Source organism: Pseudophaeobacter sp. TrK17 (assembly GCF_042192375.1).
GTDB lineage: Bacteria > Pseudomonadota > Alphaproteobacteria > Rhodobacterales > Rhodobacteraceae > Pseudophaeobacter.
This window is the reverse complement of the sequence record NZ_CP071700.1, coordinates 2,061,971-2,119,641: the sequence shown is the minus strand read 5'-3', so window position 1 is coordinate 2,119,641 and position 57,671 is coordinate 2,061,971. Positions and strand designations below refer to the sequence as shown.

General features: G+C 56.4%; 47 protein-coding genes, 2 pseudogenes and 1 riboswitch (2 of these 50 running past the window's edge). Of the genes and pseudogenes, 27 read left to right on the top strand and 22 right to left on the bottom strand.

Translation table 11 applies throughout. The features are described 5' to 3' along the window. The 3 genes from lpdA to uvrA all read left to right on the top strand — a co-directional run. Nucleotides 1-1,074: the 3' portion of a dihydrolipoyl dehydrogenase gene (gene lpdA, locus JZI28_RS09880; RefSeq protein ID WP_295451519.1), read on the top strand. Its footprint begins 321 nt before the window's first position; the window shows 1,074 of its 1,395 coding nt (coding positions 322-1,395); the start codon falls outside the window, past its left edge; the stop codon is at nt 1,072-1,074. 464 nt (nt 1,075-1,538) lie between these two features. After that, on the top strand, nt 1,539-2,714 hold the full coding sequence (locus JZI28_RS09875) for an MFS transporter (protein ID WP_375700020.1): 1,176 nt from the start codon (nt 1,539-1,541) through the stop codon (nt 2,712-2,714). Between the two features lie 183 nt (nt 2,715-2,897). Beyond that, nucleotides 2,898-5,756 (top strand): excinuclease ABC subunit UvrA, encoded by a 2,859-nt coding sequence (gene uvrA, locus JZI28_RS09870; protein WP_297339966.1) that lies wholly within the window; start codon nt 2,898-2,900, stop codon nt 5,754-5,756. A 53-nt stretch (nt 5,757-5,809) separates the two neighbouring features. On the opposite strand, the gene JZI28_RS09865 is transcribed toward uvrA, so the two are convergent. Further along, entirely contained in the window at nt 5,810-6,247 is a 438-nt protein-coding gene (locus JZI28_RS09865; protein WP_375700019.1) for an excinuclease ABC subunit A, read from the bottom strand. 130 nt (nt 6,248-6,377) lie between these two features. Here JZI28_RS09865 and JZI28_RS09860 point away from each other — a divergent pair, with 130 nt between their 5' ends. Next, entirely contained in the window at nt 6,378-7,151 is a 774-nt protein-coding gene (locus tag JZI28_RS09860; protein WP_375700018.1) for a helix-turn-helix domain-containing protein, read from the top strand. A 35-nt stretch (nt 7,152-7,186) separates the two neighbouring features. Here the strand turns inward: JZI28_RS09860 and JZI28_RS09855 are convergent, their stop codons facing one another. The 4 genes from JZI28_RS09855 to JZI28_RS09840 form a co-directional block, all read right to left on the bottom strand. Further along, nucleotides 7,187-8,773: a choice-of-anchor L domain-containing protein gene (locus JZI28_RS09855; RefSeq protein ID WP_375700017.1), complete on the bottom strand. Its 1,587-nt coding sequence runs from the start codon at nt 8,771-8,773 to the stop codon at nt 7,187-7,189. A gap of 275 nt (nt 8,774-9,048) precedes the next feature. Next, a complete protein-coding gene (gene mmsB / locus JZI28_RS09850; protein WP_375700016.1) occupies nt 9,049-9,921 on the bottom strand; it encodes a 3-hydroxyisobutyrate dehydrogenase in 873 nt (290 codons plus the stop codon). Nucleotides 9,922-9,924: 3 nt separating this feature from the next. Then, the gene (locus tag JZI28_RS09845) at nt 9,925-10,965 is read right to left on the bottom strand and encodes an enoyl-CoA hydratase/isomerase family protein (RefSeq protein WP_375700015.1); all 1,041 of its coding nucleotides are present in this window, start codon (nt 10,963-10,965) and stop codon (nt 9,925-9,927) included. A 167-nt stretch (nt 10,966-11,132) separates the two neighbouring features. Continuing rightward, nucleotides 11,133-12,278, bottom strand: coding sequence for an acyl-CoA dehydrogenase family protein (locus JZI28_RS09840; RefSeq protein WP_348150364.1), 1,146 nt, complete (start codon nt 12,276-12,278; stop codon nt 11,133-11,135). 796 nt (nt 12,279-13,074) lie between these two features. Here JZI28_RS09840 and JZI28_RS09835 point away from each other — a divergent pair. Further along, nucleotides 13,075-13,314 carry a hypothetical protein gene (locus tag JZI28_RS09835; protein ID WP_375700014.1) on the top strand — a complete coding sequence of 80 codons (240 nt, stop codon included), beginning with the start codon at nt 13,075-13,077 and terminating at the stop codon, nt 13,312-13,314. Nucleotides 13,315-13,325: 11 nt separating this feature from the next. Here JZI28_RS09835 and JZI28_RS09830 read toward each other — a convergent pair whose 3' ends face one another. Further along, nucleotides 13,326-14,672: an IS1380 family transposase gene (locus JZI28_RS09830; protein ID WP_040176196.1), complete on the bottom strand. Its 1,347-nt coding sequence runs from the start codon at nt 14,670-14,672 to the stop codon at nt 13,326-13,328. Between the two features lie 211 nt (nt 14,673-14,883). Then, a complete protein-coding gene (locus tag JZI28_RS09825) occupies nt 14,884-15,762 on the bottom strand; it encodes an alpha/beta fold hydrolase (RefSeq protein WP_375700013.1) in 879 nt (292 codons plus the stop codon). Between the two features lie 98 nt (nt 15,763-15,860). Between JZI28_RS09825 and JZI28_RS09820 the strand changes: the two genes are divergently transcribed. After that, on the top strand, nt 15,861-16,742 hold the full coding sequence (locus JZI28_RS09820) for a hypothetical protein (protein WP_375700012.1): 882 nt from the start codon (nt 15,861-15,863) through the stop codon (nt 16,740-16,742). On the opposite strand, the pseudogene JZI28_RS09815 reads toward JZI28_RS09820, so the two are convergent. Beyond that, a pseudogene (locus JZI28_RS09815) lies at nt 16,694-17,451 on the bottom strand (IS5 family transposase). The gene JZI28_RS09820 and the pseudogene JZI28_RS09815 overlap by 49 nt on opposite strands. A 107-nt stretch (nt 17,452-17,558) precedes the next feature. Here JZI28_RS09815 and JZI28_RS09810 point away from each other — a divergent pair. From JZI28_RS09810 to JZI28_RS09790, 5 genes are all read left to right on the top strand, one after another. Continuing rightward, complete coding sequence (locus JZI28_RS09810) at nt 17,559-17,723, top strand: hypothetical protein (RefSeq protein ID WP_375700011.1); 165 nt, start codon at nt 17,559-17,561, stop codon at nt 17,721-17,723. Between the two features lie 343 nt (nt 17,724-18,066). Next, nucleotides 18,067-18,474 carry a hypothetical protein gene (locus tag JZI28_RS09805; protein ID WP_375700010.1) on the top strand — a complete coding sequence of 136 codons (408 nt, stop codon included), beginning with the start codon at nt 18,067-18,069 and terminating at the stop codon, nt 18,472-18,474. A 127-nt stretch (nt 18,475-18,601) separates the two neighbouring features. Further along, nucleotides 18,602-19,689 (top strand): IS3 family transposase gene (locus JZI28_RS09800; protein WP_375700009.1). Its coding sequence is split into 2 segments (ribosomal slippage): nt 18,602-18,863 and nt 18,863-19,689, totalling 1,089 coding nucleotides; the frame shifts between segments, so codons are not numbered across the junction. A 156-nt stretch (nt 19,690-19,845) separates the two neighbouring features. Then, nucleotides 19,846-20,048: riboswitch (cobalamin riboswitch) on the top strand. 109 nt (nt 20,049-20,157) lie between these two features. Then, nucleotides 20,158-21,381 carry an aromatic ring-hydroxylating dioxygenase subunit alpha gene (locus tag JZI28_RS09795; protein ID WP_375700008.1) on the top strand — a complete coding sequence of 408 codons (1,224 nt, stop codon included), beginning with the start codon at nt 20,158-20,160 and terminating at the stop codon, nt 21,379-21,381. Nucleotides 21,382-21,386: 5 nt separating this feature from the next. Next, the gene (locus tag JZI28_RS09790; protein ID WP_375700007.1) at nt 21,387-22,466 is read left to right on the top strand and encodes a 2Fe-2S iron-sulfur cluster-binding protein; all 1,080 of its coding nucleotides are present in this window, start codon (nt 21,387-21,389) and stop codon (nt 22,464-22,466) included. A 35-nt stretch (nt 22,467-22,501) separates the two neighbouring features. Here JZI28_RS09790 and JZI28_RS09785 read toward each other — a convergent pair whose 3' ends face one another. Further along, nucleotides 22,502-22,666 (bottom strand): hypothetical protein, encoded by a 165-nt coding sequence (locus tag JZI28_RS09785; protein WP_375700006.1) that lies wholly within the window; start codon nt 22,664-22,666, stop codon nt 22,502-22,504. Nucleotides 22,667-22,802: 136 nt separating this feature from the next. Continuing rightward, complete coding sequence (locus JZI28_RS09780) at nt 22,803-23,675, bottom strand: LysR family transcriptional regulator (RefSeq protein WP_375700005.1); 873 nt, start codon at nt 23,673-23,675, stop codon at nt 22,803-22,805. 207 nt (nt 23,676-23,882) lie between these two features. On the opposite strand from JZI28_RS09780, the gene bla reads away from it, so the two are divergent. The 3 genes from bla to JZI28_RS09765 all read left to right on the top strand — a co-directional run bounded on the left by bla (nt 23,883) and on the right by JZI28_RS09765 (nt 31,340). Next, complete coding sequence (gene bla, locus JZI28_RS09775) at nt 23,883-24,761, top strand: class A beta-lactamase (protein WP_375700004.1); 879 nt, start codon at nt 23,883-23,885, stop codon at nt 24,759-24,761. Between the two features lie 281 nt (nt 24,762-25,042). Further along, nucleotides 25,043-26,224 carry a hypothetical protein gene (locus JZI28_RS09770; RefSeq protein WP_375700003.1) on the top strand — a complete coding sequence of 394 codons (1,182 nt, stop codon included), beginning with the start codon at nt 25,043-25,045 and terminating at the stop codon, nt 26,222-26,224. Then, entirely contained in the window at nt 26,217-31,340 is a 5,124-nt protein-coding gene (locus JZI28_RS09765; RefSeq protein ID WP_375700002.1) for an AAA domain-containing protein, read from the top strand. Before JZI28_RS09770 ends, JZI28_RS09765 begins: the two co-directional genes overlap by 8 nt. A gap of 19 nt (nt 31,341-31,359) precedes the next feature. Here JZI28_RS09765 and JZI28_RS09760 read toward each other — a convergent pair whose 3' ends face one another. Next, nucleotides 31,360-31,560: a hypothetical protein gene (locus tag JZI28_RS09760; RefSeq protein WP_375700001.1), complete on the bottom strand. Its 201-nt coding sequence runs from the start codon at nt 31,558-31,560 to the stop codon at nt 31,360-31,362. 428 nt (nt 31,561-31,988) lie between these two features. Here JZI28_RS09760 and JZI28_RS09755 point away from each other — a divergent pair. The 3 genes and pseudogenes from JZI28_RS09755 to JZI28_RS09745 form a co-directional block, all read left to right on the top strand. Further along, nucleotides 31,989-32,324, top strand: a pseudogene (locus tag JZI28_RS09755) (transposase); the annotation flags it as partial. A gap of 92 nt (nt 32,325-32,416) precedes the next feature. Then, nucleotides 32,417-33,569, top strand: a protein-coding gene (locus tag JZI28_RS09750; protein WP_375700000.1) for an IS3 family transposase whose coding sequence is annotated in 2 segments (ribosomal slippage) — nt 32,417-32,685 and nt 32,684-33,569 — 1,155 coding nt in all. Because the reading frame shifts where the segments join, the coding sequence is not laid out codon by codon here. A gap of 61 nt (nt 33,570-33,630) precedes the next feature. Next, the gene (locus JZI28_RS09745) at nt 33,631-34,005 is read left to right on the top strand and encodes a LysE family translocator (RefSeq protein ID WP_375699999.1); all 375 of its coding nucleotides are present in this window, start codon (nt 33,631-33,633) and stop codon (nt 34,003-34,005) included. 49 nt (nt 34,006-34,054) lie between these two features. Here the strand turns inward: JZI28_RS09745 and JZI28_RS09740 are convergent, their stop codons facing one another. The 6 genes from JZI28_RS09740 to JZI28_RS09715 all read right to left on the bottom strand — a co-directional run bounded on the left by JZI28_RS09740 (nt 34,055) and on the right by JZI28_RS09715 (nt 43,249). Then, entirely contained in the window at nt 34,055-35,215 is a 1,161-nt protein-coding gene (locus tag JZI28_RS09740; protein ID WP_375699998.1) for an IS30 family transposase, read from the bottom strand. Between the two features lie 266 nt (nt 35,216-35,481). Continuing rightward, nucleotides 35,482-35,928, bottom strand: a complete 447-nt coding sequence (locus tag JZI28_RS09735; protein ID WP_297339016.1) for a hypothetical protein — start codon at nt 35,926-35,928, stop codon at nt 35,482-35,484. Nucleotides 35,929-35,976: 48 nt separating this feature from the next. Next, complete coding sequence (locus JZI28_RS09730) at nt 35,977-40,116, bottom strand: hypothetical protein (protein ID WP_375699997.1); 4,140 nt, start codon at nt 40,114-40,116, stop codon at nt 35,977-35,979. A gap of 474 nt (nt 40,117-40,590) precedes the next feature. Then, nucleotides 40,591-41,601, bottom strand: a complete 1,011-nt coding sequence (locus JZI28_RS09725) for a zinc-binding alcohol dehydrogenase family protein (protein ID WP_375699996.1) — start codon at nt 41,599-41,601, stop codon at nt 40,591-40,593. Between the two features lie 24 nt (nt 41,602-41,625). Then, nucleotides 41,626-42,801 (bottom strand): MFS transporter, encoded by a 1,176-nt coding sequence (locus JZI28_RS09720; RefSeq protein ID WP_375699995.1) that lies wholly within the window; start codon nt 42,799-42,801, stop codon nt 41,626-41,628. Nucleotides 42,802-42,811: 10 nt separating this feature from the next. After that, complete coding sequence (locus JZI28_RS09715; RefSeq protein WP_375699994.1) at nt 42,812-43,249, bottom strand: glyoxalase; 438 nt, start codon at nt 43,247-43,249, stop codon at nt 42,812-42,814. 106 nt (nt 43,250-43,355) lie between these two features. Between JZI28_RS09715 and JZI28_RS09710 the strand changes: the two genes are divergently transcribed. Then, a complete protein-coding gene (locus JZI28_RS09710) occupies nt 43,356-44,237 on the top strand; it encodes a LysR family transcriptional regulator (protein WP_375699993.1) in 882 nt (293 codons plus the stop codon). 185 nt (nt 44,238-44,422) lie between these two features. Here JZI28_RS09710 and JZI28_RS09705 read toward each other — a convergent pair whose 3' ends face one another. After that, nucleotides 44,423-45,403 carry an alpha/beta fold hydrolase gene (locus JZI28_RS09705; protein WP_375699992.1) on the bottom strand — a complete coding sequence of 327 codons (981 nt, stop codon included), beginning with the start codon at nt 45,401-45,403 and terminating at the stop codon, nt 44,423-44,425. Nucleotides 45,404-45,648: 245 nt separating this feature from the next. Here JZI28_RS09705 and JZI28_RS09700 point away from each other — a divergent pair, with 245 nt between their 5' ends. From JZI28_RS09700 to JZI28_RS09680, 5 genes are all read left to right on the top strand, one after another. Continuing rightward, complete coding sequence (locus JZI28_RS09700) at nt 45,649-46,344, top strand: helix-turn-helix domain-containing protein (RefSeq protein WP_375699991.1); 696 nt, start codon at nt 45,649-45,651, stop codon at nt 46,342-46,344. Between the two features lie 157 nt (nt 46,345-46,501). Beyond that, a complete protein-coding gene (locus JZI28_RS09695) occupies nt 46,502-47,398 on the top strand; it encodes a hypothetical protein (protein WP_375699990.1) in 897 nt (298 codons plus the stop codon). A gap of 78 nt (nt 47,399-47,476) precedes the next feature. Next, nucleotides 47,477-48,976: an IS21 family transposase gene (gene istA / locus JZI28_RS09690; protein WP_375700067.1), complete on the top strand. Its 1,500-nt coding sequence runs from the start codon at nt 47,477-47,479 to the stop codon at nt 48,974-48,976. Beyond that, a complete protein-coding gene (istB, locus tag JZI28_RS09685; RefSeq protein WP_274841184.1) occupies nt 48,973-49,731 on the top strand; it encodes an IS21-like element helper ATPase IstB in 759 nt (252 codons plus the stop codon). The genes istA and istB overlap by 4 nt, the downstream gene beginning before the upstream one ends. 224 nt (nt 49,732-49,955) lie before the next feature. Further along, nucleotides 49,956-50,915 (top strand): hypothetical protein, encoded by a 960-nt coding sequence (locus JZI28_RS09680; RefSeq protein WP_375699989.1) that lies wholly within the window; start codon nt 49,956-49,958, stop codon nt 50,913-50,915. Between the two features lie 63 nt (nt 50,916-50,978). Here the strand turns inward: JZI28_RS09680 and JZI28_RS09675 are convergent, their stop codons facing one another. Both JZI28_RS09675 and JZI28_RS09670 read right to left on the bottom strand, forming a co-directional pair. Continuing rightward, entirely contained in the window at nt 50,979-51,578 is a 600-nt protein-coding gene (locus JZI28_RS09675) for a L,D-transpeptidase (RefSeq protein ID WP_295453421.1), read from the bottom strand. Between the two features lie 191 nt (nt 51,579-51,769). Then, nucleotides 51,770-53,269, bottom strand: a complete 1,500-nt coding sequence (locus JZI28_RS09670) for a CoA-acylating methylmalonate-semialdehyde dehydrogenase (RefSeq protein WP_295453423.1) — start codon at nt 53,267-53,269, stop codon at nt 51,770-51,772. A 146-nt stretch (nt 53,270-53,415) separates the two neighbouring features. Between JZI28_RS09670 and JZI28_RS09665 the strand changes: the two genes are divergently transcribed. The 3 genes from JZI28_RS09665 to coaD all read left to right on the top strand — a co-directional run bounded on the left by JZI28_RS09665 (nt 53,416) and on the right by coaD (nt 55,530). Beyond that, nucleotides 53,416-54,312 carry a LysR family transcriptional regulator gene (locus JZI28_RS09665; RefSeq protein ID WP_295453426.1) on the top strand — a complete coding sequence of 299 codons (897 nt, stop codon included), beginning with the start codon at nt 53,416-53,418 and terminating at the stop codon, nt 54,310-54,312. 55 nt (nt 54,313-54,367) lie between these two features. Beyond that, entirely contained in the window at nt 54,368-54,802 is a 435-nt protein-coding gene (locus tag JZI28_RS09660; RefSeq protein WP_375699987.1) for a CBS domain-containing protein, read from the top strand. Between the two features lie 230 nt (nt 54,803-55,032). After that, nucleotides 55,033-55,530: a pantetheine-phosphate adenylyltransferase gene (gene coaD, locus JZI28_RS09655; protein WP_297339007.1), complete on the top strand. Its 498-nt coding sequence runs from the start codon at nt 55,033-55,035 to the stop codon at nt 55,528-55,530. A 212-nt stretch (nt 55,531-55,742) separates the two neighbouring features. Here the strand turns inward: coaD and JZI28_RS09650 are convergent, their stop codons facing one another. Together JZI28_RS09650 and gap are read right to left on the bottom strand one after the other, a co-directional pair. Next, a complete protein-coding gene (locus JZI28_RS09650) occupies nt 55,743-55,886 on the bottom strand; it encodes a glyceraldehyde-3-phosphate dehydrogenase (protein WP_375699986.1) in 144 nt (47 codons plus the stop codon). Nucleotides 55,887-55,993: 107 nt separating this feature from the next. Next, a complete protein-coding gene (gene gap / locus JZI28_RS09645) occupies nt 55,994-56,995 on the bottom strand; it encodes a type I glyceraldehyde-3-phosphate dehydrogenase (protein WP_375699985.1) in 1,002 nt (333 codons plus the stop codon). A gap of 242 nt (nt 56,996-57,237) precedes the next feature. Between gap and JZI28_RS09640 the strand changes: the two genes are divergently transcribed. Next, nucleotides 57,238-57,671, top strand: partial view of a DUF808 domain-containing protein gene (locus JZI28_RS09640; RefSeq protein WP_375699984.1) — the 5' portion only. Its footprint extends 538 nt past the window's final position; the window shows 434 of its 972 coding nt (coding positions 1-434); its start codon is at nt 57,238-57,240; its stop codon lies beyond the right edge, outside the window.

The following is a 57,671-nucleotide window of genomic DNA, read 5'->3' as shown; positions in this document are numbered from 1 at the left end:
ATCACCGTGGTAATGGGCGAAGCGACGATCCCTGCCAAGGGTAAGGTCAGCGTTAAAACGGACAAGGGCACCGAGGAGCTGAGCGCCAAGAACATCATCCTGGCCACCGGCGCACGCGCACGGGAATTGCCCGGCCTCGAAGGCGATGGCGATCGGGTCTGGACCTACCGGGATGCCCTGGTGCCGCCGCGGATGCCGAAACGCCTGCTGGTCATCGGATCTGGCGCAATCGGAATTGAATTTGCAAGCTTTTACAACACTTTGGGTGCCGATACTACAGTCGTTGAAGTGATGGACCGGGTGCTGCCGGTGGAAGACGAGGAAATCTCGGCCTTTGCCAGGAAGGCCTTTGTCAAACAGGGCATGAAGATCATGGAAAAAGCCATGGTCAAACAGCTGGACCGTGGAAAGGATACCGTCACCGCGCATATTGAAAGCGGCGGCAAGGTGGAAAAGGTCGACTTTGACACGGTGATCTCTGCCGTGGGCATTGTCGGCAATGTCGAAGGTCTGGGGTTGGAGGCGCTTGGCGTCAAGATCGACCGCACCCATGTGGTGACGGATGCCTACTGCCGCACCGGGGTTGAGGGGCTTTATGCCATTGGCGATATCGCCGGCGCCCCCTGGTTGGCCCATAAGGCAAGCCACGAAGGCGTCATGGTGGCGGATCTGATCGGTGGCAAACATGCCCATCCGGTGAAACCCGAAAGCATCGCAGGCTGCACCTATTGCCAGCCGCAGGTGGCCAGTGTCGGCTATACCGAGGCTAAGGCCAAAGAGCTGGGCTATGATATCAAAGTGGGTCGTTTTCCCTTTATCGGCAATGGCAAAGCCATCGCACTGGGCGAGGCTGAGGGCATGGTTAAAACCGTGTTTGACGCCAAGACTGGCGAGCTGCTGGGCGCCCATATGGTTGGTGCAGAAGTCACCGAGCTGATCCAGGGCTATGTGGTTGGCCGCCAGTTGGAAACCACCGAAGAAGACCTGATGAACACCGTCTTCCCGCATCCCACCCTGAGCGAGATGATGCATGAAAGCGTGCTCGACGCTTTTGATCGTGTCATTCACATGTAGCCTGGTGGCTCATTTTTTGGCTGAATTTCTCCTGTTGTCAGGGGGGGATGGCAGGTCAGTTTATCTAAGGCTGTCTTTTTTACCGCGCGTCCCCTTTTGGGGCGCGCGTTTTGGTATGTCCATTGGGCTGCGGCCCAAACCCATCGCTAAAATCTGCCTCAAGCTTTCTGAGAAAACCTTAATCAAGGTGCCGCTCCTGCCTCATTCTGCGCGTCATTCTGCGCCAGCCTGCTGCGGCGTGCACTGGAATGTGAGGGACAAATGGTAATTGGGGGCAAACAATTGAGCTTTGAACGGGTATCACACAGGGCCCTCTCCACGGTCCTTGCAATTTTGGGCCTCTCCAGGCGACCCCACTGTGAAAAGATGGCGCTGCTGCGGATCTGGCACTCAGAGGTTGCACAGTCTAAAGGTGAGCTTTAGGGCGGCCCGGTCGTTGCCCGAAACCAAAGGGGCAGGGCGCAATGGCAGCAAAGCCGATCACAACCCGGTGGCCACTGATCTTTGCCATCTGGGCAGCAGGTTTGGGGGTGGCGGCGCAATACGGTAAAATCAGTGTGATTTTTGACCGTATGGGTCTGCTGTACCCGGACGCCGGGGCGTCGCTTGGCTTTACCGTATCGCTGGTGGGTATTGTTGGTATTTTCTTTGGTCTGGTTGCGGGATTGTTTGTCAGCTCCGTTGGCTATCGGCGCAGCCTGGTTTGGGCGCTGTGGATTGGTGCCGGCATGTCTGCACTGCAGGCGCTGCATTTGCCTTTTGGCCTGTTTCTTGTCAGCCGCCTGATCGAAGGGCTGTCACACCTGAGCGTTGTCGTCGCTGGGCCTACACTGATTGCGGCGCTCAGCTCTGACCGGGACCGTGGGCTGGCTATGACCCTGTGGAGCACGTTTTTTGGCGTTGCCTTTACTCTGCTTGCCTGGTTTGGCCTGCCGCTGGTGGCGGGGTTTGGCCTATTGTCACTGTTTGCGGCCCATGGGCTGATCATGGCGGGGCTGGCGTTGTGGTTGGGCAGGGCGCTGCGGGATGTGCCTGTGCCACCGCGTGCCAAACTTCCGGCCCTGCGCGACCTGCCGGGGCTGCATCTGCCGGTCTATCGCTCGCCCTGGAAGGTGGCGCCAGCTGCGGGGTGGTTGTTCTATACCTGCTGTTTTGTCTCTATCCTGACGGTGATCCCGCCCTATATCGCAGCGGAGCAGCGCGGCTATGTGCTGGGCGCCATGCCTCTGGCCAGTATTGCCTCCTCGATGTTTTTAGGGGTCTTTCTGTTGCGCCGCTTTGCGGCTGTGAAGGTGGCGCAGCTGGGCTTTGTGTTGTCTGCCTGCGGGGTGCTGTGGCTGTGGTTGCAGCCCGGTGATCCGCTGGCCTGTCTGGCGCTGGCAGCCGCTATGGGGCTGGTGCAGGGGGGCTCCTTTGCTGCGGTGCCGCAGTTGAACCTAAAGGATGAGGATCGCGCCCAGGCGGGCGGTGTGCTGGCCCAGGCAGGCAATCTGGGCAATACCATTGGCACGCCTCTGATGGTACTGGCGCTTGGCCTGGCCGGGTTTTCGGGGCTGATGGCGGTTTTGCTGGTCCTGTTTCTGGGTGGGTTTCTTGTCCATCTGGGACTGGCCCAGATGCGGCGCCATCTGCCTGAATAGGGGGCCGCGCCACAAAATAGACCAGACCACCATATTTGGCGTGTTCTGACCAAAATGCAGGAAAATGTTCCACTAACGTTCTCATTTTTCTATTGGAGTCTGGCGCCACATTGCCTATCTGTAGGGCGAAGACTGGCAGCGGCTTAATCCCGTGGGTGCCAGAGTATTTGGCACGAGGGCAGTATGGCTGAGTTGAAATCCATCGAGGTGCGCGGCGCACGCGAACATAATCTCAAAAACATTGATGTGGATATCCCTCGCGATGAGCTGGTGGTGATCACCGGCCTGTCCGGGTCGGGGAAATCCTCATTGGCCTTTGATACCATCTACGCCGAGGGCCAGCGCCGCTATGTCGAAAGCCTGTCGGCCTATGCCCGGCAGTTCCTCGACATGATGGAAAAGCCGGATGTGGATCACATTTCCGGTCTCAGCCCGGCAATTTCCATCGAACAAAAGACCACCTCGAAAAACCCGCGCTCCACTGTCGGCACCGTGACCGAGATCTACGACTATCTGCGACTGCTGTTTGCCCGGGCCGGCACGCCCTTTAGCCCCGCCACTGGTCTGCCCATCGAGGCCCAGCAGGTGCAGGATATGGTCGACCGGGTGATGGCGCTGGAGGAGGGCACCCGCGGCTTTTTGCTGGCGCCTATCGTGCGTGACCGCAAGGGCGAGTACAAAAAGGAAATGCTGGAGCTGCGCAAGCAGGGCTTTCAGCGGGTCAAGATTGACGGTGAATTCTACGAACTGGATGAGCCGCCAACCCTGGACAAGAAGTACCGCCATGACATTGATGTGGTTGTTGACCGGCTGGTGGTGCGCGAAGGTCTGGAAACCCGGCTGGCCGACAGCCTGCGCACCGCGTTGGATCTGGCCGACGGGATTGCCGTTCTGGAAACAGCCCCGCGTGAAGGTGATCCCGAACGGCTGACCTTTAGCGAAAATTTTGCCTGCCCTGTCAGTGGTTTCACCATCCCCGAGATCGAACCACGGTTGTTTTCGTTCAATGCGCCTTTTGGTGCCTGCTCTGTCTGTGATGGGCTGGGGGTTGAGCTGTTCTTTGACGAACGCCTGGTGGTGCCGGACCAAAGTCTGAAAATCTATGACGGTGCGCTGGCGCCCTGGCGCAAAGGCAAATCGCCCTATTTCCTGCAAACCATTGAAGCCATCGCCAAACACTATGGGTTTAATAAGAACACCCAGTGGAAAGATCTGGATCCCAAGGTGCAGCAGGTATTCCTGCGCGGCTCTGGTGAGGAAGAAATCCCCTTCCGCTATGACGAAGGTGGCCGGGTGTATGAGGTCACCCGCGTCTTTGAAGGCGTCATTCCCAATATGGAACGGCGCTACCGCGAAACCGACAGCAACTGGATCCGCGAAGAGTTCGAGCGCTACCAGAACAATCGCCCCTGTGGCGCCTGTGGTGGCTATCGTCTGCGCGAAGAGGCTCTGGCGGTGAAGATTGCCGGGGAACATGCGGGGCAGGTGGTACAGAAATCCATCCGCGAGGCGCTGGCCTGGATCGAAGATGTGCCCAACCATCTGAGCAAACAAAAACAAGAGATCGCCCGTGCCATCGTCAAAGAAATCCGCGAACGGCTTGGGTTTCTCAATAACGTCGGCTTGGAATACCTGAGCCTGTCGCGGGCCAGTGGCACCCTTTCGGGGGGTGAAAGTCAGCGTATTCGCCTGGCCAGCCAGATTGGCTCGGGCCTGACCGGGGTGCTTTATGTGCTGGATGAGCCCTCGATCGGTTTGCACCAGCGTGACAATGACCGGCTGATTACCACCCTGAAAAACCTGCGCGATCAGGGCAATACGGTGATCGTGGTGGAACATGACGAGGATATGATCCGCCAGGCTGACTATGTTTTTGATATTGGTCCGGGGGCGGGCGTGCATGGTGGTGAAGTGGTCAGCCACGGCACTGCGGCGGAAGTCACCGCCGATGCGGCCTCCATTACCGGCCAGTATCTGGCTGGCGTGCGCGAAATCCCGGTGCCGGCCAAACGGCGCAAGGGCAACAAGAAAAAACTGAAGGTGGTCAAGGCGACCGGCAACAACCTGAAAAACGTCACGGCGGAATTCCCACTGGGCAAATTCTTGTGTGTGACCGGGGTCTCGGGCGGGGGGAAATCCACCCTGACCATTGAAACCCTGTTCAAGACTGCATCAATGCGGCTGAATGGTGCCCGCCAGACCCCGGCGCCTTGCGAAAGCATCAAAGGGCTGGAGCATCTGGATAAGGTAATCGACATCGACCAGCGCCCTATTGGCCGCACACCGCGGTCAAACCCGGCCACCTATACCGGTGCGTTCACCCCGATCCGCGATTGGTTTGCTGGTCTGCCAGAGGCCAAGACCCGCGGCTATAAACCGGGGCGGTTCTCCTTCAACGTCAAGGGCGGCCGCTGTGAGGCCTGTCAGGGCGACGGGGTCATCAAGATCGAGATGCATTTCCTGCCGGACGTCTATGTGGAATGCGAAACCTGCAAGGGTGCACGCTATAACCGCGAGACACTGGAGGTGCGCTTTAAGGGTAAGAGCATCGCAGATGTGCTTGATATGACGGTAGAAGATGCCCAGGCGTTTTTCCAGGCTGTGCCCTCGATCCGCGATAAGATGGACGCGCTGATGCGGGTTGGCCTGGGCTATATCAAGGTCGGTCAGCAGGCCACCACCCTGTCCGGTGGTGAGGCCCAGCGGGTAAAGCTGTCAAAGGAGCTGAGCAAGCGCTCAACCGGGCGGACGCTGTATATTCTGGATGAACCCACCACAGGTCTGCATTTTGAGGATGTGAAAAAGCTGCTCGAAGTGCTGCATGAACTGGTTGATCAGGGCAATTCCGTGGTGGTGATCGAACACAACCTCGATGTGATCAAAACAGCCGACTGGATCATTGATATCGGCCCCGAAGGCGGTGACGGCGGTGGTGAGATCGTTGCCACCGGCACACCGGAGGCCGTCGCCAAAGAACCGCGCAGTCATACTGGGCACTATTTGAAAGAGATGCTGGCAAACAAAAAAGTCGCGGCAGAATAGGTGGTTGGCCGGTATTGTTCCGGCCAATTCCATTCCAAAGGGGCGCTGAATGATCAGGCGGCCACGGGCTGTTTGGCGGGGCGATACAGCAGAATAGGTACGGCAAACAGCGCCAGGAAACCAGTGTTCAGAACCACGTTGAACCAGGCTCCGACCATGTAAGAGCCAAAGCTGTCGGGCAGGTACCAGGCCAAGACTCCAGTCAGGATCATGCGTCCGCCGATCTTTGGTGCCTTGCTATAGACTTCTGTCGTGATGCCCCAGATCAGTGTGCCGGTGCCGACCAGCAGCCCGCCTGAAATCGCTGCCAGGACATGGGCACTGGCGCTGTTCAGATCTTGTTGCCCATCCAGTGGCCAATGCACCAGGTCTAAAAAGACCTCCAGGCCAAGGTGCAGCGGCGATACGAGGGCGAGAACCATTGCCAGCCCAAAAATAACCGTGCCGATGGCGGCAAGTTTGAGCGCCTTGGTGGCGGTGTCATGTGTCATCCGTGGTCTCCTGTTTGGCGATGTCCTAAGTATCCAGCGCGGTCTGCAGGAAAACAATTACCTCAGAGGTAAGTGAACTCCCTGCCTGCGCCCATTACAGTGACCTGAAACGCAGGTGAGGATCAGCAAGATGAGTGGCTTTGGCGACATGTTGAAAGAATGGCGGGGCCTGCGCCGGATGAGCCAGCTGGATCTGGCGCTTTCGGCACAGGTCTCTGCCCGGCATCTCTCCTTTCTGGAGACCGGACGCGCCCGCGCCAGTCGCGATATGGCGCTGCGGCTGGCGCAAGAGCTGCAGATGCCGCTGGCGGCGCGCAATCAGCTCTTGCATGCCGCCGGGTTTTCCCCGGCCTTTGGGGGCGGCCCCCCCAACGATGCGGACCGTGCGCCGCTGGCGCAAGCGGTTGACTGGATGCTGGAGCGTCACGCGCCTTTTCCGGCAATTGCGATTGATCATCACTGGGTATTAAAGGCGATGAATCCCCCTGCCGCAGCCCTGTTGACCTATGCTCAATTGCAGCTCGGGGACAGCCTGATAGATGCTTTGACCACAAACGAGGCTCTGCGCGGTGCCCTGGTAAATCTGGAAGAGGTCGAAGCGCTAACTTTGATGCGATTACGCAGCGAGCTGGCGCATCTTGGCAAGGCGCCGGTCCTGCACCAGGCGGTGCAGCGATTGCAGCGCAGGGTGGCCGCACATTGCCGTCCCGTTTCAGAGGAGATGCCAGCAGTGATCCCAACCCATTATCGGTTTAACGGGCTGGATCTAAAGCTGTTTTCTACCCTGACCCAGTTCACCTCCACCGGGGATCTGGCTATGTCTGAGTTGAGATTAGAGATGATGTTTCCGGCAGATAGCGCGACCAAACAGGCCCTGTTGGCCCTATTCACCCCGGTGGATTGACACAGTTGATTGATACCGCCTATTGGCGCTGGTTCTTAGGACGATAGGCAGTGGTTTAGGAATTTGGTCTCGTGTCGGCGCAGGGCAAGGCGCGCGGCAAAGCCATAGCCAGCGCCGGTTTGCGGGCAAAGCTCTGGAAACAGGGCAAAAAGTTCGGCCTGGGTTTCGGCATCAAAACCGGCTGTTGTCTGCGGGCCGGGGTGGTAGCTTTCGCTCAATACCCCATGGGAGGTGAGGATCTCGTGCTGGTCAAACAGCAGGTGATAATAGTCGACCATCTTAAGGCTGAAATCGGGGCGAATGCCGGCGTCGTTGACCAGATCCTTGGCCTTGGCCAGCACTTCAGCTTCGCCAAACAAGAGTTCGGCAAACTGGCCGGTGATCAGCATTCGGTGGTTGGGGGAGACCCAAAGATCTGCGTCGGCGTTAAACTGCCCCTTGGCAAAGCGGATTGGCGCGGTTGCAGGGGTGACCGGAACCCGGCTATGGCCAATCCAGCGCAGCGGCTGAAACCCGTGATCATAGGTCTGGATCATCATGCCCGGCGTCAGGTTCTCAATCGCGATGGGGCCCTGATCTGTCTCAATCCGGGTGCCGCCCATGAAACAGGCCTGGGCTTGGTTGATCTCGACCAGCCCGGTGTCGCTGTCGCCGCTGTCATTTTGGGTGGTGTAGGTGAAATTTACGGTCTCATCATCGCCGTCAGATTGCACCTCGAGTGTGCCGTCCGGGTTCAAAGTGATCTGCTGACCGGTGGCCAGGGTCACTGTATCCCCAGGCGAGACTGCAATGTTATTGATATGGGTGACGGTCAGGGTGCCACCGGCAGAACTGGTATCATTGGCCAAAACATCCACTGTTTTGGTGGCGTTATAGCTCATGTCGACCTGATCGTCCTGGGCAACAAAGGCGGTCTGGACCGAGCCGCCTGCAACCAGAAGATTGGTGTCATAGTTGCTGTCAGATACATCTGCGACGCCGATCTTGATCGAGTTCAGTACACCTGCAGTTACCGGGGCGGTAAAGGTCAGGGTAATGGTGAACCCATCCATTTCGGTGTTGTACTGGTCGCCGGTGTTGTCGACATAGATGTTTTCGGTGTCGTTTTGGTTGATGTTGCCAATTGAGGCAGATCCATCGCCAATGGAGACTTGTGCCTGTACCCCGTTGACCCAAACGCCAACCACGTCGTTGTATTGCGAGCTGGAGAACTCGGGGTATTCTTCGGAGGAGAGCACAAAATCCAGCGTCAGCACATCACCGTCGGGAATGAAGTCGATCTCCATAAAGGCGGCGTCATAGGTGGCGGACCCGGCAATGGCGTTAAAGTCGCTGTCGCCATTGGTGCCGCTGGTATTGGTGCTGGTATTGCCGGAGGTATTGGTATTGGTGCTGCCGGAGCTGTTGGTAAAATCATCTACATGGCCGGTAGACAGGATGACGCCGCTATCGGCAGGGGCAACGCCTGCCACAGTTGTATCGGCGCCGCTATAGATACCCGAGGAGGCGGCATCACCGGAATAACTGGCGCTGACAACGGTGGTGCCGTCGCCAAAGATCTCCTGCGCCATCTGGTCGGCTGTGGCGGAGGTATTGATATCGAGTTCTGTCGCCGTAGGCATGTGAAATCCTGCACCCTGTAAGGGGCCGCAAAATTGCTGTGGCCCAGCCTCCGGTGTGGCTGCGAACTTGGACTGAAATGTGGAATCCCGGTGCCCATTTTCTGAATTTTAATAAAATTGAACAGTTTTTGAATCTGGTTGGGGTCAAGACCATTGGCCGACGCCTTTATGTGGCGCACATAAAAACGCCCGGCCCGGAGGTGCCTCAGTGTTGAAAGAGGCAGGTCCGGACCGGGCAAAAGGCGCTTTACGCCAGGGCTTGCAAGAGGCTTGGTTTAGCTACGGCTGCGCTTTTCAAAACGGGGCAGCATGGCAGAAAAGTCCATGCCAAGCCCGTCTTCGCTTTCGACAAACTTGCTATACAATGCCTGCGCCAGCTCGCCCATCGGGGTGTCAGCATCGGCACTTTCGGCGGCCTGCTGGCTGAGACGCAGATCCTTGAGCATCAGTTCCGCCGCAAACCCTGGCTTGTAATCGTTGTCGGCGGGGGACTGCGGGCCAACACCGGGGGCAGGGCAATAGGCATTCATGGTCCAGGAATAGCCCGAAGAGGTGGAGACCACATCGAACATCTTTTGCCGGTCCAGACCCAGTTTGTCGGCCAGCGCAAAGGCTTCGCAGGTGGCAATCATGGTCACGCCGAGGATCATGTTGTTGCAGATCTTGGCGGCCTGGCCGGCACCGGCCTCGCCACAATGCACCGCCTTCTGGCCCATGATATCAAACAGCGGGGCCGCCTTGGCAAAGGCTGCGGCGCTGCCGCCAGCCATAAAGGTCAAGGTGCCCCCAGCGGCACCACCGATGCCGCCGGATACTGGCGCATCGACAAACAACAGATCTGCGGCCGCGGCCTGTTCAGCGACAGCTCGGGCGGAATCCACATCCACGGTGGAGCAATCCACCAGGGCAGCACCTGCCTGCATGGCAGGCAGCACCTCAGCGGCAACGGCGCGCAGGATCTGGCCATTGGGCAGCATGGTGATCACCACATCAGCGCCGGTTGCAGCCTCAGCGGCAGACCCGGCCATGGAGACGCCCGCAATCGTGACGCTGGCCATGTCAAAGCCCAGAACCTCGTGGCCCTCTTTGGCGAGATTGGCGGCCATAGGGGCGCCCATATTGCCAAGACCAATAAATCCGATTTTCATGTGTTATTCCTCCTCAAAAACCAGGGCGTCTGCACCCAGCGGCATCAGCATCTGGCTGACGGCGCTGGCGGGAACATCCTGCTCTGCATATTGCCACTTCGGCTGGCGGTCCTTGTCGATGATCTGGGCACGAATGCCTTCGAGAAAGTCGCCCTTGTCCATGGCGCGATAGGTGAAGCGGTATTCATGCTCCAGCGCCTTTCGAATGCTCAGATTGCTGTCGCGCAACCGGTGCAGCAGCTCGACCGTGCAGGCCATGGAGAGCGGCGCATTGCGCCCCATTGTCTTCAGCGCCTTTTCTGCAAAATCGCTGGGCTCGGCCTTTAGCACAGTCAGGATGTCGGACAGGGTTTCGCCAGCAAAATAGCGGTCGATCTCGGCTTGCTGGAGTCCCAATGTGCCCGCAGGTGGTTTTTGCGACGCCACCTGCAAAATTGCCGGATCGCCGTCTTTTTGCAGCCCGTTGATCAGTACCGGCCAAAAGCTTTCGGGGATGTAGAAATCGGCAAACCCGGCATAGATCGCGTCTGCGGCCTTCATGCGTGCGGCGGTGGTGCCGAGATATTCGCCCAGACGCCCCGGCGCCAAGGTCAACATCAAAGAGCCGCCCACATCGGGTATCAGGCCAATGCCGACTTCGGGCATGGAGATCTGGCTGCTGTCGCCCACCACACGGTGGGTGCCATGGCAGCCAATGCCGACGCCCCCGCCCATGGTGAAGCCCTGCAGAAAGCTGACCACCGGTTTGGGATATTCAAAGATGAGCGCGTTCAGGCGGTATTCGTCGCTCCAGAACTTGCGCCCATAGGCATAATCGCCTGCGGTGCCAGTGTCATACAGCTCGGCAATGTCGCCGCCGGCGCAGAAAGCCTTTTCCCCCTCTGCATCAATGACCACCAGGTTCACCGCGTCATCACTGGCCCATTGGCGCAGGGCGGCGTCAATGGCCATGCACATGTCATAAGACAGCGCGTTCAGGGCTTTGCCGCGGGTGAGGGTGATGCGACCGGCCTTACCGGTCACACGGATATTGATATCGCTCATAGTTTCCTCGCAGTTTGCCCGGGTCAAACATCCGGTAACCTGTTGCCCTGGACCTGGGCAGCTGATTACCGGCCGTGAGAGGCTTGAACCGGGCGACGTGTTCTGGCCTGAAGTGAACGGGCCTGGTTTGTACGGGCCTTAGGTATGTTGGCCTATGTGTACTGGGCTTAGCTGTGTTCGGCCAGCATGTGGCGCGCCACAATCACCCGCATGATCTCGTTTGTGCCCTCAAGGATTTGGTGCACCCGCAGATCCCGCACCAGCTTTTCGATGCCGTAGTCTGCCAGGTAGCCGTAGCCGCCATGTAGCTGCAGGCATTGATCGACGATTTTAGATCCCGCCTCGGTCACGAATTTTTTGGCCATGGCGCAATGCTTGCTGGCATCGGGGGCACCTTGATCCAGCTTCCAGGCCGCCTGCCGCAAAAAGACACGTGCCGCCTGCAGTTCAATTTCCATATCCGCGAGGCGGAACTGCAGCCCCTGGAACTGGTCGATGCTTTGGCCAAAGGCCTTGCGCTCGGACATGTATTTCATCGTCAGGTTCAGCGCGGTCTGGGCGGCCCCCAAAGAACAGGAGGAGATGTTCAGGCGTCCACCATCCAACCCCATCATGGCGTATTTGAAGCCCTTGCCCTCTTCGCCAACCAGGTTGTTGGAGGGGATCTTGCAATCATCAAACTGCACTTGGGCGGTGGGCTGGCTTTTCCAGCCCATCTTTTCTTCCAGCCCGCCAAAGGACAGCCCCGCAGTGCCGTCTTCGACATAGACGGTGGAAATGCCCTTGGGACCGTCGTCCCCCGTGCGCACCATGCAGACATAGGCGTCGGAATAGCCCCCCCCCGAAATAAAGGCCTTGTTGCCGTTCAGTGTATAACCTTGGTCGGTCTTTTCCGCGCGGGTTTTCAGCGCAGCCGCATCAGAGCCAGAGCCCGGCTCGGTCAGGCAATAGCTGAGCACGGTGTTCAGTGACAAAACATCCGGCATGATCCGCGCCTTCATTTCGTCGCTGGCAAAGCTGTCCAGCATCTTGGCGCACATGTTGTGAATGGACAAAAAGGCCGCCACCGACGGGCAGGCCATCGACAGGGCTTCAAATACCAATGTGGCGTCCAGCCGCGTCAGGGCGGAGCCGCCGCTGTCTTCGCTGACATACAGCCCGCCAAAGCCAAGCTCGCCCACTCGCGGCCACAGCTCTTTGGGGATGGTGCCCTCAGATTCCCACTGACGTGCAAAAGGCGCGATATTTTCCTGGCCAAATGCATGAGCCATATCAAAAATCGCGGTCTGTTCCTCGGTCAAAGCAAAATCCACGTCCTGTCCTCCCTGGCGTGTATGAATTGAACGGTCGTTTATTTAATAGCGTGCCGAAGCCACAAGAGCAAGCAGCGTGGGCGCAAAGTGGTGTTGCAATAATAAGTGTAGCGGGACTGTAGCGGGACACTTCATTTTGCAGTGCGGGTGTAGCGGGACACTTCGTTTTGCAGTGCGGGACACTTCCCATTGCAGCAAAACTTTCTAGACGAACGCCCTGTTTTATATGTCAGAACTGAACCCGAGGCCACCCACCTTTAGTGCCAATTTCGAGGTGAGTTTGGGACACTTCCCATTGCAGTACGGGACACTTCCCACTTCAAACTCACTTATAGAGCATCCCGAACCGTTTAAAATGTCCAGCTGCGGCTGTCTTTAAAGGCCGTTTAAAGGGGTTTTAAACTGCTCGAAGCCAAGCTCCTGGGGCACGCCCCTCAATTCTTCCCAACCTTGGGGCCGTAGCATTACTCTTAGAGCTGTGGTGCCTTCCGGCGGGAAAGAGTGCCACATGGGCGCCTCCTCCATTGTCTGGGTCAAGGAAATTCAACTTATACAGAATGCGGGCGACACGCTCCCGGACAGGTTTCAAAATGGGCATCGCTATACTTCTCTGCTCTGGCTCGCGACGAGCGTCGGCAGCTCAGTTCCAAATGGCGTTAGCGGCTGCTTTCAGCCCTTTCGAGACATTCATGCTAAGTGCAGCGATCGGCCAGGCGCTTACACAGAGGGTGGAAAGGAGATGTTCGCTGCGAGTGCAACACGAGCCCGCCCATCTCGCTGAAAGCGGACACTCCAAATGCCGCAGTTCAGTTCTCTTGAACTGACATTCCCCAAGTGGAACGTCCTCCCGCCCACCTTGCCGCTGTTCTGCGCTCCTATCAAGCCTCTTGGACCCATGGTGCCGTTGTTCGGGCATCTGACGCGCGAACTGAGCACGATTTCCGGTCTCGGGGGCGAGGTTGATCCGGATATTGGTCTGACCGACCCCCGTATGGATAGACCGGTTGAGCCGCTTTTGTTCAGGTTTTATGATTAACGATGTTGTCATTAGGGAACCGGCGGTGCGCGCAGCCGATGTATGGCCGCAAGGATGCGGTTGAACAGATCGCCGCTGACAGCCACCTCGGCCAGTTGGAAGGTGATTGCACGGGCGTGACGCACAACCCTCGCACCAATCTTGATCAATCGCGTCTGCAGGCTTGTCAGTGACCAGTCGGCTATCTCATCAGGTAGATCAGTGCCCTGTAGGAAGGCACCGATATTGTAAGCCAGTGCATGGAGTTGCAGCCGCACCTCGTTCTGCGCCATGCCTTTGCAGGACAAACGGGTCCAGTTGATCGCCTGCTTGCCTTCCTTGATGTATTGCTCGGCGGTGCCGCGTTGGTTGTAGAAGCGGATGATCCAGTCGGGTTCCATCGGCATGTTGGTGACCACGAAGCCCACGCGCGGGAACAACTCGCTGGGATGCCATTCCACCTTGGCGATGACACGACGAGGTTTGTCCCAAGATGCCGCCTGATATTGGAAGTCGCCGTAGATGCGCTTCACGCCTTTTGGCGGACGACCCACAGGGCGCTTGAGCAGATGCGCAATCTTGCCCTGAAGAACGCGATTGGCCCGAAGGCGGATGGCGTAGAAATAGTTTTCCAGTTCCAGAGTTTTGTATAGCTCCGGGATGGCGAACGCAGCATCCCCCCGGAAGAACCGCATCAGGTGACGATCCGCATATCGCGCGATGACGGGCTTCAGAACCTCTTCCCACCCATCTGCGCTGTGAACATTGCCGGGGCGCAGGGCGCAGCGTTCCAAATGGCCAAACTGGTTGAAGACGAACAGCGGGTGATAGCACATGCAGCCGAAATGCCCGTTCCAAGCGGTGCCTTCTTGCGCGCCGTGGGTGGGACTGACTGAACTGTCCATGTCGAGCGTGATCCACTTGGGCGGTTTGCGATTGTGAACCCGGTCGATCCAGTGTCCTGATAAATCCGCCAGCACAGTGCGATTGTCGGTTGCCGCCAACACCTCGGTCTCGAACCGTCCCATCTGGCTCGCAGACGCGGCCTTGGCCTCAACGGCACGCCCTCCAACGACCTGCCGCATCACCGGATCAAGCGATAAACGGTCCGCGTCATTAACATCATCATATCCGGCCAGCCGCCCAAAGACCGACTGGCGCAACAAGCCGACCAGTGAGTGCAGGCGATTGTGGCCAGTTCGCGTGTCTCTCAGAAATCCGCCCGCAATGTCGTGCAGGCCGAGCACTTCATCCAATTCCCTGAACAACAGTAATCCACCGTCCGAGCTGATCTTGGAACCATGAAACTCCAGCCGGACCCGGCGGTCAAAACTGAGCCGCCCATCACCCGTTTCGCGTGCACCCTCTGGGTGATCCATAATCCACCACCTTCAGCCAAATTAACATACTGAAATATAACACATTAGTGGCCGTTGGAGGCGCGAAAACGTCAAGTTACTTGGGAAATGCGGGTTGATTGATGCTGCACAGTGGCGGAATGTCCAGTTTCGAGAACAAGAGACACTGGTTAGCCAATTGCTCGATCCCCCGTCTAACAGGGAACCGAGCGCCTTTTCGTGCTACACAAAACTATTTTATTTTGTCGAGCATATTACCAAGAATGGGGTTGAACTGCTCTGGATATTCCCAAAACATCATGTGACCGCCAAAAGAGTCTACTTGGCTATTTGGCAGGTTTACGTTGACGTAGGCCACTGCAGTGTCCGCCCAGTGATCTGCCACGACGAAGCTTGATGGCATTGCCGCGTCGATCTCTTTGGCTGTCGCCATATAGTTGCTGAACATACCTGCTGCTAAGTATGCAGAGGCCACCCAAGGCGGTGAGCTCATGGACTGGTCAACAACCCACTGCGAAAGCTCAGATGTGTAATCTTGCTCTATCATCACTTCATCCGCGTACCAGTTGATGACATCGCGATGGCCCTGCGAGGTTTGAACGGCTTGATAAAAACCCGCGATATCGGCAACTGAGCCTTCGGCCCAATCACCGTCAACCCCTGTAAGCGGTGTGGGGGAGAGGTCAATGCACATATGCGCCGCAGCGGATTCGACACCATTGACCTTGATAAACTCCCAGGTGGTTAGACACCCGAATGACCACCCGACAAGTGCCGGGTTCTCAACGCCGAGATGGTCCAGCAATGCCTTCAAGTCTGCCCCTTGGGTCGTATAGTTGTTGCCTTCCAACGTTACCGTTGAACGACCGTGACTGCGCGGATCAAAAGAGATCACGCGATATGTGTCGGCAAACGCGCCGAATTGGTTTGCGAAGACCTCGGTCGTAAATGTCCAACCCGGAACCAGTACCAGCGCAGGCCCTTCCCCCTGAACTTCGTAGTAAATTTCAACGCCCGGCTCTACTTCCAAATAGTCGCCAGCCAGTGCTGCGCCTGCTGAAACAGCGCACGTTGCCGCAAGGCATGAACCGAGGATATTTTTTCGCGACATGACTTTCCCTCCATGTTGTGTATCAATGTCTTGTGAACCAAAGGATACCCCCGCATCTGCCACGCGGTTATCCAGAATGCGCACAAGGAAATGGGCAAATGTTGGGTGAAGTCACTGAGTCAGGGCTGAAATATCCAGAATCCGCCGACGTGAGGTTTGCGATCCAAGATATGCAGTTCGAAAACATTGACCAACAGGCAGCGTGCCTGACTGACCATGATCAAAAGTACCATCAAATAAGCCGTGGAAAATACCAAGGCCAGTTCCGGACAGTTTTGTTGGGCGAACAGGTTGCGTTGTACTTCGAGACATTCAACCAAACCTTGGACCAATGGGGAGCGTCACCATCTGACCGGTACGGGTTTATTTTCTTCATGGACCCCACGAACTTCGGACATCTCGGAAACAATAGCTTTACGGGTGAGGATATTTTATTCCTGCCACCCGGTCATTCGTTTGATTTTCGTTGCACGCCTCAGACACGCTTTTGTGTTGTAAGCATTGACCATATTGCATTTGAACAATTGGTTCATGACGGTTTTGAGGCTGATACAGCTTTAACTAAGCTCCGCCACCAAACATCCATTATCCGCGACCCGGACTGTGTTTGCCTGTTACGGCAGATCATTACGTTCATTGTCCGCCGACTCCGTTTGCAGCAAGGCAACGATCTATCAGCCGGAACGGAGTTGGGTGCAAAGCGTTCGCTGTGCGAATTGTTGGCGGGGATTGTGGCTCACCCGCAGACAGCAGGTTCAGTCTCGAAACTTCACAAAACCGAAACGTCAGTGGGATTGGTCCGATGTATCCGTGACCATATCCGAAACCGTCGAGGCATCGCAGTTGGACCAGATCAACTTGCTGAGGAGTTTTCCGTTTCACGGCGCCACTTGGAACGTATATTTCGAAGTAAACTAGGGCCCGTGGACATTCATCTTGAAGCGATGATGACAGCTGCGAGATGCCAGTTGGCAGCATAGCTGGACGCTGTTTTCTCGTACCGGGTCGCTATGGCTCTGAATTCCTTGATCTTTGCGAAGAAATTCTCGATCAAGTGCCGCCATTTGTAGGCGTGTTTATCGTAATCGCGCAGGAACTTGCGGTTCGCTTTCGGTGGGATGATGGCGGTGGCACCGCGCGCATCGAGTTCTGTGAGCAGCCAATCGGCATCAAATGCCTTGTCGGCCAAGAGAGCATCAAAGGCCACGCCATCGATGAGCGGTTCGACGCCCTTCATGTCGTGAGCCTGACCAGGCAGGAGTACGAAGTCAGCCAGGTTTCCTAGGGCGTCGACCAAAGCAACGATCTTGGTGGTCAATCCGCCACGCGACCGCCCGATGGCTTGATTTTGAGTCCCCCCCTTGCGCCGCTCGCCTTCTGGTGAGCCTGAACAATCGTGCCGTCGATCATTGCGTATTCGAAATCTGGATCCCCACTGATTTCCTTGAAAATTCGCTCGAATACGCCGCCCTCAGCCCATCTGCGAAACCGTCGGAACACGCTGTTCCAGTTGCCGAAATAAGCAGGCAGGTCACGCCACGGCAACCCTGTCCGCACACGCCATAGCACGGCTTCGAGAAACAGACGATTATCCTTGCCCGTCACACCCGCATCGCCCTCCTTGCCAGGCAAGTGCGGCGCGAGGCGAAGCCAGACGTCATCTGTCAACACAAACCGCTCTTCGTTCATTCAAACCTCCATTTTGGAAGCTTGAATCAGAATTCAGACCGGTTGGGAATCCTGAATGTCCACGGGCCCTAGGTCATAGCCCGGCTGCGTATATTCAAATTGTAAAATTGAATGAATTTCGTTCTGCACTATTGCGGCCTGAAAACGAGAAGGCCTGTATCGGCGATGTTGCCGCAGATTTCAGCATCTGGCATTTGAGCAGACTTGCACAAAACTACCGACATCAATTTGGCGAGCTTCCGTCAGACTCTCGCAAAACACTAGTAACTTGAACGAACCATCTGGATCCATTGGGTTTCATTTTCTATAGCCGCCATTCATAGAACCTGCAGCGAATTCACCCTTTGTCCCGCAGTCCTGCCCTCCGGCCAACTAAAATGCTGCACAACGTGTCGAATGGCTGGTTTGGTGAAGCAGCAACGCAGAACCTGGCTAGTCGCCCAAAGGCCGGCCAGGGCCGTCTCCAACGGTTGATCTCGCAGTGTCATCTTCGGTTGCTGCGTCAGCTTCAATAGCGGCTGTGAGCCCACTTTGACATCCACATGTGTAGACAACACGGGTGCACAGTAGCGGATTTCTTATGCAAACGTCTGATGATCTGATACGCGTTCCAATATGAACAAATCAGACGCTATTAAGTTTCAATCCCTCTTCGATGAAGGTGAACTATCAACACTCGCCAAGGGACTTGAGCCGTTCCTGAGAGAAGGTGATTTGGACGCCCGCTATCTCGCATGCAGCTTTTCGATTGATCCCAACGAAACCGGCGAAGCCCTTGATCTTCGGAGAATACAGGAGCTTAAGGTTCTAGCGTCGATGTGGCATAGAGCTTCCCTCGTTGATCTTGCATGGGCATATCGTCATGGGGATGATGTCGAACGCAACGAGCAAAAGTTCCAAAATTTAATGACGGCGGCGGCTCTTCTCGGCGATCAGAACGCAGCCCGGGTACTTGCCGAGTACCTTGAATTTGAACTCGGTGAGACTGGCCTAAGTTCAATTGTCGATCAGCGGAATGTTTAATCGGAGGCTGAGTAAGCTTCGAACGTAGACGGCAACTTCGTCCCGCATAGCCGACCGGTAATCCCCCCTAAAAATAGTGGTGTTCCAAAGTAGAATTTTCTCGGCAAGATATCTGAGGAGATTTATGATGAAGAATGGACGATTTAGCGACGCGCAAATCATGGCAGTGTTGAAGCAGGCGGAGGGCGGTGTGTCGGTCTCTGAGCTTTGCCGCGAGCACGGAATGAGCAGCGCGAGTTTTTACAAATGGCGGGCCAAGTTTGGCGGCATGGACGCGTCCTTGATTTCCGAGATGAAGGATATGGCGGAAGAGAACCGTCGTCTGAAGCGCATGTATGCCGAGATGAGCATGCAAAACGACCTGCTGAAAGAAGCGCTTGGAAAAAAGCGTTAAGGCCGTCTCATCGGCGAGAGATGGCCATGAATGCAGTTGCGCAATATGGGGTCAGCATAGCTCTGGCCTGCCGTGCGTTCGAGATCAGCGAGACCTGCTATAGATACAGCCCTGTGCTGAGCGATGACAACGAAGAGATCGCAGATTGGCTTGAACGCTTGACGGCTAACAAGCGGACCTGGGGCTTCGGCCTGTGCTTTTTGTATCTGCGCAACGTGCAGGGCTATGGCTGGAACCATAAACGTGTCTACCGGGTCTACTGTGAGCTGGCGTTGAACCTGCGTATCAAGCCGAAGAAACGCTTGAAGCGGGACAAGCCGGAACCACTGGCTGTGCCTGAAAGACCAAATGAAACTTGGTCCATGGACTTCATGGCGGATCAGCTGGCGGATGGCCGGTCGATCAGGGCATTAAACGTCTTGGATGACTTCAATCGCGAAGGACTGGCTATTGAGGTCGACTTCTCGCTGCCTGCTGAACGTGTCGTGCGTGCGCTGAACCAGATCATTGAGTGGCGCGGAAAGCCCCAAGCTATTCGTGTGGACAACGGCCCAGAATACGTCAGCGGGAAGCTCATGGAATGGGCTGAGAAACGCAATGTGCGGCTCGAATATATCCAGCCCGGTAAGCCCCAACAGAATGCCTATATCGAGCGCTACAACCGCACCGTTCGTGGCGAATGGCTGGGGCAATACATCTTCGAAACCATCGAGGAGGCACAGGACCAGGCAACACAATGGCTCTGGACTTACAACAACGAGCGACCCAACATGGGCATCGGCGGCATGACACCCGCCATGAAACTGAAAACGGCTGCGTGAATTCTACGGCTGGACCCAATTAAAAATGGGGGGATTACCGTGCCTTAGATACAGCACCTCCATTTCCTCTTCGAATTCTTGAATGTTCTTTCTCGGAAACAGTACGGTTTTGAACACAAAGAAGTCGTTCACAACTTAGAAAATCGACGCCCGCACAATAAACTCTTCTTGCAAGGTGCTGCCTTCCCTGCCGGGAGGGTGGAGAATTGGGAAATCGGTGAAAATCCGACACTGCCCCCGCAACGGTAAGGAAGATCAGGTTCGGCAATCGCCACTGGGAGGAGGATCCCGGGAAGGTGCCGTGACCGGGTGCAAACCTCTTCCAAGTCCGGAAACCAGCCTTGCAGATATGTCAAACCGCGGGTGGCGGTGGGGGCTCGGTTTTCGGACGTGATCCTCGCGCCTCCGGACTGTTCTCTCATGCCATCAGCCCAAACAAGGCCGCGGGGCGCGGCAGGAGAGCCAGAAGTGAATAACATTCAAAGCCTATTGGCCCGTCGAAACCCAAAACATGCATTGGAACAGGCGTTTTACACCGACCCTGAGGTCTTTCAGGCCGATCTGGAAGCCATCCACTATCGCGAGTGGCTCTTTGCTATTGCGGCCTGTGAATTGGTGAAACCTGGCGATTACGTCACCCACACCATAGGGGCATATCGTGTGATCATTGTGCGCGGTGCGGACAACCAGATCCGTGCCTTCCACAACACCTGCCGCCATCGGGGCTCTATCATTTGCAAGGCCGCAAAAGGGAACGCGCCCAAACTGGTCTGCCCCTATCACCAGTGGACCTACGAGCTAGACGGCTCACTGCTTTGGGCCCGCGATATGGGGCCGGATTTTGACCCCAAACAACACGGGTTGAAAACGGTGCATTGCCGCGAGCTTGCTGGGTTAGTCTATATCTGCCTGGCTGACGAAGCCCCGGATTTTGAAAGCTTTGCAGCGATTGCCCGCCCCTACCTCGAACCCCATGACCTGGGACAGGCAAAAGTCGCTTTCGAAAGCTCTATTGTCGAAAACGGCAATTGGAAACTGGTCTGGGAAAACAATCGCGAATGCTATCATTGTGGCGGCAATCATCCTGCCCTTTGCCGGAGCTTCCCGGATGATCCCGCGGTCACCGGCATCGAGGGGGGTGAAACACCTGCCCATCTACAGGCACATTTTGACCGCTGCGAGGCCGCAGGGCTGCCGTCGCGCTTCCATCTGGATGAGGGCGGACAGCACAGACTGGCGCGGATGCCCCTGAAAGAGGGTGCTGAAAGCTATACCATGGATGGAAAGGTCGCGGTCCGCCGTTGGCTGGGACGTGCGCCCTTTGCCGATGCTGGGTCTCTGTTGAAATTCCACTATCCTACAACCTGGAACCATTTCCTTGCGGACCACTCTTTGGTGTTTCGCGTCACCCCAATCAGCCCAACAGAAACCGAAGTAACCACAAAGTGGCTTGTCCACAAAGACGCGGTGGAAGGTGTTGATTATGATCTACAGCGCCTGACCGAAGTTTGGGTCGCCACAAATGATGAAGACCGCCGGGTGGTCGAAGACAACCAACAAGGCATCAACAGCCCAGCCTATGTGCCCGGTCCCTATTCCGGAACCCAGGAGTCTGGTGTTTTGCAATTTGTGGAGTGGTACTGCGCCACACTGGCGGAACGACTGGCACCTGATGCCCTGGCGGCGGAGTGAGCGACATGAAAGACCTTGTTTCCGCTGTACCTGTTTGGAAAGACAGTGAATCACTGGAATGTGTTTCGGTGGTGCCAGAGGCGCCACATACCGCAAGCTTCAGCTTTCGGGCGCCTTCCGGGGCGCTATTTTCCTATGAACCCGGGCAGTTCCTGACGCTCGAAATCCCGGCGCCAGATCAGCCGGGCGGAGTAGTGCACCGCACCTATACTATTTCTTCTTCGCCGTCGCGCCCGCGCTCGATCACCATCACTGCCAAGGCCCAGGCAGACAGCATTGGCACGCGATGGATGCTGGACAACTTGCAACCTGGCATGCGCATCAAGGCGATAGGACCAGCGGGAGTGTTCAGCAACTCCAACAGCACGGCCCGCCGCTATCTGTTTATCTCGGCAGGGTCAGGCATCACCCCTATGATGTCGATGACCACCTGCATGTGGGACGAAGGACGGGAATTGGATGTTGTCTTCATCAATTGTGCCAAACGCCCCTCTGAAATCATCTTCCGCCAACGCTTGGAACAAATGGCCAGCCGCACCCCGGGGCTTGATCTGAAATTTGTGGTGGAAGACCCCGATCCATATCGTCCCTGGACTGGTTATCAGGGACAATTCAACCAGTTGATGCTGGGCTTAATGGCACCGGACTATCTGGATCGTGAGGTCTATTGTTGCGGGCCTGAGCCCTTCATGACGGCCGTGCGCGAAGCTCTGGGCGGTCTTGGATTTGATATGGACAATTATTACCAAGAGAGCTTTGGCGCCCCGGTTGAAACTGAAGCCGACCAACCTGATCTGGATGACGTTGTGCTGGACAGTGACACCAGCGCAGAAATCCACTTTGCCACTTCCGGCGTTACCGCAAAAGTTGCAGAAACGGATACTGTCTTGGCAGCTGCGCGCAATGCTGGCCTGAATATCCCATCGGGCTGTACCTTCGGGCTTTGTGGAACCTGCAAGGTCAAGAAATCCTCCGGCGAAGTGCATATGGTACACAATGGCGGCATTTCAGACGATGACATCGCAGCGGGATACATACTTGCTTGCTGCTCCAACCCAATTGGTAAGGTTGAGGTTGAGTTTTAAAACACCAAAGGGGCGCTGACTGGCGCCCCTTCGCGTTAGAAATCCCAATCTTCCTCTTCGCTCGCCACAGCCTTGCCGATCACATTGAACGATCCAGAACCAGAAAAGAAATCAATGTTTTCGCTGTCGAGGCTGAGGGCTGCCAGTTTTGTCGGCTTCATCTCAGAAACGTCAGGCGGGAAAAGTTCTTCAAAACCCAAATTTTATTATGCCCTGTTAGCGTATAGTGGAGGAGGACTTTGACCTCTTCGGTCTGCCGTGTGCGGTTCCCGATCGCCGTGGAATGTCCCTCTACCGAGTATCAGCCGCTTGCCAGGGCAACGCGATTATCGCCACTCATTGCGCCGTCTCTGCAAGCCAGGATTCAAATGCCATGGCTGCGGCGGATACCTCTTTGGAGGCCAGACGGGTAACCCAGTATCTGCCGGTTGCGATCTCCACGTCAAAGGGACGCGTCAGGCGGCCATCGGCCAACTGCGCCTGAAACATGCTGTAGGGCAATAGTGCCACGCCCATACTCTTTGCTGCCAGTTCCGCCATGGCGATCGAGGAATCAAAGACCGGGCCGTCAAGTTTGGGACATTTTGCACCCGCTTCCTGAAACCAGATCGGCCACTCGTCGGAGCGGTAGGATCTCAGCAGCACCTGGTGTGCCAGCGCATCGGGCCCATCCAGCCGGCAGGCAAGCGAGGGGCTGCAAAGCGGGGTAAGCGGGGTTTCCATCAAGGGCTGTGCCGTCAGCCCCGGCCAACGCCCGTGGCCATAACGGATTGCAAGATCCAGACCCTCGCGCGCAATGTCCACCCGGTTGTTATTGGTGAACAGGCGAATGCTGATCCCCGGGTACCGCTGCTCGAACCCGGGCAGCTGGTCAACCAGCCAGCCAACGGCAAAGGTGGTCACGACGCCAACATTGAGTGTCTCCTGATACCGGCCATCCAGAAAGCGGTCCAGAACGCCTCCGATACGGTCAAAGCTGGAGGTCAGTACCGGCAGCAGCGCCTCCGCTTCGGATGTCAGGAGCAGCCCTTTCGGCGTGCGGTGAAACAGCTTGATGCCAAGCTGGTCCTCCAGCCGCAATATCTGATGGCTTACCGCCGCCTGGGTCACGCACAGCTCGACCGCTGCATTGGTGAAACTGCCCTGCCGGGCGGCAACCTCAAAGGTGCGCAAAGCGTTCAGGGGAATATTGGGCCGATCCATAGTCATTACTTTTTCTAATGCAGCATCTGACTATTAGTCGTTTGCGCTGGATATTGGAAGCGAATAGCCCGCACCCCATGACATGAAGCAATGCCAAGGGGCGTCCGCCGCCTGCCGCGGCGCCCTGAAGATCTGCAAGAGACCGCCCGCTTCACCCTGCGGAGCGGATAGGTCAGTGCGTTTTTTTGAAACCTGAAAACACGGAGAAGACCAATGAAAAAACAATCCTGCGAACTGCTGCGACTATTCGCACTTGGCAGCGCCATCACGCTCGCAACCGCGTGTGACTTGGCAGCACAGGGACTGGAAACGGTTGTGACTGCCTGGGAAGACCGCCTGGATGCACGCATCGGTGCCGTACTGCACGACACCTCATCGGATTGGAAAATTGCTCTGCGCCCGCAGGAGCGCTTCCCCATGAACAGCACCTTCAAATCGCTTCTCTGCGGTGCGGTTCTGGCCCGCGTTGATGCCGGAGAAGAAGACCTGGACCGGCGCATTCATTTCGATGAGAGTGACTTGGTGACCTATTCTCCGGTCACCAAACAGCATCTGGCTGGCGGCCTGACAATTGCGGAGCTTTGCGAGGCCACAGTTACGCTCAGCGACAACACCGCCGCCAATCTGCTGCTTGATGCGATTGGCGGCCCGGCCGGCCTCACAAGTTTTCTGCGCGAAACCGGTGATCGGACCACCCGTCTTGATCGCTGGGAAACAGAGCTCAACGAGGCGGCGCCGGGGGATCCGCGGGATACGGCGATGCCTTCCGGAATTCTAAAAACGCTTGAGGCCCTGCTCTATGGCGATATCCTCAAGCCTGCCTCCGCAGCCCATCTGCGCCAATGGATGATAGACGATAAGGTCGCCGATGCACTGATCCGGGCTCATCTGCCGGAGGGGTGGGTTATCGGTGACAAGACCGGTGCAGGCGGCCACGGCTCCCGCGGCATTGTCGCCTTTATTGAGCCGCCGGCCGGCGGCCCCTACATGGCGGCTGTCTACATCACCGAAAGCGATGCCGACATTGCGCTGCGCAATCAGGTGATCTCGGAAATCGGCGCAGCCATGATAGCCGAAATTGAAGCCCGGTAGAAACTGCAAAAGGGAGAGCTCGGCAGTTGGCTGCTGCTCTCCCCCCTCCTGTTTGACATCCAAACATGAGAGGCATCATGAAAACAATTACGCGACGGTGCTTCCTGGCTGGGCCTCTGCGCGATTATTGCAAAATTTGGGCAAGACTGGGACTGTTGTCCCCGGTCAGGAGCCTCTTGCGGCTTGATGATGGTTGGTCAGTTCCTTATTGCCATGGGTGGGCAATATTATGCTCTCTTCATTTTTGACCAGACCATTCAGTTCTTACGCGAGAAAAGCCTTTGTCCGAAATCCCGCCATTCCTGAATTACCACAACGCGCTCGCCGATTTTTTGCAGCACGAAGAGGCCGATATCTGGGCCTGGTTTGCCTCTGATAAATTGACAGAACAGGCCTTTGATGAAAACCGACTGATGTTGCTGAAAAATGCAGTGCGATTGGACGCAGGGTCGCATGACAGATTGTTTGCTATCGCGGGCGAAGTGAAAGAAACGCTTGCGATTGACGTGCCGCTCAACCTTTTCCAGGGCACGGGAACTCACCGGAATGCTGCGTTGATCTATACTCCCAATGAGATCAACATCATGTTCGAGGGCGAGACCATTGATATCCTCAGCGACGCTGAGTTGCGCAGCCTGCTAGGCCATGAGATGGCGCATTACCTGCACAAGACCCGCGAGGATGGGCGGTATTTCACGGCTGATCGGATGCTGGGGTGGATTTGCGGCGAAAACGGATCACACCCTGCGCATCTGCAGTCGCTCTGGCTGTCGCAGATCTATCAGGAGATTTTTGCTGACCGGGTCGGGCTTATGGTCTGTGAGGACCGGGATGCAGCAATTTCCTTGCTGATCAAGGTTGGGTCCGGGCTGAAGAAGTTTTCGGTTGAAACCTATCTCGAACAGGCAGCGGAGGCGCTTGATCTGAACAAGAAGGACGGCTCGCAGGGGGGGACACATCCTGAAACCTACATCCGTGCGATTGCTCTTGCCGATTGGGCCAAGGACAAAGAGACCGCCGACGCGCGTCTTCCGAAGTTGGTGGAAGGTGATGATCGGTTGGAACGGCTGGACCTGCTGGCACAGCGCAAACTGACCGATCTGACGCGCCTGATGATCCAGAAATTTCTGAGCGCCGATTGGGCTCAGTCTGAGGAGATCGAGGCGCACGCCCGCGCCTACTTCCCAGATTTTGACCGCACAACGATCCCATCCGAAGACACGGACCTGTCCCGCCTGACTGAGGCAAGCGAGGATGTGAAGGATTACATGGCATCGGTTCTGCTAGATTTTGCAGCGGCGGATCCGGATCTTGAAGACGAACCCTTGTTGGAGGCAATGCAGTTTGCCGACATGTACGGGCTGTCGGATGCGATTACCCCGCGCATCATCAAAGACCTTGGTGTGCCCAAGAAAAAGCTAGCGTCACTGCGCAAGGCGCTTGTGGAGGTGCCCAATGATTGATGTTGCCAAACATGGTTTCTTTGAGCTTCTTGAAAGCTGGAATGAAACGCATTCAATCGGGAATGAGGACCTGTTGGCCGCCGTTTTGCCCCTGATGCAGCAGGTCGCAGAGGCGCATGATGCCGGGCAAGTGGCTCCGTTGTTTCCCCTGGCTAAGCTAAAAACGGATCATGGCCATCTGTTCTTTATTCAGTCGGAAGCAAGAGCACCGGCATCGGCCCGCGCAGTTCGCAGCCGCAAGGATCTGCAGGCCAAGAGCGGCATCAAGGTCGTGAGTGAGCTCAGGGTGACTTCTGATGATGCAATCGGCACAGAAGTGCATGACGCAAAAGTTGCAGAGGATGCCGAAGCCAGCCCGTGTTTTTTGACCCAGTACCGATCCTGGGAAATCGAAGCGGGCCATCACGACCCGATCACTGATATCTATGGGCTGGGAATGATCATCGGTTCGCTGGCGACCGGTCTTGACTTTCGGCAGAAGGAACAGCTCGAAACCTTTACCCGCTATCGCAGTGATCTGGCCCAGTTGAACAATCGGCTTAGCCCGGTGATCTGTCGCGCGATCGAGCGCATGACTGAGTTGGAACGGTTTAACCGAGCACAGGACATGCCCACCCTGATCCGCGCGTTTGAAAACCATCGCATGATCGGGTCGGTTTTTGACAATGAACTGACAACGAGTGCTTCATTCGGGGCAGAGGCCGATTTGCCCAGAGGTGAGTTGCTTAAGCGTTTGCGCGCCCGGCTATATGATATGACCAGGCGCAATCGGCTGATCTACCACAAGCCTGTCTCGACCGAATTGAACCTGACAGAAACATCCGTGCCTTTGGTGATGAATTTTCAGGCGATCAAATCCGAAGAACTGTTCACCGCCGATGGCCGTGCCATGCAAATGCTGCTGTCGGGCAAAGAAGTTGCCTTGCGGGATTACATTCGATTTGAAGAGATGCAGTTTGCGCCATCAGTCCTGTCCAAGCTACGCTCAGAAAGTGCGCGGGTTGAGCGGGAATATGGCGCAGCTCCACTACGCTTGGTGCCCGTATTCCTGCGTTGGTATGATTTGAAGAACGACCCGCATGTGCCGATTTCCTCGCCGCTGCTGTTGCTGCGGGCAGAATTGAAGCGCCGCAAGGGGGTAAAGGATGTCTTCACCCTAAAAGCGCTTGATACAGTGGCCGAGGTCAATCCGGCCTTGTCCTTTGCGCTGGAAAAGCTGTTTGGCATCAAACTGCCCAGAACGGTGGATATGTCCCAACCGGAGGCTCTGCAGGATCTCTATCAACTTATCGAGACCCAGATTTTGTCCAGCGAGCCCGGTGTACGCCTGGAATATGCCGACAAACCACGCATCAAGGTATTGCACCAGAAGGTGCGCCGCCGACTAGATCAGTTTAACAAGCGCCGCGTTGGCATGGTTAAAGGCAGGCGGGCGCGATCTGGGTTGCGCTATTCCTATGAGCATCCGGGATTTAACCCGCTGGGGCTACAGCTATTCAAAGAATATGTTACCCCCGCACAGGCTCCCAATCAAGCCGTGATGGGGCGCGCACTGCCGCGGATGTTCAGTACCTCTCACGTGGTCGACCCTGCGATGACAGAACGTGAGGCGACAACCTTTTCTGCGGCACAGGACACTGATGGACGTTTTAACTGGAGCTTTGATCTTTGCTCGGTAACCCTTGCCAACTTTAACTATCGAAAAATGTCGCTGGTGCGGGATTATGATTCCGTCTTGGCAGGTGAGTTGCCGCCAAATGCGACCTTTGATCTGCTCTTCAATGACCGCAATTTTGATACCGGCAGCATTCCTAACCTGCCCAAACCGGAACACCGCTATCCAGTCATCGAAATGGATCCCAGTCAGGAAAAGTCGGTTCTGAATGCCCGCAGTGGGGAAAGCTATGTCATTCAGGGCCCGCCGGGTACGGGCAAATCACAGACCATCACCAACCTGATTGCGGACTTCATCGGGCAAGGGAAACGTGTGCTGTTCGTTTGTGAAAAACGCGCCGCTCTTGATGTGGTGTTCAACCGTTTGACGGGCGTGGGCCTTGGGGCTCTGTGTAGTCTTGTGCACGACAGTCAGCAAAACAAGCGCGATTTCATTCAAGAACTGGAAGATATCTACACGCGCTGGACCAGTGACGCTCGTCCAAAGACAATGGCCATGCTGACGGATGAACGTACGGCACTGCTACGACGTATTTCAGAAGCGCTGGCTGATGTGCGCGTGCACATCAAGGCCATGACCTCCGCTGCGGTTGGGACCAATGAAGCGCTTTATTCCGTGACTGACCGCGCGCTGAGCGCCCCTGCCATGGGTTTGGATGATAATGATCGGGACCTGTTGCCTGATCTGTCCGATTGGTTGGAGTATGAGGATGCGGTAGACCGCGCGCTGACCGGAACCAAAGGCTTGGCAGGGGGGCAGTGTCTGTCGCAACGGCCCGAAAGACTGTTGACCCCGGCACTTTGGGCGGATGACAAGACCCTGGATCAGGTGCCGGAACGGGCCGCAAATCTGGCGTCACGCGCCAAGCGGTTGAGCGGGATAGATGCCGATCTGTTTGGTGAGATCACCACCGCGGGTGCTGGCTTTGCGCAAATTCAGTTTGCTGCGCGTGTTGCCGCAATGGCGGAGGTGGGACAACTAGGCCTGCTGGACCCTGCAAGCCGCGAAAGCCGCCAGTTCAAAGGCGAATTGCGTCTGGTAGATGAGAAAAAGCGTGCCTTGGCTGCAGCAACTGAAAAAGCATCCGCCTGGACCGAGAGACTGACCCCGGATGAAACCAAAACAGCGCTGCGGCTGGCGCAGGGCAAGGAAGGCAAGTTCCTGTCATTCCTGTCTGGCCCTTGGCGGCAATTGAAGAAAACCATTTCGGCACGCACCCGGACGGTGGATGCCGCAGTTGCACCCTCTGTGGTTGATCTGCTGTCGCAGCTTGATGCTGAACATACAGCCAGAGAGGCCCTGGCTGAAACCAAGCGGCAAGCTGCTGGGCGATATGGATTTTACGATTTTGCAACCCTATCCACAATTGTGGCGGAACGGGCCGCAGGGAGAATGGCAGAAGGCGCCGCAGCAGATCCGATCCTGGCCAAGGTGGTGAGCGATCCGGCCAATTCGGAACGTCAGGTGCTGGCTTTGGCCCGCCATGCTCCAGTGGTCGAAGGGCTGTTGGAAGAGGCAACCGGTCTGATTGATGGGCTGGATACATTGGCATTGTCTGATTTGGCCCCGGCGCTTGATGCGCTCGCCCTAAGTCGGCCGCATTTGCGTGATCTGAAGTTCATGTTGCAGCCGCTGGCAGAAGCGCCTGCATCGATCTGGCATTGTTTGCGCAACCTCGATTTACCCACAGATCAGTTGCACGCAGAAATCCTGTCAGAGACGGTGCGCCGTAGCCTGCTCCAGACCCCTGGCCTGACAGCTATTGATCATTCCATGCTGGAACGGGCGCGCACAAAGATCGCAGAAAGCCGGAAGGCGCTTCAAGAGGTCAATGCGTCCCTGCTGGAACTGCGCGCTATGGAAACCTTTGACCGCCATATCGCGTTGACTGCTGAAATGGATCGCAACCTGTCGATGGAAGACCGGGCACGCAAATCATCCTATGCCAAGGCGCGTCGGGCATTAGAACATGAATTCAAAAAGACCCGCGCCTATCGGTCGCCACGTGAAATGTTAGGTGGTCCTGCCGGAGCATTGATACCGGACATCAAGCCGATCTGGTTGATGAGCCCGCTTTCTGTGGCGGATGTCCTGCCACTTGATTCCGATCTGTTTGATGTGGTGATCTTCGACGAGGCATCGCAAATTCCAGTAGAAGATGCGGTGCCAACATTGATGCGTGCGCCGCAGATCATCGTTGTGGGAGATGAGATGCAACTGCCGCCGTCGAGATTCTTTGGCAGTAGTGACGCTGCCGAGGAGTTTGATGACGCTGAAGAAGATCTCAACTTTGAGTTGGAGCAGGACAGTTTTTTGACCCTTGCGGCGGAACGCTTGAAATCGACCATGCTCAGCTGGCACTACCGATCGCGCAGCGAGGAGCTGATCAGCTTCTCTAACGGGGCCTTTTACAACGGGCAATTGCTGACCATTCCGGCTACACACAACCGGCAGCAGCAACCTCAGATCGATGTGTTGGACGCAGGGGCTCCTCCGCTAACCGCATCCGAGGTTTTGGCGCGTCCGATTTCCTACCATATGATCAATGACGGTGTTTATGCCCTGCGGCGAAACGCCGAAGAAGCGCGCTATATCGCCCATCTGCTGCGCGACATCCTTGCTCAGAAAAGTCAAAAAACCATTGGCATCGTTGCCTTCTCGGAGGCGCAGCAATCCGAGATTGAAAATGCTTTGAGAGATCTGGCACGTACTGACAAGGACTTTTCTCGCAAGCTCGAAATTGAATTTGAACGCGAAAGAGATGGCGAATTCATCGGGCTTTTCGTAAAGAACCTCGAAAATGTGCAGGGCGACGAACGAGACATCATTTTGCTGTCGATCTGCTATGCTCCACCGGAAAATGGCAAGATGCGGATGAACTTTGGCCCCATCAACAAGGTCGGAGGCGAAAAGCGTCTGAATGTCATCTTTTCGCGTGCGAAGGAAAACATGGTCGTTGTGTCGTCGATCACCTCCGAGCAGATCACCAACGACTATAATGCAGGTGCCAACGCGCTGAAGACTTTCCTGCGGTATGCGCAACTTGCCTCAACCGGAGATAAGCAAGGAGCAGGTCTGGCGCTTAAGGCGGTGATGAGCAATGCGGACCGGAGCGAAAAACCTGTAAATGCGGCCGCAGAACAGATTGCCGCAGCCTTGCAAGAGCGCGAATTTGTTGCGGTGGTCAACCACGGCATGTCCCGCTTTTGCGTCGATGTCGCCGTCCGCCAGGCAGATGAAGCCGACTTTAAGCTGGCCATTCTGATCGATAGCAAAGAGACCTATGCGACCCATGCCACTTTAGAAGTTTTGACTGAACGTGCCATTTTGCTGGAAGCTTTTGGATGGAAGGCCGTGACCGTCACCTTACGGGAATGGCGGGACAATCCTACGGGGGTTGTTGAAGTGGTAAGGGCGTACTTAGAAGGCGACCCTAATTGAATGCGGAATAAGGCTTCCATCAGCCTCGCGCTGAAAAGGGATGTTTCTTATGAGAAGGTCCGAACATTTCGATGCCCAAATCTCGCAGTTCGCCTGCAAAAAAATCTGGAAAAATGGCCGAGACATACAGCGTTGCGAGCAAGCCTAGGATGAAAGCGACCTGAGGCGTGAACATCTTCGCCATGCGTGAAGGCTGGCGCGGTGCACCAAGCGCGATCATGCGCAAGCCCGGGCGCGGCGGTGGTTTGTTTTATCACTGGTCCGTCCTGCCCTTTAGCCGACCTTGGCGTGGCTACCATCCAATGACCGCCCCCGGCGGAGGCTGTTTGAAAACTCGTAGACGGAAGCTCGACCGTAGCTGTCATATCGACGAAGTGCAGAAAAGTTCGTCAACTGGATGAGGGCATGACGATAACCGGCGTTTTCGATGTTTCAAACCACTGGCAGCGTTTTGACACTGTCTCAGCCCTATGCGGACATGCCCCCGATGCATGATTTGGTGGGAAATACCACTTTCTGCTGGTGGCTCCAACGGTGGCGGCTCTAACTTCCGTCAGGATCGAGCATTTTGGATTGGCAACTTAGGGTCAGGACCCATTGATTTCCGCTTAGGGGCGTGATTCACGGTTCGAAAACTGAGCGGTGAACATGTCTGATCTTTTCTGGCTGACGGATGCGCAGATAGCGCGTCTTGAGCCTTTCTTTCCCAAGTCCCATGGTAAGCCTCGCGTCGATGACAAGCGTGTTATGAGCGGGATTATCTTCATCAATCGCAATGGCTTAAGATGGCGTGATGCGCCGGGGGAATATGGTCCACACAAGACGCTCTACAACCGTTGGAAGCGCTGGAGCGATAAAGGCATCTTTGCCCAGATGATGGTCGGCTTGGCCGCTGATCACGGCGAGCAGACGACGATCATGATCGACGCCACTTACCTCAAGGCCCATCGAACGGCGTCCAGTCTGGGCGTCAAAAAAGGGGGCGTGGACGCCTGTGAGCTACCCCCCCGAAATTCGGACACTGACGTAAGCTGCTATTTGTTGTCTGCTGATCTTCAACACGAAGGAGATCAGGAATGTCGAAACGGAAGCAACATCATCCAGAATTCAAAGCCAAGGTGGCGTTGGAGGCGTTGAAAGGCGAAGAGACGGTCAGCGATTTGGCCATTCGGTTTGGCGTGCACCCAACGATGATCCATCAGTGGAAGCGCGCATTACTTGAAGGCGCATCGGGCGTATTTGAGCGTGGCGGACGGAAGGCACCGGAAATCGATGAGGAGCAGGTCAAAGACCTGCACGCCAAGATTGGGGAGTTGGCCGTCGCCAACGATTTTTGGCCAGAAAGCTCAAACCTTGGACCGGCAAGTGAGGCGCAAGATGATTGAGCCGAACCTAAAAGGTCTGTCAGTCAGCAAGCAATGTTCGCTGCTGTCGATCTCGCGGTCTTCGTTCTACTATGAGCCGAAGGGCGAAAGTGAGATGAACCTCGATCTGATGCGCCTGATCGACAAGCAGTTCCTGGAAACGCCGTTTTACGGCGTGCGTCAGATGACATGGCACCTACGCAATGACGACCACCTCGTCAATAAGAAGCGGATCAGACGCCTGATGCGGCTGATGGGCCTCATGCCGATCTATCAGAAGCCCAACACCAGCAAGGCAGCGAAGGGTCACAAGATTTACCCTTATCTGTTGCGCGGCTTGCGCGTGGATCGGCCCAACCAAGTTTGGTGCGCCGACATCACCTACCTGCCGATGCGGCGTGGGTTTTTATATTTGGTCGCCATCATGGACTGGCACACGCGCAAGGTGCTGGCGTGGCGTATCTCAAACACGCTGGAAGCCGAGTTCTGTGTTGATGCCTTGAATGAAGCGATCCACAAGTTCAGCCCACCCGAGATCATGAATACGGATCAGGGCAGCCAGTTCACGTCATTTGCTTGGACCGACCGCCTGCGTCGATCCGGCATCCGCATCTCAATGGACGGCAAAGGCCGGTTCCTCGACAATATCTTTGTCGAACGACTGTGGCGGTCGCTGAAATACGAATGCGTTTATCTGCACGCATGGGAGACCGGATCAGAGGCCAAAGCTGGCGTCAGAAAGTGGATCGCGTTCTACAACCACAAGCGCCCTCATTCCGCCCTTGGCGGCAAACCACCCGCTGTGATCTATTGGCAGAGAAACGAAACAACCAACCCCGATCAGCAGATGCAAAGAGTAGCTTAAATCACCCCAGATCCTGTCCAAGGATTGGGGAGTAGCTCACAAATGGGTGGGTGTCGGATATATGGCGTGGCTTGGGCTGTCTCAGATACTTGAAGCAAAGCGAATGAACGAAGCCGACCTTGTTATCGCAGCCTCGCCTGAAATGCGTGTAGGCAACCTTCGCTCTGGATTTCTAATTGGTGTTTTAAACCCAAAGGCGATCCTTTTTTACGTCGCGTTTCTTGCACAATTCATGAACCCTGAAAAAGCGATGACACCGCAGTTCCTGATCCTCGTTGCAACCTCGACGATCAACGTCTTCATCGTGCTTGGCGGATACGCACTGCTAGCGGCCCAAGCTCGCAAGACATTCCAAAGCCTCCGCGCACGAAAACGGATGGGTTACACGGGAGGGTTGTGTCTTTTGGGTGGCTCGGCCTTCATGGCCTCCAATTGAGAGCAGCCATTCCTCCCATCCGCATAAACGGCAGCTGTGTCCTGCGGTTTCAACTGATCGCCTCAACACATGCCTCAAATTTCTCTGCTGGGGTTTGGTATTGCAAGGTTTTTCGGGGCCGCTCGTTCAGCTGGCGTGCAACGGCGCTGAGTCTGGCTTGGCTAAAGCCCGATATGTCAGTGCCTTTGGGAAAGTATTGGCGAAGTAACCGGTTGGTGTTTTCATTGCTACCGCGTTGCCAAGGTGACTGTGGATCGCAAAAGAAGACGTCGATCTTTGTGGCCATGGTGAACTTCGCATGCCCTGCCATCTCGGATCCTCGGTCCCATGACAGTGACCGATACAGCTCTTTAGGCAGCTTGCGGGCCTGCTTGATCAGGGCCGTGATAACACTTTGGGTGTCCTTGTTTTCGACTTTGGCCAACATCACAAACCGGGAATGGCGCTCCACCAGCGTGGCGATGTAGCTGTTGTTCGAGCCAACGATCAAATCACCTTCCCAGTGCCCCGGAACAGCGCGATCTTCGATCTCAGGAGGGCGTTCACTGATCGGGGTCGCATCCTTGATCTTGCGCAGTTTCAACCCTTTCTGGGTCGCGTGTCGTGATCGTCGAATGGCACGCGGGCTGCGTAAACACTCCTGCAATTCCTTCTTCAAGACCCCACGGGTCTCTACATAAAGGCTGCGGTAGATCGTTTCGTGGGACACGCGGTACTGCTCCTCGTCTGGATGCTTGCGCTTAAGCCAACCAGCGATCTGCTGTGGTGACCATTTCCGGTGCAACTTGCGTGTAATCAGTTGGCACAACGGGTCGTTGAAAGAGAGTTTACATGATTTGGGCCGCGTCGCGCAGTCCCAGGCGCGCTGATCTGAGCACGCCGCGCGATAGGTCAGACGCCCGCCATTTCTGCGGACCTCTCGACTGATCGTCGAAGGCGACCGGTTCAGGCTATTGGCAATTGAGCGCAATGACTGATTTGCGACCAAGCCGCGAGATATCTCTTCTCTCTCCGATAAGCTCAAAGCAAATCGGGACCGCTTTCGAACTGGTGGGCGGATACCGCCGAACTGCGCGAAATGCGGGAAGATTGAAGACGATGCACGATTGAAGTGCCGACCAATCGAACTCATCGACGCTCCGCGCTGCCACCGATCCCACATCTCGGATTTCTGTTTATCCGTGTAAAACGTCCGCGTTCGATACTTCATTTCTCACACTCCATCTTTCCAAAAAGATTAAAGTGTTGCGCTCACCCGTTGAAACCACCCCGCAGTGCGGACATTCACCTGTAAATATAGCTGCAAGCCTAACCAGTGACCGCTTGTCACGCGGCAGCGCAGCGGTCGAGGGCTATCTGCCCAGCCCGAAGTGATCACACGGAGCAGAGTGTGAAAGTCTAGGCCCTGCAAGGCCGGTGGACCTGGGTGGTGGTCCGCAGTGGTGCCCAGGTTCCGTTGGCCTCGCGTGTCAGTGGTTATTCCACCATGGCGACAGGATAGTAGTTCGGTGCACTGCCTTCAGTCATCGTGACCCTGTAAGGAATGCCCATGAACATATTCTCCACGAAGAAAATCAGCTCATCGCCATTTTTCATTGGCTGGTGGATTGCTGCAAAGTCAGGGATCCCAAAATTGTGCAGGCGAATAGTGCCGGGACCCACTTCTTCGTTCGGGTCTTCCGCATTGTAGCGTTCCATGTAGCGTTGCTGGAATTCTTCCGGCTTGATGATCAGTTCGAAATCGTCGCCTTGGACAATATGATTGACCATTTGAGCGTAGGCAAAAGCCCATTTGGGGTCTGACAGCGCGGGCGCTGCTTGCGACAATTGGGTCGGCGATGACACCTCGGTTTGCGCGATGATCACGATCGGAGTCCCGGTGACGGAAAACGCAAGCTCGACGGGGGGCAACAAATCAGCCATGTGGGATCTCCAGATTTAGGTGGGCGTTCCTATGGGGGCGCTGTGTCTTCATTTTACTTCATACCAGTTCGAATCTTCCCAGTTTTGTCCGGCCGGTGTCATGCGCCCGGTGAACGCGTCTTTCTTCCACATGACCAGATCGCCAGTGACCGGGTCGGGTGCCGCGACAAAAAAGGTCTGGCCTTCCGGGCCGCCCCAATTCGTATCGGCGATAACCACTTCGGGCACCGGCAGCGCCTGCATCAGGGCTGCCTGAATATCCCCGGACGTTCCTTTGTCGACCTGCGCGACGAAGAAATCCAAAACACGTTTCTGGAGCTTTGCATCCGCGCTAGGACGATTGGCGGCGATCCAATCTTTGGCTCGGCGCTGCGCTTCAGCCGCGCGGTAGGCGGCCAGTTCAGTCTCCACCTTAGCCTTCAACTCACCTGGCGTCATGGGTTCGATTGGTCTGCGTTTGAAGGCATCTGCCAAGATATCTCGCATGTCGGCATCCGCCCCGGCCAGCAGGGCCCGCAACTGATCGTCATACATGCGCGCGGCCTGATCGGTTGGCAGTTTTGTGCTGGCCAATGCCTTGCCTGGATCAATCAGCTCGCGTTTGATCTTGGCGTCCGAGTCCGGGTCGCGGATCTTGTCCTGGCTCGGGTGGCCCGGCAGCGCGTTGAAGGCGTGGTTTGCGTTGTCGCCGCGCGTCGAGATGAGTTTCATATCCGTCGGCTTGGTGGAACCGAGGTTAAGTATTGATCCGATCACCTTCTCGGTCCGGCCTGACCGCGTCGAGGGCAGGCCTGATTTGGGCAAGATTTTGTTGATGGAGGGCGTGCCCCCTTGCAGCACGCGTTCGGTTTGGTCCTCAAAACCACCCCCCGCCATGTTCCAGGGCGCGATCCGGTCTTTGCGTTTCTTTTTGGGATCGGCGGTGCTGTAGGCGTCAAGGATGGTATCGGCGAACTTGGGGTCTTCAATCACAGCAACAACAGCTTTGCCTTCGTCGCTTGTGGCTGAATATCCGGTTGCGGTCAGTGCAATGTCGCGCATCGCGGCCATGAAATCAGCCTCGCTGGCAAGTGCTGCGCCTTTGTATGTCACCTGGTAACCGCCATCGGTGGAGCTTCCGTCTCCACCGCCGCCAACTGCGCCCACTTCGGGGCCCGCATTGTACTCAAACTTCAGCTGTTGGGTGATCGCTTTGCGCAGCTTCGCTGACACACCCGGCACCACCAGCCCTGTGTCCGGGTTGGTTGAGGAATTCCAGTCGGTCAGTGGGATCGCGTCTTTGATACCTGAAAAGGTCTCAGGTTTTTTCAGCGCTCCGCTGAGCTTCTTGTGCTCACGGCTGGTTGCCATTTCTGCGGCTGCGGTCGCCACCGAGTATTCCCAGCTGCGCATCAGCGGGTTTTCTCCCTTGGGCGGATTGACGTTGGCTGGATATGTCTTGCCATCCGGCGTCGTGTACATCCCGGTGGTCGCCAGCTTGCTGAATTCATCCATGGCGCGCATCGGGTCGGTTTCGCGGATACCGCGCACTGGCGCCGTCGAGAAGCACGAGCCAACCGGCCCCTGGCTCAGCGGTGTCATCATGGCCGCAATAACCGAGGCCTTGGCATCGGCATCCGTCACCGCACCGGGGTCTTTGCCAGACGTGCCCGCAACGATTTTCAATGCCCCCACGCGGCCCGCCGCATCGGGGGCAGGCAGCGCGGTAGCGTCAATGACTCGTTGCGCATCTTCCTTTGTCGCTTCATCCGCGAACAAGGATTTCACCTCTGTCATCTTGTCGGTCATATGCGGGGTGAAGTTTGTCAGGCTCCCGGGGTGGAACATCATGTGATCCATCGCCTGTTTTGCCTTGGGCGTGTCAAAGCTGACAGCGCCGTCTTCGCCGATAACCGCTGAACTCATTGCCTGTGTGCGGGAAAGCGCGATCTTGTTCTTGCGCTGGCGCTCCTGAGCGTGATCGTCCAAGGGTTTGCTCATCCCGCCATGCGGGTCAGGCTGTAACTGTGCGCCGCTGTCCAGATAGGTCGCAAATCCGTCGAAATACTCTTGGCCCTGCGTTGCGCCCAAGCGCAGTGCGTTGGTGGCCATCGTACGCATATCTGCTTCCGGCAGATCGAGCTTGTCGCCAGAAGGCGCGGCAAACCCATCCAGCATCTTGTCGGCAACGAACCCTGCATTTTGAGCAATCACCGACGGGTCCGGGGAGTGCGCGGCGAGGTCCAGCGCATTGCGGGCCAACTGACCATCCTTGGAAAAAACGTCCAAGAACTTTGCCTTGTCCTCGGCGGGGATCTGCGGCTTGGCGTTTGGCGACAGGCGCCCAAATGTCAGCGCATCAAGCATACCGCGTTTGGCATCCTGCACCTTCAGGGTTTCAAGTTGGGCGGCTTGATCGGCCTTCGCCTTCTGTTGCGCGGCCTGTGCCTCGATAAGCGCTTGTGCCGCCGCCGCTTTGTCCGCTTTTTCCGCCTCAACCAAAGCGGCCGCCGCGTCCTTGCGCAGTTGATCAAGCTGAATACCGCGCAGCATGGCCTCGTTGCGCTGCGTTTCGGTCATCTCATTGGGTTCTGGCAGTGCGGCGTTGAACTCTGCCCAAGCGGTTTGTGCATCGGTTGCGGCTGTTTGGGCGGTCTCCCATCCAGATCCTTGGGCGGGCCCGGCGTTTAGTGCGTCGATTGCATTTTTTGCGTTCTGTACCGCAATTGTTGCGGCTTTTTCTTCGGCATGGGCCGCAGCGCGCGCGTCGCGCGTCGCCTGAATACCAGCAGGTGTCACGTCCAGCGGGCCACCTGCATCCAGCTTTTTCATCGTCTCCGATGCAGCGGCAAAGCTGGTCGGGTCAGCCTGCGCCAGCTTGACCAGAGCTTCAAAAGTGCGTGCATTGCCTCCGGCGATGGATTTCAGGGCGGTTTTCTGATCGGGTGTGATGGTCATACCATCGACCAGCGCCGCCTTTGCATCGCGCATGGCGTTGGGGTTGTTGGCAAGCTCGGCGACGATCCGATCCTGGTCGGATTCGCTAAAGCCAAGTGCCTGAAGTTCGAGTTTCTTGCGGCCACTTTCAGTCATGCTGTCGATAAAATCATCGGCTGCATCTATGGCGTCATCGACCGCATCAGACACCGCATCGGCGACGTTTTCCACCACGTCGGTGACGGTTTCGACTACATCGCCCACGGCATCTGCAACATCTCCCATCGCATCTTTGATGCCGGAGAGAATTCCAGACGCCAGTTCGGTTTCTGGCTCAGTTGCCTTTTTTGCCTGCGCGGACATTTCCTTATCGGCAAACATCTTGGCCATTTTGATGAGGTTGGCCGCCTTTTTCCAATCTCCGGCGTCCATGACTTGCCAGAACATGGTCGATATTTGGTCCGCCTTATTGGCGATCTTGTCGCCGGCCTGATCTTTCAGGGTGTCGAGGTTCTGCGCGATGGGTCCAAATGCCGTCTCCAGCTTTTGGCGAATGGCATCGCTGTCCCCAGTGGACGCGCCGCCGGGCGCGGCGGGGGTGACGGGGGTGGCGCCTTCGAGTCTGTCCAAAACCGAGGGCAGCTTCTCGACCAGCTTTTGCGCTTGCTCGACCTCGCCTGCATTCAGGGAGGCAATCGCGGATTTGAGAGCCGCCGTCAGTTTTGCAGCTGCCGGGTTGCCTGCCTGTGCAAGCGCACCGACCCTCGGGGCCAAGGCTTTGATCTGGTCTTTTACCGTGGCAATCCGGTCCGCATAGTCGTTCGAGTCGGCATTTGCGGCGTCCGGCGTCGCATCGTTCGGCGCGGGATCAACAGTGGCTGGTTCCGCGTCGTCCTCATCGTCCAATGGATCGCCAATCACCGAACCGTCGCCGAGAACAAAGGCAACTTTGAACGACAGCCCTAGATCTTTGAGGTATTTCTTTGTACCCACATACAATGCTTTAGGAGGTTCGTCTCCGCCTTCCGGGCGAAACTGAATGACCTTACCCTCGACCGTGGCAACGCCCATACAGCCCTTTGCCGTTCCGCCATTTGCCTTGGCCTCGCGCCACATAACGCTCGCGGCTTTTTTGGGGTCTGCGGCCAAGACAACGCCGCCTTCTTTGCCCAGCGTCAGGGCAAAGTTATGCTCCTTTTTGCGCATCTTTGTGATCAGTTTGGTCAGCTCGGCGGCTTCGGCCTTGGACTGTTGGGCAGACTTTTTGGGCATTGGTAAAGCCTCTCAAGAAATTGGTTGTGTCTCTTAGCCTCACCGCGACATGTTCTGAAACCGTTCAAAATAGAACGGCGGAGAACACGCGCACTACGTTCAGCGCCGAGTAAAATCATTTTCTTGAACTTTGGCAGTAAACCGCAGGTGGCGTAAAGCAAAATACGTCAGTTACCAAAAAACGCGTTTGCGTCCAGAATGACAGCAAAGCTGATGCGACCCTGTTGCGGCTCCAGAAGCGGGGCAAAACCTTGCTTCTTTCGAATTCATATGGGCGACGGTGAAGTAGGTGGTTCCATGACAGCTTTGAGCGCAGCCACCAGAGACAGCAACGAGCACTGCCCCAGGTGGGGGCATCATTGCGCTGCCAAGGCAACAGTCAGCCCAACGGGATCGATGCCGCAGGGCGCGCGCCAATGGAGGCTTTGCCGACATGAGGTCGTGCGGAGCGGGTTTCCCACTCCGCACGTGTTGTCAAAAGCCCTCAAGGACGATTTTGCCTTTGGCTTGACCCGTTTCAACCAGCCGGTGCGCTTCGCGCATATTGGTGGCGTTGATGGGTGATATCCGTTTTGACACGGTTGTCTTGATCTTTCCCGCGTCGATTTGACCCGCGACGTATGTCAGCAGTTTGTGCTGCTCGACCATATCGTGGGTCTGGTGCATTGATCTGGCAAACATGAACTCCCAATGCAGGCTCGCCGCCTTCATCTTCATCCCGCCCATCGGCATCGGCAGATCAGTATCGTCAATCGACACAATGCCACCTTGCGGGCGGATCAGCTCGACGGCCGTCTCCCAATGGCGCATGTCGTTGAAGATTGCGATATGATCCACATGCTGAATCCCCAGTGCACGGATCTGCGCCACCATATCTTCGCGGTGATTCACCACATGATCCGCACCAAGTTCCTGCACCCAGGCCGAGGTTTCGGGGCGTGAGGCTGTGGCAATGACCTTCAGGCCAGCCTGTTTGGCAAGCTGAATACCGATGGAGCCGACACCACCACCGGCACCGATGATCAGGATGGATTGCCCCCCATCAGCGCCGTCGCGATCAATGCCGAGGCGATCAAAGAACGCTTCGTAGGCGGTGATCGTGGTCAGCGGCAATGCCGCGGCCTCTGCGTGGGACAGGGACGCCGGCCTGCGCCCGACGATACGCTCATCGACAAGATGGAATTCAGCGTTGGTGCCGGAGCGGGTGATGTCGCCCGCATAATAAACCACATCGCCGGGCTTGAAGAGCGTCACCTTAGAGCCGATAGCCTCGACCACGCCGGACGCGTCATACCCGATGATACGCGCTTGATCCTCGACCTTGTCCTTTGGTGCCCGCACCTTTGTATCAACCGGGTTAATGGCGACGGCCTTGACGGCGACAAGAATGTCGTGGCCTTTGGGTGCTGGTTTATCTACCTCCAGATCAAGGAACGCGTTGGTATCCTCGACGGGCAGATAGTGGGTGAAACCTACGGCTTTCATGTGAAATTTCCTTGAGGTTTGGGGTTAAGCTGCGACCGAAACGGAAGGGGATTTCCATTCCTGCCAGATGATGAAGAGCAGGCCGATTGCGGGGACGATGATGGCGGCGAAGGGAATGTATCCCGGTCCCCATGTGCTATCGACAACGACGCCGCCGATAATCCCGCCCAGGGCGTTGGCGATATTGAAGGCCGAGATGTTCGCCGTCGCGGCCAGCTCGGGGGCATCGCCGCCGTGTTTCATGACCCGCATCTGCATGGGCGGCACGTTGGCAAAGGACACCACGCCAAAGACAAAGGAGGCGGCAACGAACAGATAGGGTTGCGACGCCACCAAACCGACGACGATCAGGGCGACACTCATTGCCAGGGGCCATCCGATCAGCGACGCGCTCAGGTTCTTGTCTGCGGTTTTGCCGCCAAGGGTGTTGCCCAAAACCAGGCCCAGGCCGACGATGACCAGGATCCATGTCAGAGAGGATCGCTCAAACCCTGCAACCTGCTCGGCGATCGGGGCTATATATCCGTAAAACGTCATGAAACCGGCCCAACCCAGTGTTGTGATGAGCAAGCTGGCCAGCAGTTGCGGATTGCGGAACGCGCCAATCTGTGAGCGGAAAGATTTTGGCTCTTCAGCCCCCTGTGGCGGGATGGCAATCGCAATTGCGGCAGTGGCGATTGCCCCTAGCGCGGCGACAACAATAAAGGTGGCGTTCCAGCCGAATATATTGCCGATCCATGCCCCGCCGGGAACGCCAAGCACATTTGCCAGCGTCAGGCCCGCGAACATTTGACCGACTGCCTGGCCCTCCATGTTCTTGGCGACCAGTCGCGTCGCAACCACCGCTCCGATACCGTAGAATGGCCCCTGTGTCAGACCAGCCATGACGCGGCTGATCATCAGGGTGGTGTAGTCAGCCGAAAATGCGGTGATCAGGTTGGAGACCACAAACAATGCCATCAGCCCGATCAGCACAACCCGCTTGCGGTAGCGCGCCAGCCATAGGGTCAGGATAGGGCCACCAATGACGATGGCCAAGGCATAGGCGGTGATCAAATGTCCCGCTTGCCCCTCCGAAATATCCAGGCTTTCGGCAACCTGTGTAAGAATACCGGCAATCACAAACTCTGCGGTGCCGATGGCGAAAGCTGCGAGGGTCAATACCCAGACCTGCAGCGGCATTTTTGATTTTAGTGACATGGCTTCGGTCCTATCCGGGACGGATTTGTTCAGTTGATGACTGCGCCACCATCGATGTCGATGGCGAAGAGATAGCGTTTGGCTCATGAAAGACGGCCTCGATCAGCGGGCCGGATGGGGTTCGCAAGAACAGTCGCCGCTCGCCCAGCTCGGCGAGATCCATCTTTGAGTAGGGGATATTCAGCGCTTCCAGCCTGGCACGGAATGCGCTGTAATCGTCGAGCTGGATGCCCACATGGTCATAGGCCTCTGCCGCGCTATCAACGCCATAGCCCCGCGCACCAATCAGGTGAACGATGGGCTTGTCGTGCGCATAGAGCCAATGTCCTGGAATGCGCCGGATCGCCTGTGGACGTTCGCGTTCTTCAAGCGCGTCAAAAACCTCAAGCAAGAAAGACCTGGTACCGGGCAGATTGCGGGTGCGGATGGTGATGTGGTCAAGGTGCATGATGACCTCCTTTCGTTGGTCATGATCTACAGCCTGTCCATCCGCTGAATAATTGGGTAAATATCAAAATGATAATTCGGTGGTTCCGTATAATGTGAGGGCGATCATGCTTATCGAAAATCTCAGGCTTTTCCTCCTGATCGTTGAAAAAGGCGGGCTCGCCGCAGCTGGGCGCGAGATCGGCCTTTCCCCGGCGACGGTCACAGACAGGCTTGCAGCGCTTGAAACCTATTACGGTGCAGGTTTGCTGACGCGAACGACCCGCTCGATCAGCCTGACGGACGAAGGCCGAGAGCTCATAATCGGAGCGCGACGCATATTGGCGGAAGCCGAAGAGACCGAGGCGCGGATTAAGCTGGGTGTCGAGAAAATTTCAGGACGGATCCATATGAGCGCGCCGAGCGATCTGGGCCGCAATCAGATTGTCCCGTTGCTTGATCGCTTCATGGAGCAGAACCCCGAAATCTCAATCGACCTTACACTCAGCGATGGCTATGTCGATCTGGTCGGGCAGGGCATCGATCTGGCCTTACGATTTGGCGAGCTTGCCGACAGCAGCATGAAATCGCGTAAGCTGGGCGTGAACCGTCGCCTTGTCTGTGCGGCTCCGGAATATCTGAAGCTGAACGGGACGCCCCGCCATCCGGATGATCTGGCGCATCACAACTGCCTCATCATGCGGTTCGGTGCCATCACGGATCAGGATTGGACCTTTACGGTCAATGGCGAAAAGCGCGCCTGCCGGGTCTATGGCAATCGCATTGCCAATGACGGCAGTCTCATTCGGGAATGGTGCCTCAGTGGTTACGGTGTAGCCCTGAAGTCAGAATGGGATGTCCGAGATGATCTGATGGCGGGCCGCCTTGTTGAGCTGCTTGAAACCTTTGCTGCAGAGGCAAGTGCGCTGCAAATGGTTTACCCTGCGGGCGCTGTGCAGCCACGGCGGGTACGGGCCTTGATGGAGTATCTGTCAAAGGCGCTTCACTAACGGTTGCAGGGAACGCAGACCTAAAGCGTTCTTAGCCGGATGGTTGTTTTGTCCCGCCCTGCGTGAAACCGCAGGGCCGTTAGCTTGGCAGCAGCAAGCACCGAGCGCCTTATGCAGGCCCGTTCAATTTGACCCATATACAGTGCAGCTGCCCGTTGGTGTGTTGCAAGTTTCAGACCGCTGTTTCACGGCGGTGACGTTGGGGGTTCTGCGTTTTTGCGCGGCGCCTTGGCGACCGCCAGAAACGCCTGATAAATTTCGGCGACCCTGTCGGGCTGATCCAGCATCGGAAGGTGACCACATTGATCAAGCTGCGCCAAGTTTGAAACAGGCAAGGCCTGGTCAAGAAGAGGCGCGCCACTGACGTGAAAGATACGATCCGGGCGACACCAGACCACCAGCGCTGGCATGGGCAGGGCTTTGGCCAGTTCCAGCAGCGTCGGCACAGAGGATTGATTGTGAACAACATCCCAAACCCGGGCATTGTGATCTGGGGTGGCGACTTCGCTTTGCATCCAGCTGTGCAGGATCGGCTGTGGCACATAGGGCATCTCGGGCGCCAGCCAGGCGTTGCGATTTACAAAGTCAGCTGCGTTTTGCACCACCAGGGGGGTGTCCCCTTGGGCACGGGCGATATCCATATCGCTCTTGATCGGGGTTGGCACCCCAAGGGGGCTGCCGATAAAGGCAAAACTCGCCATCAAATCAGGGCGCTTTGCAGCCAGCAATGCCGCCACATAGGCGCCCATTGAGTTTGCGCCAATATGCACATAGTTCAGCTCCAGTGCCTGTAAAACGGACAGCAAATTTTCTTGCTGTTGGTCAAGGGTGTACTGCCCGTCAGGCAGTTTTGCATTGTCGCCAAACCCTGGCAGGTCAATCGCGATCACATGGTAATCGTCAACAAGGGACCGCATCACATCGACCCAATGCTCTTTGCGGGCGTAGATACCATGTACCAGTAGTATCGTCTCACCGTGCCCGCCTTCGAGGTAGTGGATTTCGCCGATATCCGTTTGAACCGTTTTGGCGGAGAGGCCCGCTGACAGGTTGTTCAGACCAATCAAAACCCCCGCGACCTGCACTGGCATCATCGTCCAGGCTGTGGCGCTGATCACGCCAAGAGCCAGGACACAGGCCAGAACTCTACCAAGGAGACGGTTCATGGCCTACCTTCCTGTCGCAGGTGGGTGAGTGGTGTCATTTGGCAGGCTCCGTCCATTTCTTATCCCCCGAGTGGCTTTGATTGCCCCGGTTATGTGCCGGTTTTGGGTTGGTTGCTTGAAAGAACGTGCAAGCAATTGGCGATGCCCTTGGGTGCACAGTTGATGATTGTATCAGGGGGTGGGAGACTGGGCAGACCGCTAACCACCAAGGTAAGAGACCCAGCGATGACCAGTAAGAGCGGTTAATGCCGATGCCAGTTCACAGTTTCCACAATCACCGCTTCTCCTTTGAGGAAGGTGAACTTGCAGGTCACAAAAACCTGATGACCTGCGTCATCATCGGGAATCAGCACCCTGTGGTTGTCTCAGATGGCTGTGATCTGGTTACAGCGCAGATTATCTGTATCAAAGCCGATGTTTCGCACCGTGTGGCCGTGCCCAAAGGCGGCGCTGACATCATCTACCTGGATGGCGTCCGCCTTGGCACGGATCGCGCGCCGTTTATGCCGCTCACATCTGAATGGCGCGGGCTGGCGCGTGCCTTCGACCTCCAGGATTATGCCGCCCTCAATACCTTTCGTAACAGGCTTGAGCAGGACCGTTTGCCCCCTGACCAAAGCGTCATGGAGATCGTGAAAGAGCTCTATCTGGCACCGTTCACCCGTTTGTCGCAGACGGATCTGGCCTCAGCGCTTGGTCTGGAACGTACCCAAGCGCTGAGACACTTCAAAGCAACCACAGGACAAACCTTTCGACGGTTCAAGATTTGGGCCGCCCTTGTTGCGGCCACGCGCAGTGCACACGCGGGTGAGAGAATTGGCCATGCTGGAACAGAAGCAGGCTTTGCAGATGCTGCACATCTGGCGCGAACAGCAGGTCTCGTGTTCGGGGTGACACCCACTGTGGGGCTTTCTGGGTTGAAGACTATAGAGACCATGTGAGAACCGCCGCCAGGCTCCTCCGACAATCCGCCTGCAGTTCAGAAGAGGCATTCGGTGTGCCCTCTGCACGCATAGGGACAGTAACATGGAATTAACCAGGTTTGTCCTAAGGTTGCCCCAGGTCACTACAGACGTAAATTCGCAGCGGATATCACACATGGGGCAAAAGTTGGGCAAGAACACTTTCTCTTTAGAGCTTGGTAAAAATGCGGGTAGCAAAACGGCTTTGGTTGAGTCTCAGAGATTTCTAAGCCGCAAGGGGGCGTTGGCATCAGGTCGTTCAGGGCGTAAGCACAGCAAAAATTTCGCGGTCGATCAGAAGGCTGCTGAGCAACTGGATTCGCATCTGTTGTTCAAGGATATTTTGCTGGCGAAGGTGAACAACGAATACACCAAAGTTGGCCAACTGTCGCAGCAAGGCGTGGAACAATTCCCGACAGATTCCCGCTTTTACGTGTACCTGGCAAAATCTTTCTCACATAGCGGCAACTATCTTGAGGCTTTGAAGCATCTCACCCAGGGTTTGGCTCTTGAGCCGCAGAATTCAGAGATACTTGTCGCGATTGGGGGTACACTGGATGACTGGGGAAAGCCTCATGATGCCAAAGGGTTCTATCAGGCGGCTCTGGCTGTCGACCCTGCCAATGCTCAGGCGATCTCCCATTTGTTCAACTTAAGTTTGGCGGAATGTGACTGGAGTTTTTTCCCAAACCTCCCGGACATGCTGAAGGTCCTGGAGCAGGCGAATACTTTGGGCAATCCCTTTAACATCCTGTCGCTGACCGATGCGCCCGGATTGCACAAAAGCCATCTGATGCACCGCGACCGCTCAATGCAAAAGAATGTATTGAAAAACGATAAGTTCAAACCGCAGGTGCCGCCTGGTGAGAAAATTCGGATTGGATATTTTTCTTCGGATTTCCATAACCACGCCACGATGTTCCTGCTGGGGAAATTCTTTGAAAACCATGACCGGGATCGCTTTGAAGTCTTTCTCTATGACTTGCAGGAGTTGGTTGATTGTATAGGGCGGTTGCAAATTAGGCCACGGTAGCGCCGGTATTTTGCCGGGGCGGGCGGCGCAAAAGTCGTCCACTTTTGCTCTCACTGTCTTTGCAGGGAGGGCCGGAGGATTTTCACCGTGGAAGTATATTTAGCCGTGCGCCGCGCGCATTTCGATGAGGGGCGCAGCAAACGTTCGATCGCCCGTGATTTTGGCCTTGCCCGTGGAACGGTCGACAAGATGTGCGCGTATTCGTCTCCCCCTGGTTACCGCCGGAGCCAGAAAGTTCGGCGCCCGAAGTTGGAAGCCTTCACCGATACAATTGACCAATGGCTTCTGGAGGATCAGAACCGTCCGAAGAAGCAACGCCATACGGCGAAGCGGATCTTTGAACGGCTCCGTGAGGAAGAAGGCTTTACCGGCGGTTATACGACCGTGAAGGACTATGTTCGGGGGCATCGTCAAAAAGCGCGGGAGATGTTCATTCCACTCGCCCATCCTCCGGGTCACGGGCAGGCCGATTTCGGTGAGGCCGTTGTCATCCTGGGGGGCGTGGAACAGAAGATCCACTTTTTTGCCTTTGACCTGCCCTACAGCGATGCATGCTATGTGCGGGCCTATCATGCGGCGACAACAGAAGCCTGGATGGACGGGCATGTTCACGCCTTTGAGTTCTTCGGGCGCGTGCCGCTCTCGGTGGTCTATGACAATGACAGCTGCCTTGTTGCGAAGATCGAAGCCGGAGGGCGGCGTCGGCGGACGCAGATGTTCACGGAGATGTTGTCACACTACCTTTTTGATGATCGCTACGGCCGCCCGGGCAAGGGGAACGATAAAGGCAATGTCGAAGGTCTGGTGGGCTGGTCCCGGCGCAACCTGATGGTGCCGCTGCCGGAATTCCCTGATCTGGACAGCTTCAATGTCTGGCTCGAAGAACAATGTCTGACACGGCAGTCGGCTGTCTTGCATGGGCACCGGGAGACGATCGGGGAACGGCTGAAGCGGGATCTGGCTGCCATGTCGCCACTCCCTGCAATGCCTTACCAAGCCTGCCACAAGGCAACGGGCCGGGTCAGCTCCCAATCTCTGGTGCGCTACAAATCCAATGATTACTCGGTTCCCAGCACCTATGGCTTACGGGAGGTGACGATCCGTGCGTTTGTGGATGTGGTCGAAATCGGCTGTGGTGGTGGGGTCATCGCCCGTCACGCCCGCTGCTACGAGCGCGAACAAATGATCTTCGACCCTGTGCATTACTTTGCCCTTCTGGAGACGAAGCCCGGGGCCTTGGACCAAGCCGCCCCTTTGGTCGATTGGGAGATGCCCGACGAGCTGCAAACCCTGCGTCGCCTAATGGAAGCGAGACATGCCCGCCAAGGGCGCCGAGAGTTCATTCAGGTGCTTCGGCTCCTGGAAAGCTTTGATCTGCCGACTTTGTGCGCGGCGGTGCGGGTGGCGTTGCAAAAGCGGGCGATCGCCTTTGATGCGATCAAGCATCTGGTCCTGTGCCAAGTGGAGCGCCGCCCCGCTCGGCTCGATCTGTCCCTCTACCCCTATCTTCCCCGGACTGCGGTTCAGACGACAAAAGCCGCGAGTTACATGGCGCTCCTGTCGGAGGGAGCCGCATGACGGAAGTCCCGGACCTTCTGCTGGCCCATCACCTCAAGAAGCTCAAACTGCCCACCGTATTGCGCGAATACGAGAAGCAGGCGCGACAGTGCGCCGCCGAGGGGAAGGATCACATCCAGTTCCTCCACAGATTGATCGAATTGGAACTCATCGATCGGGAGCGGCGTATGGTGGAGCGACGGGTCAAGGCGGCGAAGTTCCCGGCGCCCAAAAGTCTGGACAGTTTCGACTTCCAGGCAATCCCCGCCCTGAACAAAGCCAGGGTGTTGGACCTCGCCCGTTGCGGATGGATCGAGCGGCGCGAGAACGTGATCGCTCTGGGGCCAAGTGGCACGGGCAAAACGCATGTCGCTCTTGGCCTTGGACTGGCCGCTTGTCAGAAAGGGATACCGGTTCGCTTCACCACCGCGGCGGCTCTTGTCCATGAGCTGATTGAGGCCAGTGACGAGAAACGGCTCCTGCGCCTGCAAAAGCAGATGCTGGCACCCAAGCTGCTGATCATTGATGAATTAGGCTTCGTGCCATTGAGCAAAACCGGCGCAGAACTCCTCTTCGAACTGATCTCGCAGAGATACGAACGCGCCTCGACATTGATCACCAGCAACCTCCCCTTCGAGGAATGGACTGAAACGCTCGGATCAGAACGTCTCACCGGCGCACTTCTTGATCGGCTCACCCATCATGTCTCCATTCTCGAGATGAACGGTGAAAGCTACCGCCTCGCACAGAGCCGAAAAACAACCCAGAACAACTGATCAGGAATTGCCCCTCACGGGGCAATGCGCCCGGGAACCCGCTTGCTATGTGAGGAGCCGCAGGTCCCCGGGCGCCTCTAAAATCAAACAAACGGCTCAATCCAAACTGGCCTACTTTTACGCCGCCCTAATGGACCAATTTTGCGCCGCCCTTGACATTGGTTGATACCGATTTTGGTCGCCAAATTAGATCTAACGCACAATCCTATGTCTCTTTGGTGGGCATGACTGATAAACAAGCCGCAGAACGGGCCCGCGCTGATGGATTGGATATTGCCGTTGATATGAAAGGCTATACCAAAGGCTGCCGCCCACTGATCTTTTCCCAGCGGGTCGCTCCTACTCAGGTTTCATATCTCGGCTATCCAGGCACCAGCGGCATATCCAACATGGACTATTTCGTTGGGGATCCAGTGACGGTCCCGGCTAAGACCCGGCGGTTTTTCAACGAAAAAGTTATCTATATGCCAAACTGTTATCAGGCGAACGACAATCTGCGCCCGCACCCGGATGTGATTCCATCCAAAGCAGAGCTTGGGTTGCCAGAGGACAAATTCATCTTTTGCAGCCTGAACAACCCCAATAAGGTCACACCGGTTGAGTATGATATCTGGATGCGGCTTTTGCATGCGGTTCCGGATAGTGTGCTGTGGATTCTGGCGCCAAGCGAGCACCAGAAAAAGAACCTCACCGATGAAGCGGCAGCCAGGGGCATTGGACCAGAGCGTTTGGTTTTTGCAGGTCGGCTAAGCAACAAGGCACATCTTGCACGATTGCCTCAGGCGGATCTGTTTTTGGATACGTTCAATTGCTGTGCTCATACCACGGCCAGCGAGACCCTGTGGTCTGGGGTGCCCTTGATCACAAAACCAGGGGAGCAGTTTGCCTCGCGTGTCGCGGCCAGCCTGCTTACCGCGATCGGCTGCGAGGATTTGATCACTCAAAGCGCTGAAGACTATTTTGATCTGGCGCTCAAGCTGGCCCAAGATCCAGAAGCTCTGGGGCAAATCAAACAGCGTCTGAAGGATAATCTATGGACCACGCCGCTCTATGATTCAGAGTCCTATCTACGGGATTTCCAGGATCTGATGGAAAAAGCCGTTACACGACAGCGATCAGGACAGGCGCCGAAACATCTGTTCTTGGGGGAAGAGCCTACTTCGCCAAAGAAAAAAGCCCGATAGGCGGTGTTTTGCAGCTGGGCCTGGTGCCAGGCAGGTCCAGCTGCAGAAGGTTGCTATTGAGGATTACAGAATACGCACCTGAGTGCCGACCTTAACCAGCGGGTAGAGCTGCTCAACATGCTGATTGTACAGACCAATACAGCCGGAGGAGCTCTGCCGTCCGATTTTGCGGGTGTCATGAGTGCCGTGGACCAGATAGGCCGGCCAGCTCAGGTACATGGCGCGGGTGCCAAGCGGGTTGCCGGGGCCACCTTCCATGCGCAGGGGCAGCGTCGGGTCACGTTCCCGCATATTTGCGGTCGGCGTCCAGCTGGGGTTTTCGGCCTTGCGGATCACCTTGGTATAGCCGCGCTTGGTCAGCTCTTCTGACATAGGCACCGAGGAAGGATAGAGCCGATAGGTTTCGCCATCACCACCCCAGTAGTGTACTGCACGCGATGTGACATCCGCCAGCAGGCACCCAATTCCAAGTTCGTCAAAATGATCCTGCCAGTTTTGTTGCTGGAACGAGGAAATATTGCGCTGAACTGTGTGCTGATCTGAAATCGGATCTTCATTCTGCGGAAATGCGTCGCTGGACTGCGCCCGCAGCAATGCCGGAGTGGCCAGAGATGCACCAAGCCCCAGAAGGGCAGCGCGGCGATGGATAGGTTTTGAAGACATGGGTTGGTCACACTGCTCGCTGTTTTATGGTTACTGTACCCATATGGGATGTTGCGCAGAGGTGAAAAGCCCCGCGCAGTTCACTTTTTCGTATTCATTCGAATTGTTGCATCTGTGTCGGGTGTTGAGAGCAAAAAAAGAGCCCCGAAATGCATCGGGGCTCTTTCTTTTTGTTCATTTAAGCTAGGTGTTTAGTCCATTGCTTTAAAGTTGAACTCGCCGCCTTCACGGATGCCCGAGGGCCAGCGCGAGGTGATGGTTTTGGTGCGCGTGTAGAATTTGAACGCATCCGGACCGTGCTGGTTCAAATCGCCAAAGGCGGATTTTTTCCAGCCACCAAAGGTGTGGTAGGCCAGTGGCACAGGAATTGGCACGTTGATACCGATCATGCCGATGTTGATCCGGTTGGCAAAGTCACGGGCGGTGTCGCCATCGCGGGTGTAGATCGCGGTGCCGTTGCCGTACTCGTGATCCATCGCGTAGGACAGCGCTTCTTCATAGGTTTCGGCGCGCACGGTGGACAGAACCGGGCCAAAGATTTCCTGCTTGTAGATGTCCATATCGGTGGTGACATTGTCAAACAGGCTGGGGCCAACAAAGAAGCCATCCTCATAGCCCTGCAGGCTAAAGTCACGGCCATCGACAACCAGATCGGCGCCCTGATCAACACCTGTTTGAACCAGACGCTCGATATTGGCTTTGGCAGCTGCGGTCACAACCGGGCCGTAATCGACATCGTCGCCGGCGGTATAGGGGCCAACCTTGAGGGTCTCGACACGGGGGATCAGCTTTTCGATCAGCCGATCAGCGGTCTCTTTGCCAACAGGAACCGCAACCGAAATCGCCATGCAGCGTTCGCCAGCAGCACCGTAACCGGCGCCGATCAGGGCGTCAGCCGCCTGATCAAGATCGGCATCGGGCATGATGATCATGTGGTTCTTGGCGCCGCCAAAGCACTGAACGCGCTTACCCTGGGCACAGCCGGTGCCGTAGATGTATTCGGCGATTGGGGTCGAGCCGACAAAACCAACCGACTGGATGGTGTCATCATAAAGGATCGCATCCACGGCTTCTTTGTCGCCGTTCACAACCTGAATGATGCCTTTTGGCAGGCCTGCTTCTTCCAGCAGTTCCGCCAGCATCAAAGGCACCGATGGGTCACGCTCGGATGGTTTCAGGATGAAGGCATTGCCGCAGGCGATGGCCGGGGCAAACATCCACATGGGGATCATCGCTGGGAAGTTGAACGGGGTGATACCCGCAGTCACGCCCAGGGCCTGACGCATGGAATACATGTCGATGCCGGGGCCGGCGCTGTCGGTGAATTCACCTTTCAGCAGCTGTGGCGCACCGATGCAGTATTCTACAACTTCCAGACCACGCTGGATGTCGCCTTTGGCGTCGGGGAAGGTTTTGCCGTGCTCGCGCGACAGGGTTTCGGCCAGCTTGTCCATGTCGCGGTTCAGCAGGTCGACAAATTTCATCATTACGCGGGCGCGGCGCTGGGGGTTCACTTTTTCCCAAGCAGGCTGAGCAGCAGCGGCAACCGCGACGGCCTGCGCCATCTCTTCTTTGCTGGCCAGTGGGCATTTGGCCTGCACTTCGCCGGTGGCGGGGTTGAAGACGTCAGAAAAACGGCCCGACGTGCCTTTTACGTGTTCACCGTTGATGTAGTGGGTGAGCTCTTGCATCAAAAAAACCTCCTCATGGATGACTTGCGGCGAGCTTAGGCTTGCAAAAAACAACGGAAAAGAGGAAAGATTTCAAATAGGGTTTGCAGGAACGCAAATGGTTAACGGGGCCGTCTGGCCTCGATCAAACTGAGGGGATCGCGCAGATGGATGCTCAATGGGATGATATGAAAGTGTTTTTGGCGGTTGCCCGCGAGGCCAGCCTGTCTGGTGCCGGGCGCATCCTAAAAATGGATCCTGCCACCGTGGGCCGTCGCATTGCACGTTTTGAAGCTGCATTGGAAACCCCTCTTTTTGTCAAATCCCCTCAGGGCTACGCGCTCAGCGCCTCGGGGGACCGTCTCTTGGTTCATGCCGAGGCCGCAGAACAGGCGATGCGCGCCGGGGCCGAGGCGCTGACAGGGCCAAGCGATACCCTGTCGGGGCAAATCCGCATCGGTGCGCCGGATGGCAGCGCCAATTACATCCTGCCGCAGGTCTGTGCCCAGATCTGTGAAGAACACCCGGATCTGGATATCCAGATCGTTGCCTTGCCTCGGGTGATCAACCTGAGCCGTCGCGAGGCGGATATGGCGGTCACGGTGAGTGCGCCTACAGCGGGGCAGCTCCTGGTGCAAAAGCTGACGGATTATAAACTGCATATGGTGGGCTCACACCATTATCTGCGCAAACACCCGCCGATCAAAAAGCTCGAAGATCTCAAAGGTCACAAAATGATCGGCTATATTCCCGACATGATTTTTGATCAGGAGTTGGATTACATCAGCAATCTCGGCGTCGAACGGGTGGCGCTGGCCTCCAATTCGGTGTCAGTACAGATCAAGCTGGCGGCCCAAGGCACGGCGCTTTGTGTGGCGCATGATTTTTCGCTGCCGGCGCACCGAATGCTGCGCAAGGTTCTCACCGATAAGATCAGTCTCACCCGCAGTTTTTACCTGGTACGCCATCAAGGCGACCAGCGCAGCGAGCGGTTGAACCGCTTTGCGCGTGCCTTGACCAAAGGCATCCGCGAGGAGGTGGCCCGGCTGGAGGCCTTGACTTGACGCGGCGTTGCGGCAACGCTTGGTAATACGCAATAAAATTACCAAAGGAGCGCATATGCTGGTTCAATTGATTCTGAAGTCCAAGGCGGGCGCCGCAGTTGTGACAGTGGCCCCCAATGCGTCCGTTGCCGATGCAGCAGCTGTGCTTTCGGACAAGGGGATCGGCACGGTGGTGGTCTCTTCTGATGGCAAAACAGCTGAAGGCATCTTGTCAGAGCGAGATATTGTCCGCGAGCTTGGCAAAAGCGGCTCAGGCTGCCTGGGCAAACCTGTCAGCGCGTATATGACCACAAAGCTGGTAACCTGCTCGCGCCAGTCCAACGTCGAAGATATCCTGCAGCAGATGACAACGGGCCGTTTCCGCCATATGCCAGTGGTTGAAGACGGGGAAATGGTGGGCCTGGTCTCTTTGGGGGATGTTGTTAAGGCGCAGCTGGCCGAAATCGCCATGGAGAAAAATGCCCTGGAAGGCATGATCATGGGGCACTGACACCCACGATTGATGTCACGCGCCGCTGGCGCCTGTCGCGCAGCGGCGATGGCCGCTGCGGCTGGTGCGGGTTTCTGGTCTGGCGTATTCCCGGATAAACGTTGGGTCGCGACCAGATGACGCGTGGGAATATCGCTTTGGGTATTTTCCCCCTCTTGCGTCCTCAGGGGTTAAGATGTTTGGTCTGCGCAAGAGCTTAGACTGAAACAGTACCATGACAGGAGAGGCCAATGCGCATCGGCTTGTATCCAGGGACGTTTGATCCCATCACATTGGGTCATATCGACATCATCCGCCGGGCCAGTGCGCTGGTGGACAAGCTGGTTATCGGGGTTGCGATCAACCGCGACAAGGGGCCTTTGTTCTCGCTGGAAGAACGCGTTGCCATGATTGAGGCAGAATGCGCAAAGCTGAGCGAGCAGACCGGTACTGAAATTGTGGTGCATCCCTTTGAAAACCTGTTGATTGATTGCGCCAACGATGTTGGCGCCCAGATCATTGTTCGGGGGCTTCGGGCTGTTGCTGACTTTGAGTATGAATATCAAATGGTTGGCATGAACCGCGTATTGGATAGCTCGGTTGAGACGGTGTTCTTGATGGCAGAGGCCCGGCATCAGGCGATCGCCTCCAAGCTGGTCAAGGAAATTGCCCGTCTGGATGGGGATGTTTCCAAGTTTGTCACGCCACTGGTCTTTGATGAGCTGCGAAAACGGCTTGGCAAGATCTAGGTGAGAGCTAGGCAAGGGCGGTCGGCCCGGTGTCATGCAGACTAACGGCCATCAGCCTTTGGAGAGAACTCCACGACATAATTATGAAAAACAACGCTTGGCGCGGCCTGACACAGGGCTGCGCCTTTGTCGTTTTTGCGCCCGAGTGGTTTTGGCAGAGGTGTTTTGGCCAGCTTCGGTTTGGCTGACCTCAACAGGACGGGCAGGGGAGCTCAGCGCCAGAAGGCGACCCAGTCGAGCAGCTCGAACAGCTTTTTCGCCAGAAACAGCAAATTGTCCCCACCAAACAGCAAAAGGTCAGCGACCACTGCCAGCACCAGTAACAGGCCAAGCCATATGGCAATCTTATTTGTCATGAGGCTCCGCCAGAATGAATAACGCCCGCTCAGATATGCCTGAGCGGGCGCGAAATCTCAAGAGCGACACGCCATTAGCGCGCTCTGCGTTCAAATCCCGGGTTGGTTTACACCAAACGTCCCATGGCGACGGCAACATCGGCCATACGAACAGAGAAGCCCCATTCGTTGTCATACCAGGACAGAACCCGCACCATGCGGTCCTCGACCACGCGGGTCTGATCCGGGGCAAAGATCGAGCTCTCGGAGGAGTGGTTGAAATCAATCGACACCAGCGGCGCGGGCTCATAGCCCAGAACGCCCTTCATCGGACCGGCGGCAGCTTCCTGCATCGCGGCGTTGATCTGCTCGACGGTGACATCGCGGCTGGCGCGGAAGGTCAGATCCACAGCCGATACATTTGGCGTGGGGACCCGAATGGCAGAGCCGTCCAGACGGCCTTTCAGGTTGGGCAGAACCTCGCCCAGGGCCTTGGCAGCACCGGTGGAGGTGGGGATCATCGACATGGCCGCGGCGCGGGCGCGATAGAGATCCGAGTGGCGACGGTCCAGGGTTGGCTGATCACCGGTATAGGCGTGGATGGTGGTCATGATGCCATGTTCGATGCCAAAGGAGTCATCCAGCACCTTGGCAATGGGCGCCAGACAGTTGGTGGTGCAGGAGCCATTGGAAATCATGGTGTCAGAGGCTGTGAGCTCGGTGTCGTTGACGCCAAAAACGATGGTTTTGTCGACATTTTTGCCGGGCGCAGACAGCAGCACCTTTTTGGCCCCACGCGCCAGGTGAGCCTTGGCTTTTTCACCGTCATTGAATTTGCCGGTGCATTCCAGAACCACGTCACAGCCGGACCAGTCCAGCTCATCCATGTTGTAGGTCGAGAACATCTGCATGTCGCCGCGGCCCAGGTTCATGGTGCCTTCACCTATGGTGACCTCACCCGGGAAGCGACCGTGCACGGAGTCGTATTTGATCAGATGGGCAGCCGTGTCCAGCGGGCCGGTTGCGTTGACTTTGATCACTTCAATGTCGTCACGGCCAGAGGCGGCAATGTGTGACAGGGTGCAGCGGCCAATACGGCCAAAACCGTTGATCCCGACTTTGATGGTCATGTGCATATCTCCAGGCGAGCAAATCTTGGTGTCGCGTATAGACGTCATTGGTTTCCTGCTAAAGGGGCAAATATAGCGAAAACACAGTATGTTAGCGCAAAACCTGGCTGGTGGCGTTAACGGTTTTACCCGGTGGCGTTAACGGAAATCTGCGGGCGCAGATCGGTTGCGCTAACGCTTGTCACCCGCCACAGATAGGGTAGGTTGCAATAAAATGTGCGGTACAGATAAGGGTTTGTGACATGAGCGGTTTGCTGGCTTTGTTGGATGATGTGGCAGCGATCGCCAAGGTGGCGGCGACCTCGGTTGACGATGTGGCGGCTGCGGCCGGCAAGGCCGGGGCCAAAACGGCGGGCGTGATTATTGATGACGCGGCGGTGACGCCAAAGTACCTGCAAGGTTTTGCACCGGCGCGCGAATTGCCAATCATCTGGCGCATTACCCGCGGCTCCCTGTTCAACAAGCTGATTCTGTTGATGCCCGTGGCGATGCTCTTGGCAAATTTTGCGCCCTGGGCGATCACGCCTTTGTTGATGCTGGGCGGTAGCTATCTGTGTTTTGAGGGCGCGGAAAAGATCTTTCACGTGCTGTTTCCCCACGCCAGCCATGAAATCGCGCAGGATATGACCATCAAAGACCCCGGTCATCTGGAGGAGGCAAAGATCAAAGGTGCCAT

What these genes read in the sequence shown, in the direction of transcription:
- JZI28_RS09875 (WP_375700020.1), top strand. Translation starts at nt 1,539, where the DNA reads ATGGCAGCAAAGCCGATCACAACCCGGTGGCCACTGATCTTTGCCATC.
- uvrA (WP_297339966.1), top strand. Translation starts at nt 2,898, where the DNA reads ATGGCTGAGTTGAAATCCATCGAGGTGCGCGGCGCACGCGAACATAAT.
- JZI28_RS09865 (WP_375700019.1), bottom strand. Translation starts at nt 6,247, where the DNA reads ATGACACATGACACCGCCACCAAGGCGCTCAAACTTGCCGCCATCGGC.
- JZI28_RS09860 (WP_375700018.1), top strand. Translation starts at nt 6,378, where the DNA reads ATGAGTGGCTTTGGCGACATGTTGAAAGAATGGCGGGGCCTGCGCCGG.
- JZI28_RS09855 (WP_375700017.1), bottom strand. Translation starts at nt 8,773, where the DNA reads ATGCCTACGGCGACAGAACTCGATATCAATACCTCCGCCACAGCCGAC.
- mmsB (WP_375700016.1), bottom strand. Translation starts at nt 9,921, where the DNA reads ATGAAAATCGGATTTATTGGTCTTGGCAATATGGGCGCCCCTATGGCC.
- JZI28_RS09845 (WP_375700015.1), bottom strand. Translation starts at nt 10,965, where the DNA reads ATGAGCGATATCAATATCCGTGTGACCGGTAAGGCCGGTCGCATCACC.
- JZI28_RS09835 (WP_375700014.1), top strand. Translation starts at nt 13,075, where the DNA reads ATGCCGCAGTTCAGTTCTCTTGAACTGACATTCCCCAAGTGGAACGTC.
- JZI28_RS09830 (WP_040176196.1), bottom strand. Translation starts at nt 14,672, where the DNA reads ATGGATCACCCAGAGGGTGCACGCGAAACGGGTGATGGGCGGCTCAGT.
- JZI28_RS09825 (WP_375700013.1), bottom strand. Translation starts at nt 15,762, where the DNA reads ATGTCGCGAAAAAATATCCTCGGTTCATGCCTTGCGGCAACGTGCGCT.
- JZI28_RS09820 (WP_375700012.1), top strand. Translation starts at nt 15,861, where the DNA reads ATGTTGGGTGAAGTCACTGAGTCAGGGCTGAAATATCCAGAATCCGCC.
- JZI28_RS09805 (WP_375700010.1), top strand. Translation starts at nt 18,067, where the DNA reads ATGAACAAATCAGACGCTATTAAGTTTCAATCCCTCTTCGATGAAGGT.
- JZI28_RS09790 (WP_375700007.1), top strand. Translation starts at nt 21,387, where the DNA reads ATGAAAGACCTTGTTTCCGCTGTACCTGTTTGGAAAGACAGTGAATCA.
- JZI28_RS09780 (WP_375700005.1), bottom strand. Translation starts at nt 23,675, where the DNA reads ATGACTATGGATCGGCCCAATATTCCCCTGAACGCTTTGCGCACCTTT.
- bla (WP_375700004.1), top strand. Translation starts at nt 23,883, where the DNA reads ATGAAAAAACAATCCTGCGAACTGCTGCGACTATTCGCACTTGGCAGC.
- JZI28_RS09765 (WP_375700002.1), top strand. Translation starts at nt 26,217, where the DNA reads ATGATTGATGTTGCCAAACATGGTTTCTTTGAGCTTCTTGAAAGCTGG.
- JZI28_RS09760 (WP_375700001.1), bottom strand. Translation starts at nt 31,560, where the DNA reads ATGATCGCGCTTGGTGCACCGCGCCAGCCTTCACGCATGGCGAAGATG.
- JZI28_RS09745 (WP_375699999.1), top strand. Translation starts at nt 33,631, where the DNA reads ATGGCGTGGCTTGGGCTGTCTCAGATACTTGAAGCAAAGCGAATGAAC.
- JZI28_RS09740 (WP_375699998.1), bottom strand. Translation starts at nt 35,215, where the DNA reads ATGAAGTATCGAACGCGGACGTTTTACACGGATAAACAGAAATCCGAG.
- JZI28_RS09735 (WP_297339016.1), bottom strand. Translation starts at nt 35,928, where the DNA reads ATGGCTGATTTGTTGCCCCCCGTCGAGCTTGCGTTTTCCGTCACCGGG.
- JZI28_RS09730 (WP_375699997.1), bottom strand. Translation starts at nt 40,116, where the DNA reads ATGCCCAAAAAGTCTGCCCAACAGTCCAAGGCCGAAGCCGCCGAGCTG.
- JZI28_RS09725 (WP_375699996.1), bottom strand. Translation starts at nt 41,601, where the DNA reads ATGAAAGCCGTAGGTTTCACCCACTATCTGCCCGTCGAGGATACCAAC.
- JZI28_RS09720 (WP_375699995.1), bottom strand. Translation starts at nt 42,801, where the DNA reads ATGTCACTAAAATCAAAAATGCCGCTGCAGGTCTGGGTATTGACCCTC.
- JZI28_RS09715 (WP_375699994.1), bottom strand. Translation starts at nt 43,249, where the DNA reads ATGCACCTTGACCACATCACCATCCGCACCCGCAATCTGCCCGGTACC.
- JZI28_RS09710 (WP_375699993.1), top strand. Translation starts at nt 43,356, where the DNA reads ATGCTTATCGAAAATCTCAGGCTTTTCCTCCTGATCGTTGAAAAAGGC.
- JZI28_RS09705 (WP_375699992.1), bottom strand. Translation starts at nt 45,403, where the DNA reads ATGAACCGTCTCCTTGGTAGAGTTCTGGCCTGTGTCCTGGCTCTTGGC.
- JZI28_RS09700 (WP_375699991.1), top strand. Translation starts at nt 45,649, where the DNA reads ATGCCGATGCCAGTTCACAGTTTCCACAATCACCGCTTCTCCTTTGAG.
- JZI28_RS09695 (WP_375699990.1), top strand. Translation starts at nt 46,502, where the DNA reads ATGGGGCAAAAGTTGGGCAAGAACACTTTCTCTTTAGAGCTTGGTAAA.
- istB (WP_274841184.1), top strand. Translation starts at nt 48,973, where the DNA reads ATGACGGAAGTCCCGGACCTTCTGCTGGCCCATCACCTCAAGAAGCTC.
- JZI28_RS09680 (WP_375699989.1), top strand. Translation starts at nt 49,956, where the DNA reads ATGACTGATAAACAAGCCGCAGAACGGGCCCGCGCTGATGGATTGGAT.
- JZI28_RS09675 (WP_295453421.1), bottom strand. Translation starts at nt 51,578, where the DNA reads ATGTCTTCAAAACCTATCCATCGCCGCGCTGCCCTTCTGGGGCTTGGT.
- JZI28_RS09670 (WP_295453423.1), bottom strand. Translation starts at nt 53,269, where the DNA reads ATGCAAGAGCTCACCCACTACATCAACGGTGAACACGTAAAAGGCACG.
- JZI28_RS09665 (WP_295453426.1), top strand. Translation starts at nt 53,416, where the DNA reads ATGGATGCTCAATGGGATGATATGAAAGTGTTTTTGGCGGTTGCCCGC.
- JZI28_RS09660 (WP_375699987.1), top strand. Translation starts at nt 54,368, where the DNA reads ATGCTGGTTCAATTGATTCTGAAGTCCAAGGCGGGCGCCGCAGTTGTG.
- coaD (WP_297339007.1), top strand. Translation starts at nt 55,033, where the DNA reads ATGCGCATCGGCTTGTATCCAGGGACGTTTGATCCCATCACATTGGGT.
- JZI28_RS09650 (WP_375699986.1), bottom strand. Translation starts at nt 55,886, where the DNA reads ATGACAAATAAGATTGCCATATGGCTTGGCCTGTTACTGGTGCTGGCA.
- gap (WP_375699985.1), bottom strand. Translation starts at nt 56,995, where the DNA reads ATGACCATCAAAGTCGGGATCAACGGTTTTGGCCGTATTGGCCGCTGC.